The sequence below is a fragment of the Cyclonatronum sp. genome (genome assembly GCF_022565315.1).
Taxonomy (GTDB): Bacteria; Bacteroidota; Rhodothermia; order Balneolales; family Cyclonatronaceae; genus Cyclonatronum.
Window position 1 is genome coordinate 1 of record NZ_JAIUMX010000011.1, and the last position, 56773, is coordinate 56773.

Here is a 56773-nt window from a genome sequence, read left to right on the forward strand (position 1 = left end):
AAGACAGATACACCATCACACCAATAAACAATCTGTAAATCATGGCAACTGAAACCTTCTATTACGACAACAAGATTGTCCGCAATTTCGCAATTGCGACGGCAATTTGGGGTATAGTAGGGATGCTGGTAGGTATCATAATAGCTATCAAGCTGTTCGCGCCGAACTTCCTGGGCTTCATTCCGGAGCTCTCGTACGGCCGCCTGCGTCCGCTGCACACCAACGCCGTTGTATTTGCCTTTGCCGGCAACGCCATTTTCCTGGGGGTCTATTATTCACTGCAGCGCCTTTGCAAGAGCCGCATGTGGAGCGACACCCTGAGCAAACTTAACTTCTGGGGCTGGCAGGCAATTATTGTTTCTGCGGCACTTACACTTCCTTTGGGTTTCACTCAAAGCAAAGAGTATGCAGAGCTTGAGTGGCCTATCGCCATTGCCATCGCCGTAGTTTGGGTGATTTTTGGCGTAAATATGATGATGACTATTTACAAGCGCCGCGTGAAGCACATGTATGTGGCCATCTGGTTCTACATTGCAACTTTCATTACAGTTGCCGTGCTGCACATTGTAAACAACCTGGTGCTCCCGGTTGATATGCTCAAGAGCTATTCCATGTTTGCAGGCGTGCAGGATGCACTGGTGCAGTGGTGGTACGGGCATAATGCGGTTGCGTTCTTCCTTACGACTCCGTTTTTGGGTTTCATGTACTACTTCATTCCCAAAGCGGCCAACCGTCCGATTTTCTCCTACCGGCTGTCGATTGTCCACTTTTGGGCGCTGATTTTTATCTACATCTGGGCCGGCCCCCATCACCTGCTGTACACTGCCCTTCCTGGCTGGGCGCAGTCGCTGGGCGTTGTGTTCTCGGTGATGCTCATCGCCCCTTCCTGGGGTGGTATGATTAACGGTCTGTTTACGCTTCGCGGCGCCTGGGACCGCGTACGTCAGGATCCGGTTCTGAAATTCCTTGTGGTAGGTGTTACTGCCTACGGTATGGCTACTTTTGAGGGCCCGATGATGTCCTTCAAGAGTGTAAACGCCATCACCCACTATACTGACTATGTAATCAGCCACGTACATACCGCGGCCCTTGCCTGGAACGGCGGCCTCACCTTTGCGATGCTGTACTTCATTATTCCGCGCATTTTCGGAACCAAGCTGCACAGCCTCAAGCTGGCGAACTTCCACTTCTGGGCGGCCACCATGGGTATGGTGATTTACGTAATCCCCATTTACTGGGGCGGCATCACACAGTCGCTGATGTGGAAAGAATTCACTGCCGACGGCACCCTGATGTACCCGAACTTTATGGAAACGGTGACCCACCTGATCCCGATGTACATCGCCCGTACCCTGGGCGGAACCCTGTACTTCACCGGTGTGCTGGTTGGTTCCTACAACCTGTTCATGACCATGAAGCAGGGCAGCCTGATTGCCGACGAAAAAGCTGAGGCACAGGTTGCTGTTGCCGAATCTGCGGCCCGCAAGGAAAGCACTTTCCACCGCTGGCTGGAGTCCAAGCCAACGCTGTTCACCATACTCACAACCGTTGCTATTCTTATCGGTGGTATTGTTGAGTATGTGCCTACCGCCCTTATCAGCTCGAATGTACCGACCATTGCGAGCGTACAGCCTTACACCCCGCTTGAACTCGAAGGCCGCGATATTTACATCGCTGAAGGTTGTGTGGGTTGCCATTCCCAGATGATCCGCCCGTTCCGCTCAGAAACCGAGCGCTATGGGGAGTACTCCAAAGCCGGTGAATTTGTGTACGACAGGCCCTTCCTTTGGGGATCGAAGCGTACCGGCCCCGACCTGCACCGTGTAGGCGGCAAGTATCCGGATTCATGGCATTACATGCACTTTATGAATCCTTACTCTACCTCACCGGGCTCCATCATGCCGGCTTACCCCTGGTTTGCTGAACGCACCACGAATGTGGACCGCATCCCGGCAAAAATCAGAACCCTGCAGCGCCTGGGCGTGCCCTATGCTGAAGGATTTGACCAGGATGCCATTGCGCATTACGAGCGTCAGGCCCGTGAAATTGCTGAAGGCCTTGCAGGCAGCGGTTTCAACGTGGAGTGGAACAGTCAGATGGTAGCCATGATCGCCTACATGCAGCGACTTGGAACCGATATTAACGCAAGCCCGGAAGGCCGCGCACACGCAATTCCTCTCAGAGATGACGCTCAGGCTGCATCTGCTACTGCGAGCCAGGACTAACCCCAACCAAAACTGAGACAACACTATGCGACGCGACGTTTTGGAGACTATTGCGGGGATTGAAATCTTCCCCCTGATTTCCCTGGTCATTTTTGTCGGGTTCTTTGCCCTGATGCTCTTTTATGTTACAACCATGAGCAAGGGAAAAGTTGAAGAGCTCGAAAATATGCCCCTTAGACCCGACTCTGACGAGGACGATATTTTCACCGCCGATCCTAAGGAAAAGAGGAACTGACAATGGCAGAACAACCGAATAAACCAAAAAACGAAACCGATAAGAACCTCATCCTTGATGATGAGCGCGACCTGCTCATGGATCATGAGTACGACGGCATTCAGGAGCTGGATAACAACATGCCGCCCTGGTGGCTGTATGGCTTCTATATAACCATTGTGTTTGCAGTGGGCTATCTGCTGTACTACGATGTGCTGGGCTGGGGCCCTTCACAGGAAGAAGAATACGAGATTGAAATGGCAATGGCAGCCGAGCGCTTCGGAAGCATTGCTCAGGAAAGTTTCGACTTCTCTCAGGCAGTGCTGCTCACTGATGCTGCCAGCCTTGAGCGCGGCCGTGAAGTGTTCAACGCTTCAACCAACCTGTGTACTACCTGCCACGGGCAGAACGCGCAGGGTCTGGTAGGTCCTGACCTGACCAACGACTACTGGAAGCACGGCTGCGACCTGGAGTCACTCATCGTAAGCATCAAGGTAGGGTTTCCTAACCGCGGGATGCCCGCTTATGGCAGCACCGTGCGCATTGCCGATGACGACCTCGTGAAGCTTGCGAGCTACATCGTCTCGCTGCGCGGCAGCAACCCGACCGGAGCCAAAGCACCGGACATGAGCCGCTCGGTACTTTGCGAAGAACCGGCACCGGTGGAAGAAGCAACCGCTGAGGAGTAGCATTCAGCTGAAGAATCAAGGCTCATCAGCACTTGCAGCTGATGAGCCTGTTTCTGCATTATTATTGAAACACCGGCACAAATGCTATTATCTCTGCACCGCTCAGCGACCGGAAAGCGCGGTTTCGTGCAACAGTATTATTTCAGACGCCCTGTTCCGATGCGGGAGATCCCAAACCCGCACCAACCCGGAAAGACAGCTCAACCTGCCCAACCGATATTATTATCAGAAATTGTTCAACGCACCGGGTTAATCCCGGATATTTAAGAAAAAAGGCAACATCATGAGCAAAGCAAATCAGAAAGAGATCAATCCCATCACACAAGAAGAAAGCTACCGGGATTTTGTTTCTACCATAACCGAAGACGGAAAACGAAACTGGATTTACCCCAAAAAGCCCGACGGGCGCCTGTACAAGCTGCGTACCTACCTGAGCTGGCTGCTTCTTGGGTTTTTATTTGCGGGCCCTTTCATCACCATCGGCGGCAACCCGCTGCTGCTGCTCAATATCTTTGAGCGTACCTTTGTGATTTTTGGCGTCGTATTCTGGCCGCAGGATTTCTACCTGTTCTTTCTGGCCATGATCAGCCTCATTGTTTTTGTAGTGCTTTTTACCGCCATTTGGGGCCGGCTTTTTTGCGGCTGGGCATGCCCGCAAACCATTTTTATGGAGATGCTTTTCCGAAAAATCGAATATGCCATTGAAGGCGACGCCACACAACAGCGCCGCCTGAATGAAGCCCCGATGAGCCGGGAAAAGTTTTTCAAAAAAGCAGCCAAGCATACCATCTTTGTGGCCATTGCCCTGCTGATTGCCCACACCTTTATGGCTTATGTGATCGGCAAAGATCAGGTACTCGAAATTGTGATGGCCGGCCCTGCCGAGAACTTTACCGGCTTTCTGGCAACCATGGTGTTCACCGCCCTGTTTTACGGCGTATTCTCCCGATTCAGAGAGCAGGTTTGTCTCGTAGCCTGTCCCTACGGCCGCTTTCAGTCGGTTTTGGTGGATAACGACAGCATTGCCGTAACCTACGATTTTGCCCGGGGTGAAGGCCTCAAAGGCCGCGCCAAAGTAGGTGCCCGCCAAAAAATTGACGGTGTTGTAACCAACTACGCCAAAAACAGCGACACCCAAACCGAGGTGTACGGCGATTGTATCGACTGTGCACAGTGTGTGAAGGTTTGCCCTACCGGTATCGACATCCGCAACGGTATTCAGCTGGAGTGCATCAACTGCACGGCCTGTATCGATGCCTGTAACGATGTAATGCGTAAAATCGGCAAGCCGGAAGAGCTGGTAACCTACACCTCTTACAATGCCGTCAAAAACGGAGACAAACCCAACTTCTTCACTACAAGGGTAAAAGCGTATATCGCCGTTTTCACCATCATCTTTTCCCTGTTCCTGTACCTGTTTGTTACGCGCCCGGAAGTGTACACCGTGATTTTACGGGAACCCGGTATGCTTTACAACGAGCTGCCCGGCGACCGCTTCTCAAACTTCTACAACGCCAAATTTTTCAACAAAACCTTTAACGATACCGAAGTTGAACTCCGTTTGATCAGCCCTGCCGGTGAAATTCAGTGGCTTGGTGAGCAACGTACGGTGCCTGGGCAACAGCAGGTCGAAAACCGCATCATGGTTTTCCTTGACCGCGGTCAGCTCACAGGCGCTCAAACAGAGGTCGAATTTGGTGTGTATTACGATGGCCGCCGGATACAAACCCTGCGTACCAATTTTATCGGGCCGCCTCCCGGCAGATAGCCCCCTTTTCAAGTTCAAACCTCAACACAACAAAACCCTTCTGAATTATGGATTCACCACAAGCTCAAAAAAAAGAATGGAAGTGGCCCCTGGGCATCTTTCTGTTTTATATGACCTTCGTAATCGGAACCCTGAGTTTCGTGATCTTTACGTTCACCCAAAAAACCGATCTGGTGATTGAGCAGTACTACGAAGCAACCATCACCTATCAGGATCACATCGACAAGGCAAAACGTGCTAACAGCCTTGCTGAGCCGGTACAGTTTAACATGCAGGGCCGGGATGTTGCTATCACGTTTCCCTCCTTTATGCAGGCCGAAGGGCTAAACGGTGAAGTGCACTTGTACCGGCCTTCAGGCTCAAGTTTGGATGAGCTGCTGCCCCTAAGTACCGATGAATATGGCGTACAGCACCTTTCTTTTGAAGACAGAACCCCCGGCCTGTGGCGCGTTAAAGTTGAATGGTCATTCGACGGTTTGGCCTATTACACTGAGAAAGACCTGTTCATACAGTAACATTTTCAGCTGCCAACCGGCAAGCACAGGGCAAACTGCAGCCTTTGCGTTTGGATTCGTAAAAAAGCCTGTCTTTTAGGAAAAGGCAGGCTTTTTTGTGCAAAAGACAACCTCATCAGCGGTTTAATTTCTTCATGAGAATGAGCGCTGAGTTCGTTAACTTCACCTGTTAACAAGCCGTAGCAGGCTATTTCCAATTTTGTTTAACGAATGCTAAAGCACTCACTCCCGTGCACAGTATAACTCATGCACGATTACTGTTACCTGTTACGAACGAAAAAAAATCCCACCCTGACAAGAATCTTTTTATGGTAGAATCAATGACCGGTTTTGGCCGGGCTCAGGTACAAGCCGAAGGATATTCCGTTGAAACGGAAATCCGGTCTGTAAACAACCGATACTGTGATGTAAGCATCAAACTGCCGGGCGAATTTCAGCACCTTGAGCAGCCCGTTCGCAGCAGCCTTCAGCAGCAGTTCGGACGAGGCAAAATTACGGTCAGCGTAAAATTGGAACAAATTCAGGCCCTGGCACCCCGCATAAGTATTAACAAAGAAATGGCGGCCTCTTACTATAAAGCCTTAACCGAACTTGGCGAAACGCTCAACATTCCTGATAAACCAGGCTATAGGGAGCTGCTCAGCTTCAACGATATTTTCAGCCGTGAAGGGATGAGCGAAGAGGAGCAGACCCTGATTTCCGGCATTATTCAGCAATCTGTGGATGAGGCTACCGTGCTGACCTTAAACATGCGCCGGAATGAAGGCGCCGAGCTTGCAAAGGATCTGTTTGACCGGCTCGATCAGATTGACCGCATCACCGGTGAAATTCTTCTGCTTTCTGAGGGCCGTGCAAGTGACGCAAGGACCAAGCTTCAGGAAAGGGTTACAACCCTGCTTTCAGACGATTCCTATGATAAAGAACGGCTCGAACTTGAAATTGCACTTCTCGCCGACAAACTCGATATCACCGAAGAGATTGTGCGCCTGCGCTCCCACCTTGTTTTCTTCCGTGAAGCCCTTCAGGGACAACAGTCAGCCGGGCGCAAGCTTAACTTCCTGATGCAGGAAATGCTGCGGGAAATCAACACCATAGGCTCAAAATCCTACAGTGCCGAAATCGCCCATAAAGTGGTTGATGTGAAGGAAATAATCGAAATAATCCGCGAACAGATTCAAAACCTGGTGTAAGCCATGCTCGAAAAAAAGCCGCAAAACATGGGCAAAGGAAGCGTAGTGGTGATAACGGCTCCCAGTGGGGCCGGAAAAACGACGCTGGCCAAAAAGCTGCTGGCGGAATTTGAGCAGCTCGTTTTTTCAGTTTCTGCCACAACCCGCAAACCGCGAGCCCGTGAAGTTCACGGTAAGGACTATTACTTTTTCGACCGTGCTGAGTTTGAAGCCCATATCGCAAAAGGTGATTTCCTGGAGTGGGAGGAATTCTACAACGGCTCTCTCTACGGCACCCTTCGAAGCGACGTTGAAAATCACATAAAAAATGGCTACTTTGTCCTGTTCGATGTTGAAGTAAACGGAGCGCTCAATCTGAAAAATGTTTACGGCAGTTCCTGCCTATCCGTTTTCATCAAGCCTCCCTCCATGCAGGTTCTTGAAAGCCGGCTTCGCAGCCGCGGCACTGAATCAGAAGAAACCCTAAGCCTGCGTCTGGAAAGGGCCCAAATGGAACTGCAACAGGCCGGTGTTTTTGACGCCATTGTAGTAAATGATGATTTTGACCTCGCCTATACTGCTGTCAGAGAACTGATCATCAGCTTCACCGGCTGCAGTTACTAAACTTCAGCAACAGCTTTTTTTATTCCCTTAACAATCCGCAAATACCGCTATGTCAGCACGTGCACTTGATGTTGAAAAAATCCAGGACTCAACCGGAAACCTGTACGAGTCAATCGTAATTATGGGCAAACGCTCCCGTCAGATTTCGGCCCGTGAGAAAATGGAGCTGGATGAAAAACTCCGTTATTTCGAAGGTTTTGAAGAAGAAGACGAGTTTTCTTTCAATGAAGAGCAGGAACGTATCTCCAAAGAGTATGAGCGCAGGCCGCATCCCGTTGTCCGTTCTGTTGAAGAATTCCTGGACAGTAAAGTGGCTTACCGCTACCCCGACAATCAATAGTTTTTCAGGATGATTTCCGAAACCCGTCCGCTGGCCCGTAAGCGCATCATTTTGGGTATCACGGGCGGTATAGCCGCCTATAAAGCGGCTTTTTTATTGCGCGAACTTCAGAAACTTGATGCGGAAGTGCGTTGTATCATGACGCCTTCCGCACTTCGTTTTTTAGGGAAGGATACCATGAGTGCGCTTTCCCGGCAGCCCGTGCCGGTTGATGTTTTCCCTCAGGACAGCGACGTGGCCGAAAGCTGGTCGCGCCACATTCAGTGGGCCGAGTGGGCCGATGCGATGCTGATTGCCCCCTGCACCGCCAACACCCTGGCCAAAATTGTGCACGGCCTGTCTGATAACATGCTCACCTCTACCGTGCTCGCAGCCCGTTGCCCGGTAATGATCTGCCCCACCATGGACGGCGGCATGTACGAAGCCCCATCAACACGCCGTAACCGTGCGCTTGCCGCTGAATACGGCTACCACCTTATCGAACCCGGGCACGGCTACCTCGCAAGCGGGCTCGAAGATACCGGCCGCCTGCCTGAGTTTCCTGCTATCATCGATGCTCTTGAAAAGCTGTTTCCAAAGCAGAACGGGAACGCGGCATCACAGGGTGCACTTTCCGGCAAGCGCGTACTCATCACGGCGGGCCCTACCCGCGAATATGCCGACGCCGTCCGCTTTCTTTCCAACCCAAGCACCGGCAAGATGGGCTTCGCCATGGCGGAAGCTGCGATGAAGCTTGGTGCTGAAGTTACGCTCGTTCACGGCAGGGTAGCGCTGAGCCCCCCGAAAGGAGCCGCCGCGGTTCCGGTCGTTTCGGCGCAGGATCTTTTTGAAGCCGTTAAAAGCCGGCATGAAGCGCATGATGTCTTCATTCTAGCAGCCGCTGTGTCGGATTTCCGGCCTGCAAACCGGGCTTCACATAAAGTCAAGAAAGAAGGCGCTGAACTCCTGCTCAAGCTTGAGAAAACCCCGGATACCCTGCAATGGCTGGGAGAAAACAAGCTGCCGCACCAAACCCTGATCGGTTTTGCCATGGAAACCGAAGAGCTCGTAAAGCAGGCATCAGAAAAAAGAAAACGCAAAAAAGCAGATTTCATGGTTGGCAATACCATCGGCAGACCCGGAACGGGCTTTGAAGCCGATACTAACGACGTTCTGCTCATCGGGGAAAGGCAGGGGCAGGAGTTCACCCTTCCGCTCAGCGGCAGTAAGCTGAGTCTGTCTGAAACCATTCTCAGCACCATTTTCGGATCTGACGGGTTTCGCAAATAAGCAACAGAAAACTGCTTTCACAGAGGCTATCTTAGGGGATGATTAATTCAGATTTGCTCAAAAAAAAACAGTCGCTTTTCAGCCTATTGCTGGCTGGTTGTGCTGCAGGCCTGCTGCTGTTGCTGCTCATCCCGCCGCCGAAAACTTATCTGCTCCACGACCTTGGTTCCCTGGACCGTGTAATCACCCAAAGCTTAGCCGCTTACGGCATCCCGGCCGGCCGGCTGCAGGTACAGACAAGCCGGGTTGACAGCCTTCTCACCCGCCGTGATTATACCGTGCAGGTGCCTCTGCGTTTCCCTGCAACGCGGGTGCACATTGCCATCGCACAGGGAGCTCACCCTTATGGCGTTAAAGTTCTTGGCAGCTATAACCGGGATGAAACCGCGCTCCGGCTCACACTCAGTTACGGCCCTACCCTGCTGCGCACGGTCGAAATGCAGTTTTCGGAACCCCACGAACCTCAGCCCCTGCCATAAACGCAATGAACCCGCTTGAGCGCCTGAAACTCGATGCTTTTCCGCAGCCCGAACCCATCATGCTGCAACATCCCGTACTGCTGTGCCACGGCTTTGGAGCCCTTGGCAACTTTGTGAGCAAAGGGCTGCTGCATAGCAGTTGTATGTTGCTTCGTTCTCACGGCGTGCTGGCCTTCGCCCCCAACATTCTGCCCTACGGCCGCATAAACACGCGGGCAGAAGCCTGGTGTGAAATCATTGACGTAATCAAAGCCAAAACAGGTGCCTCGAAACTGCACGTGATTGCCCACTCGATGGGCGGGCTTGATATTCGATACGCCATTAGCAGGCTTGCCCGGCATACAGATATCCTCAGCCTCACCACCATAAGCACCCCGCATCAGGGCACAAGCCTGGCGAAGCTCACCCTCAACACCCCGGATCCCATCCGGGAAAACGTGCTCAGCATCATGAATTGGTTCGGAAACAACGTGTATCCCAACATCCCAAGCGATGTACTGGGCGCACTACGGCAGCTCAGCCCGGAATATGTTCGGCAGGAATTCAACCCCGCAACACCTAACCACCCCGAGGTCGTTTATCAATCCGTTACTGCAGCCTGCGGCAAAGGCACAGATATTCCGATCAACAAGCTGCTGATTGCCTTCAACAACTATATTTACGAGCGGGAAGGTCTCAACGACGGATACGTACCCACCGAAGGCGCCCGCTGGGGCACCTTAATTGCCGAAACAACGCTTTCCCATGCCGAGCAGATCAGGCTCAACATTTCTTCAAAAAAAATCCCGCAATGGCGGGATTTGTGGGTCGAAATAGCACAGTCACTCAGAAAAACAGAGCCCGGCTAAGCTTTTTTATAGGGTGATGCGCTCCTGAGCCGCACGCAATTCCGGGTCAGATATCCATGCCGGACATGGCCTCGAACACTTTGTAGGCCGTAAGGTCATATTGAATCGGGGTGATGGAGGCAAAGCCGCTTTTGAGCACGTTGATGTCCACATCCTCGGCTTCATCGAGCACTTCGAGCCGGCCGAACATCCAGTAGTAGGGGCGGTTTACCGGATCCACACGGGCCACATACTCATCGGTGTAGCGGCTGTCGCCCTGCCGGGCCCACTTCATACCCTTAAAAGAGCCCGCGGGCGCGTTCACGTTAAGGGTGATGCCCCGGGGCAGGCCGTTATCAAACACAAACTGAACGGCCCGGGCAGCGGCCTCCTGAGCCCCGCTGAGGTCGGCATCCTCAGCAAAGTCCATGCAGCTCACAGCGATGGAGGGATACCCGAGAATAGTGCCCTCGGTAGCGGCACTCACCGTGCCGGAATAAATGATGTTAATACCCGCATTCGAGCCGTGATTGATGCCGCTGAGCACGAGATCCGGCTTTTCATCCAGCAGCTGATCGGTAGCAAGCTTCACACAGTCGGCCGGTGTACCGTTTACGGAAATGGCTGTTACACCGTCTTTCATCTCAAATTTTTGCGTGCGCAGCGGCTCCGAAATCGTGATGGAGTGCCCGACCGCGCTCTGCTGCCGGTCAGGCGCTACCACAACTACACGGCCGAAACGCTCTGCCACTTCAACCAGCGCGCGGATACCTTTTGAGAAAATGCCGTCGTCGTTGGCTACGAGAATCAGCCGGTCTTTCTTTGCGGTCATCAGTTTAAATCAACAGGGTAAAAAAAATTAGTTGTACTGTTCCTTCTCGTTGGGGAAATCGCGGGATTTCACATCGTGCACATAGTTACCAACGGCATCAACCACGATGCTGTGCAGGTCGGCATAGCGGCGCAGGAAGCGGGGATGAAAGTCTTTATTGAGGCCGAGCATATCGTGGCTCACGAGCACCTGCCCGTCGCAGTGCGGGCCCGCACCGATACCGATGGTTGGGATGCTGATGCTCTCGGTAACTTTCTTCGAAAGCTTTGATGGAATTTTTTCCAGTACCAGCGCAAAACAGCCGGCATCTTCGAGGCGGCGTGCGTCTTCCATTAGTTGTTCTGCTTCGGCATCTTCGGTAGCGCGTACTTTGTAGGTGCCGAATTTGTAAATACTTTGCGGGGTGAGGCCCAGGTGCCCCATCACCGGAATGCCGGCATCCACAATACGGCCCACGGTATCGATAATCGGGCGGCCTCCTTCCAGCTTCACCGCATGTGCACCGGCTTCTTTCATCATGCGGCCTGCACTGTTGAGCGCTTCTTTGGTCGTAACCTGATAACTCATGAAAGGAAGGTCGGCGACTACGAGAGCACGGTCGGTACCTCGAACCACACAGGAGGTGTGGTAAATCATGTGGTCGAGGGTAATCGGCAGGGTTGTTTCGAAACCCGCCATCACATTACTTGCGGAGTCCCCCACGAGGATAATATCGATACCTGCGGCATCGATAAGTTTGGCCATGGTAAAATCATAGGCGGTGAGCATGCTAATGGCTTCTCCGCGATGCTTCATATCAACGACCGTTTGTGTAGTTACTTTCACCGGGTTAACAGTGTTAGGCTTGTGGGCGGAATCTCCGAGTTGTGTACTCATAATAAAAAGGGATGCGGAATATCAGATGGAATCAGAAGGGACAAAAGCAGCAGTAGCTTCAAGCTCGCAGGCAATCTTACCGTCAACGGTTGCTATGCCTTTAATGGTTGCGAACTGCCTGCGCAGTGAAACAACCTCAACCTCCATGTGCAGGCGGTCGCCCGGCACCACAGGCTTTCTGAATTTTGCTTTATTTATACTCGAAAACACAATGGTCGTATTTTTGGGGTCTTTCGCTATTTTTTTCAGAAACAAAATGCAGCCTGCCTGTGCCATCGCTTCAACCTGCAGCACGCCCGGCATAATGGGCTTACCCGGAAAATGCCCGTTAAAAAACTCCTCGTTACCGGTCACATTTTTGAAGGCAGTAATTTTTTTGTCATCCATCTCCAAAACACGGTCAACCAGCAGAAACGGGTAGCGATGCGGTATCACGGCTTTAATTTCTTCAATATTCATCATCATAATTCAAATAAAAAAAGTTTGCTGATTAGCTGTAAACCCGGGGTCTGCTTCCGAATGGGTCAATTCTGAACATACACATCATGAGCCGGTACGGAGAACCCTATCTTTTAATAATATCTTTTATTCCTTTCAGTTACAAATGAAAGCAACTGAGCGGCTTATCCGGCTACTGTACCCACATAAATATAGGCAACGCCACTCTGAAGGGTGTGATAGCTTTGGGTGCTGTACCCGCCTGACTCCTGCATGAGCGCCAGGAATTTTTCGCCGGCAGGAAACTTTGCGCTCGTTTCAGGCAAGTACTCGTAGGCATGCTTGTTTCCGCTGAGCCAGCCGCCAACAGTTGGCATCACGTATTTGGAATACAGGGTGAAGGGCACTTTCATGATTCCGTAGGCCTGACCAAATTCGAGCACGATCACTTTGCCGCCGGGTTTTACCACGCGCGCCATTTCACGCAGGCAAACCACGGGATCGTCCACATTCCGGATGCCGAAGGCAATGCTCGCAATATCGAAGCGGTCTTCTTCAAAAGGCAGATCCATGGCATCGGCTACTTCAAACTGAATGTCGAGCCCTTTTTTGCGGGCCTTGCCCGGTGCCGGCGCAATCATGGCATCGGAAAAATCCGTACCGATTACATGCCCCTGAGGCCCCACTTTTTTCTTGAAGGTGATGGCGAAATCGCCTGTTCCGGTTGCGCAGTCAAGCACATGATGCCCCGGTTTTGCCCCGCTCAGCTTAACCGCCTTTTTGCGCCAGCGGTGGTGGATACCAAAAGACAGTACAGTGTTGATTAAATCATACTTCTCGGCGATGGAGCCGAACATTTGCCTTACTTGTTCACTCATGAAAAACCTTTGGGAATAGGCCGGGGCTTCGTTCAAAGCCAGCGGTCGTATTGGGTTGAAATAATAAAATAAAAAAGGGATCACCGAACCTGCTGTCCGGCCTGTGTTTAATGTATGCTGAACCTTAAAAGCCCGCCCTGCATTCCGTTAGCAGCGGCCGGCTTAGTAGCGGGTGCGGTTGTGGTCAGCCGCCTCCTGCCAAACCTGCCCGAAAACTGAGTGCAGCACCGGGTAGATGGTTAGCTGCTGTAAACCGGCATCGCCACGCTCTTCTGCCGAAGGCACATAAAACCGCGCACCTTCAGCTGCCGTTACCGCCAGGTTTGCATGCTGAGCTATCCGTTTTTCGAACACCTTTGTCCGTCCCTGCCAGCCGCTCACACCAACACGCACTCTGTAAACCGGCCCGGGATGCACCACATTCAGGGTCCGGACCGCGCGGATGCTCACCTCATCGATTCGGAAAACAATGTCGGCGTCAATCGGGTTATCGGCCATGCGCAGGGTTTGCTGTCCGCTGCGGCTGTAAGCGGCAAGTACCCGGTCCAGTGCTGAGGCCGCAAGCGAATCAGCCGCACCCGCTCTGAGTGCTTCCTGAAGCCCGGTTTCGAGCCGGCGCATGTCCAGATCATACGATTCCTGCGGAGCCTGTTCCAGATAAACCGACCAGCTTGTAACACGCGGATCATCGTTCAGCCAGCCGGTACGGGCACAGCCCGCAGCAATCCAAACCAGCAGCAGGAAAAAAACCGGCTTAACGGCCGGCGGGAAAAAGTTATTCATCATATAAAGTTGTTCCGGGAAGAAGTTATTTTTTGGAGCGGAAAGCCCACTTTTTGCGCTGCACGGCGCTCTTTTCCATCGCCTGCATCAGGTCGCGCTCCATGGTTTCTACCGAGGCGAGGGTTACACCCTGCTTTAGGGCAAAGCGCACAAGCAGCATATTAAGGATGCGGTCGTTGCTTCCGGCTTTGGGTAATTCTGCGGCCGGATTCGCGTTTCCATAGACATCACCTTCAAAAATCCGGTTCAGCAGCAGCCGGTTCCAGCCGAATTTAGAGGTTAGGAACAGCAGCAGCCCGTAGGCTACTTTTCCGGCTTCACCGCTGATGCCAAACCACGACAGGAAAGCAACACCTGCCAGAAACAGCACGATTTCATTCGAGAGCACGCCGAGCGGTGCGTCAGCTGCCGGCCCTGCGAGCGCGCTTCGGCTGCGGTGCCACAGTACAATCAGCCCCAGGGCCACCGGCACAGCCCAGGTCGGGGGCAGCAGCGCCAGCAGAATGAGGCTCACCCAAACACCAATGGCATCCGTACTTTCAATCCACCGGCTTGCCTTGCGCAGCCATTCACCGGCGGGCGCTTGCTCAAGCAGCTCAGGTGCGTAGGTTTTGAGCTCCGCTTCGCGCGTGCCGAACAGATAGCCTTTGGGGGTGAGCATTCCCGCGGGCGAATCGAGGTAAGTAAACTTCTGCTCTCCGGCGAATAATTTATTCAGCATCATTTTTCCGGGATCACCGCACCTGCCTGCAGCCTGTGCGGTTCGCCCTTTGTTTTCAGGTTTATATGTAAACAGCTAAAATACGCTTAATTGCCTGCTTTTGAAACATCGCCCGCCTCAGGCCATCCCGATGGTAAAAACCGAAACGGAGGCCGGCTGCGCCTTCTGCAGCTCCTGTGCTACGGTAAAGGTGGTGGAGCCGGTTGTGAACACATCATCCACAATAATGATATGCCGGCCCTCTACCGCGCTGTAATTATTGAGCACAAAAGCGCCCTTCAGGTTCACCATGCGCTGCGACAGCTTAAATTTGGTCTGCGTTTTGGTATTCTTTTCGCGAATCAGCAGCTGCGCATCCGCTACGGGTATGCCGCTTGCCGCGTGCATGCCGCCGGCAATAAGCCGCGCCTGATTGTACCCCCGCTGTTGTTCCCGTTTGGGGTGCAGGGGCACGGGCAGCAGCAGCAATGGCCTGCCATCGGCGAGGCGGCCGCTTCCATCAATGTGCCGCTCCAGAAGCCGCCGCCCGGCCAGAAAGCCAAGCTCCTCCCCCACATGCTGCATACCTTCGTATTTGAGCATGTGAATAATGCGGTTCAGCAAGCCGCCCTTGTCGTATTTCCAGAGGGCATCCTGAAACATGATTCCGTCGGGCAGAATCAGGTTTTCGCAGGTCGCTTCGTTGGCCGGGTTGGGGTCGCTGAACTGCTCATGCGGGCAGCGCTCACACAAAATGCGGGTTCGCACCGGCAGCGCCGTGCCGCAGCCGATGCAGTTCACCGGGAAAGCAACCTGCAGAAGGCCCTCAAAAAGCGCACGAATGCCCGCCGGCTCCGCAGTTTTGTTATTTGGGGTTTCGGGGGATGTGTTTCCGGGTAGCTCCTGAGAGCCGTGCCCGTTTTCAGGGTCCTGATGTTGTGCCGGCATCCTGCTTCGGGTTAAGTTGGATGAGGATAAATACCGCGGCAATCGTTGCAGCCACGATGAGTCCGTGCCAGGGCAGCCCGGTCTGATACTTCAGCAGGGCGCCGGGCAGCAGCACCGCCGGCAGACCCCACAGCAACGGAAGCAGCCCGCGGAACGGCACCAGCGACCGCACCCGTATGCCGTAATACACCCGGCAGTACCAGAACATCGCGGCCGTAAAAAACACATGGCTTGCCAGCGTAGCCAGCGCCGGCCCCGCAAAGCCAATCCATATCACAAGGGCCAGGCTCAGCGCCACGTTAAATGCCAGCTCCGCCACGCTAAAGCGCGCGTTCACATCGCTGCGGCCCAGCGCCAGCAGCATACTCTGCGGAAAAACAAGCTGCGTGAGCACCGTAAGCAGGTAAATCCGGAAAATCGGGGCTGAGTCGGCATAGCCGCCAAACAGCACGAACAGTACCTGCTCGGCAAATACAAAAAGGACGGCCAGCACCGGCAGCAGCAGCATGCTCAGGCGCCGGCTTGCGTTTCGGGCCTCCCGCAGGGCCGCATCGTAGGTGCCGGTTTTCAGCAGTTTGCTGTACTCGGAAACCAGCGCAGCGCTTACCGCAGAGGTGAGGGCAATCACAAAAGGAATTTTACGCGCCCCGATTTCATAGACTGCGTACAGGCGGTCGCTGTCGAAAAACAGGGCCACTATCCATTTATCGGCATAAAGGGCCGCGGTTGAGGTAACGGCCAGCAGAAACATGCCGGAAGCGTAGCGCAGAGATTCGGATGCCTCCGCGCGCAGGGCCTGCCATACGGGCCACTGCGCCATGCTCTTCAGGGATGCGACGACCACAAAAGCCGAGCGCAGGGCCGGACTGATGGCCATCAGCAGCATAATGTAGGGCAGATCGAGCCGGAACATGAAGGCCCCGATAATGAGGCTGCCCTCAATCAGGTTGTAGCCGATGCTGTAGCTCACCAGCCATTTTTTGCGGCCCAGGGTGATGAACAACGGCTCGGCAATACCGGCAAACACGGCCAGCGCCATATACAGCGCAAAAAGCCTGAAGCCGGCTTCGAGGCCGGGCAGGTTGAGCGCTTCGGCCCAGAACCCGGCGCCGGCAAGAGCAAGGGCGCCGGTGAGCAGTCCTGCGGCAGCGCCGAGCAGCAGGTTCACTGCAATGGCTTCATCACGCCTGCCCGCCCCGCCCCGGTAATACAGCGTGCTTGCCAGCGCATTGATGAAAGCCGGCCCCAAAATCAGATACAGCAGCCAAAGCTTGCGGTATGCCCCGTACACATCTTCCGATATGATGCGCGTAAGTACCATGGTAACCAGCAGCGCTGTGCCGATGGTCACAAAACGGGCGATGGTCATGGCGCCGAGTTTGCCGTAAAATGAAGAAAAGGGGGGCAGTTTCACGCAAAAAAGGTTAGAAAATGGCGGAGGCTCGAACCCATTGGAATTTAAGAAAGGCCCGGTACACATCCCCCGTTAACTTAAAAAAACAAGCCGTAAATGCGCTTATATATTTAACACGCTTATCCAGCAGGATGCAGCTTCCCAAATAAGTACAAAAGCGGAAAAAGCTTGAGCGGAAACAACTTTTATCAGCGGCAAAAGATGCTGCTGCTGATAACCGACAGTCAGTTGGCCCTGCTGCAAACGGGTTGCAAATTCACCCTAAGCGCGGCTGTTATCTTTGAATAAAGTCAAGTATATTTTAAGTCTTAGCTGCATATTTTTCAGGCAGTGCTAATTGCGCGGGTTTGCAAACAGCCAATTCTCTCAAATCCAATATTTCCAGGTAGATTCATTATGGCCCAGCTTCAGGACGATTTAATTTTAATCCGGCAGCAGCTCAAATTAAGTGCAGATGATATTCATGACAAGACCCGTCTTTCAACGCTGATTATCCGACAGATCGAAGACGGCAGTATTTTTGAATCGGATCAGAACAAGACCTACATCCGCAGTTTCGTGCGCACCTATGCCAGAGCGCTTGGTATTCGGGATGAAGATATGATAGAGGCCCTCGATCAGATGGAAACCGGCACTTACCAGGGGTATCTTGTTCAGAAATATGCTTTAGGCGCCGGGAAGACCGCTTCTGCTGAATCGCGGACACAAACCGGCAAGCCGGAACAAAAGCCACAGGCTTCTGCTCCTGAAGCTGCACCTAAGCGCGTTACCGAAACCAGAAAAACGACCGATCAAAGCTCTGCGGTTCCTGCGCAGGCAAACAGCAGCAGGGGCACAACCAACTCGGGCAGCCCCCGGAAAGCCGATACCGCCGCCCCTCCCAAGCAGGAAAGAACAACTGATAGCAGGCAAAGCAGTGATAGAGCGGCAGAAGCTTCAGCTGAGAAAACTACACCTCAGCCTACCCGCATTGCAGCTCCCAGTACACTGAGAGGCCCGCGCCCTTCTGAGGTTAACTGGAGCGATGTAAGCCGCGGGGCTTCCCGGAAAAATACGGTTCCGGTTTCGGCCATTTTAATTGTTGCACTTGTCGTAATTGCGCTCGGTGCCTTCGGGTACTGGTACTTCAACAGTGAAGACGGCTTCAGCGGGCTTTTCGGGTCAGGCACTGAAGAAACGCAGCGCAGCGCACCTTCCGCGCAGCATGAATCGGCTTTACTGCCATCCGATACCCTTGATGCCCCGGTAGCTCCTGATCCGGGTATTAGCGTACCGGCCCTGCAAACCCTGCCTGACACCCTCTCTGTGGTGATTTATGCTGCTACAGGCAATCTCGAGCCCTTCAGGGTTCGGGCCGATACCTTCGAAAACCGCCGCCCTTACTGGGTGGAAATCGGCCGCGGCATGCGCATTCAGTTTATCAATGAAATTGCCGTTTCAGGTAATCTGAACCGTATGCTTGTACTCTACAACGACCGCGTAATTACAACTTTTGCGGAAACTAACGCTCAGGGTGAACGCATCATCAGGCGCAGTCAGTTTGAACAGGACCCAACTCTGGAGTCATTCACTGAACCCGGGCTGCCGGATGGCGTTGCACCGCCCCGTGAAATAATCGACCGGCCGCTGTTTTAACCTCTGTTTCCTCACATGACCGCTGAACAGGCACAGCAAAAAATTGCCGCACTCCGGCAGCTTCTGAACGAAGCAAACGAAGCCTACTACGAGAAGGCATCCCCCGTAATTTCCGACCGCGAATTCGACCGCAAGCTGGAAGAACTGCTTGCCCTTGAGCTCGAATTTGACCTCCAAAGCCCTGATTCCCCGACCGTGCGCATCGGCGGAAAACCAAGCAAGATCTTCGTGAACGTTGAGCACCCCGTGCCGATGCTAAGCCTCTCCAACACGTATAATTCGGATGAGCTTTTTGATTTCGACAAAAGGGTCCGGAACCTGCTCGGGCACAGCGACTTCACCTACAATGCCGAGCTAAAATACGACGGCATGGCCCTGCGCCTGCGCTATGAAGGCGGCCTGCTCGTGCTTGCCGCAACCCGGGGCGACGGCACCAAAGGCGACGACATCACCGCCAACGTGCGCACCATCGATGATGTGCCCCTGCGCCTGAAAGGCAGCTTCCCGCAGGTAGTGGAAGTGCGCGGCGAAGCCTACATGGAGCTCAAAGCTTTTGACGAGATGAACCGGCTTCGGGAAGAAGACGGTCTCGCCGTTTTTGCCAACCCCCGCAATGCAACCGCGGGCACCCTCAAGCTGCAGGACCCCGCCATTGTGGCGGAGCGCCCGATTCGTTTTTTCGCTTATGATTTGCTTTTTGAAGGTGATGAAGCCCGTGAGCTCACCCAAAGTGAAAAACTGGACCTGCTCAAAGATTTTGGGCTGCCGGTGTGCGATGTCCGCCGGGAATGCGCCACCATTGAAGACGTAAACGAGCTGATACAGCAGTGGGATAAAACCCGGCACGCGCATCCCTTCGAAACCGACGGGGCGGTGATAAAAATCAATCAGGAGCGCTTCAGGGATATTCTGGGCGTAACGGCCAAGGCGCCGCGCTGGGCCATCGCCTACAAGTTTGAGGCGGAGCAGGCCATCACCACCATCAACGATATTACGCTGCAGGTAGGGCGGCTGGGCACCGTTACGCCGGTGGCTGAGCTCGAACCGGTTCAGCTTGCGGGCACAACCGTGAAGCGCGCCTCCCTGCACAACGAAGATGAAATCCGCCGGAAGGACATCCGCATCGGCGACCGCGTGCTTGTGGAAAAAGCAGGGGAAATCATCCCGCAGGTTGTGAGCGTGATTAACCCTGAAGCAGAAGGGCGCGGCCCTGAATTTTCGATGCCGGAAAACTGCCCGGCCTGCGAATCTGAGCTGGTGCGCATTGAGGGGGAAGTCGCACTTCGGTGCGTGAACCCGCTTTGTCCGCCGCAGGTGCGCATCCGGATTGAGCACTTCGCAAGCCGTACTGCCCTCGATATCGACGGGCTTGGCGAAGCGGTTGTGGCGCAGCTCGTGGAAGCCGGCCTGATTGAGACCTACGCCGACCTGTACGAGCTTACAACGGAGCAGCTCATCCCGCTGGAACGCATGGCCGAGAAAAGCGCCCAAAACCTGATTGACGCCATTGAGGCAAGCAAAAAGCAGCCTTTCGAGCGCGTGCTGTACGCGCTGGGCATCCGCTTTGTGGGCAGCAAGGTTGCCAAAGATCTGGCCAAGGCCTTCGGCAGCATCGACGCCATCATGAATGCCGGTGCTGAACAGCTTTCAGAGGTTGATTCCATCGGGCCGCGCATTGCGGATTCCGTCGTTCAGTTTTTCGGAAACGGGGTTAACCGCACAATTACAGAACGGCTGCGCAGCTACGGCCTGCAGTTCGAGACCGAACAAAATGAAACCGCCTCAGACAAACTGGAGGGGCTCACCTTCGTGATTACCGGAACCCTGCCTACCCTCAAACGAACCGAAGCCGCTGCCCTCATCGAGCAGCACGGCGGAAAAGTGACCGGCTCGGTAAGCAAGAAAACGAGCTGTCTGCTGGCCGGAGAGGAAGCCGGTTCGAAACTCGACAAAGCCCAAAAGCTGGGCGTCAGGATTATCAGCGAAGACGAACTCCACAGCATGATCAGCTGAATCTGCAAAAAAACCGGTGCCTTAAACACCGGTTTTTTTGTTTGAAAACGGCTCAAAAAAGAAACATATTCCGTACTTGGTTTTTACCCTATGCCATTGAGCAAAAGCCTCTGCCCGAAGGGGGGAATACACTTCAGTTTTCTTTCATCAAATCAGACAAAGAATCGCCATGAAACTCGACCTTCAGCAAAACGAAGATTACGCGCTGCTTACCCCGCACGCATCCAAACTTGATTCGACCGTTGCACCCGACCTGAAGAGCAACATCATTTTGCTTGGCAACACCCTCGATACAGGCGGGCTAATCATCAACCTTGAAAATGTTGAATTTGCTGATTCCAGCGGTCTGAGCGCACTGCTGCTTGCTTTTCGCCTGTACCGCGACAGCGGCCGCACGCTGGTACTTTGCAGCCTGCACGACCGTGTGAAAAAACTCCTGGATATTTCGCAGCTCACCAGCTCCTTCATTATCAGAGAGCGGCTGGACGAAGCCATCGAGCTCTTCAGTTATTATGATGATGAGGGTGATGACTTCGAAGATGAGGACTCCGACGGGTTTTGAGAGCATTAACATTTGACAAGCTTCCGGTGCCGGATCAGGAAATTCCGGCTGCTGAAAGGTCCGGCGGCCTGTGTGCAGGCCTGAACCTGACCCCAAACCCTGAACCGGAAAACAATCTGTCAAATGGCTGAGCTATTCGGCGCCATAAGCCCCCTCGACTGGGGGATTGTTGCTTTCTACCTGCTGCTTTGTGTAGGCATAGGGTTGTATGCCGGCGGCAAGCCCGGCAACCCGGCAGACTATTTCCGAACTTCCGGAAATGTGCCCTGGTGGGCGGCTTCATTTTCTATTGTAGCTACTGAAACCAGCCTTCTTACCGTCATTTCGATACCGGCTGTTGCCTATGGCGGCAGCCTTGTTTTTTTACAGCTTGCAGCGGGCTACATCATCGGGCGCATTCTGGTTGCCTGGCTTATCCTCCCCTCCTATTTCCGGGGCGACCTTGTAACGCCCTATGCCCTGTTTGAGCAACGCTTCGGCAACGGCTTCCGGCGGCTTTCATCCTTCATCTTTCTGCTTACCCGCCTGCTGGCCGACGGCGTGCGCCTGTTCGCGGCAGCCATCCCCCTGAAAATCATCACCGGGCTCGATTACCCGACGGCTATTGCCCTGATCGCCCTGCTCACCCTCGCCTACACCTGGTACGGCGGGCTCCGCTCTGTAATCTGGATTGATGTGCTTCAGCTCGCTGTGTACACCCTGTGCGCGGTGTTTATCGTGTGGTACACCCTTGGGCTGCTCTCCGGCCTGCCCGACGCCTCGGCGCTGCTTCGGGATGCCGGCAAGCTCACCGTAATACAGCTGCCAACCTCCTTCAGCGACATCTTCTTTACCCCCTACAATCTTGTTGGCGCGGTAATCGGCGGCCTGTTTCTGGCAATGGCTTCACACGGCACAGATCACCTCATCGTACAGCGGCTGCTGGCCTGCGGCAAAACTTCCGCGGCCCGCAAAGCCCTGATTGCGAGCGGATTCCTTGTTTTTGGTCAGTTCGCCCTTTTCCTTTTTGCCGGACTGATGCTGTGGCTCTTTTATGAGGGAGCAAGTATCGCAGCGCTGGGGCTCAATAATCCTGACGAGCTGATGCTCACCTTTGTAACCGCAGAGCTTCCGGCCGGAACGGTCGGGCTTTTTGTTGCTGCCCTCTTTGCCGCAGCCATGAGCACACTCAGCAGCTCGCTTTCGGCGCTGTCATCATCCACCTTTTTCGACCTTTTCCCCAAGCTCGCCTCCCGCGGCAACCAAATGCGCAGCTCCCGGCTGCTGATGGTGGTTTGGACCCTCATCTTTATCGGGTTCGCTTCCCTCTTCACCGATACCGCAAACCCAATTGTGGAGCTTGGGCTCGGCATAGCCGGCTACACCTACGGGGCACTGCTGGGCTCCTTCCTGATGGCCATTTACAGCCCAATCACCCAAAATCAGGCCATAACCGGGCTTATCAGCTGCGTGCTGGGCATGGCGCTCATCATCCTGCTGAGTCCGCTGGCGTGGCCGTGGTACACCTTCTGCGGCCTGCTCATTTTCTCCGGCGTTTCTCTGAGCCTGTACAAGCTGCGCCTCGCCCGTTAGGCCTTAATTATGAACAGGCTGAAATTAATCGTAGTTTTGCTTTTGCTATGAGCTTGTTTTGAGCATTATTATGCATTCAATTTCCGTACAATACAAACTACTTATGAGTACCGGTCTCTTTAGTTACGGGTAAATCCCTTACATTTGAGCATATCCAAAGCCCTGCCTTAAGGACGTTAAAGGGCGACTCCGGATTAACCGGATACTGCAATCTAAATTTACGGACTGAATGTTTTTACCGTAGGTTAAACCATGATTCTGCTTCTATTTACGCAAAGCCAACTGCCAACACCTTTTTCATGAGTTTATTAGAAAAATTAGGCCTCGACCGAAAAAAGAACGTTCCTCCGAAAGGACTGAACGACAAAGCGCGTCTTGAAGAAGAGCAGCTGAAGCGGAAAAACCTGTTTATTAAACTGGGCATTGCTGCTGCTTTTCTGATTCTGGTACTGTTGCTGTACCCGCGGGATGTTATTAAAGAGGTGAGCTATCAGATAAATGAGCCCTGGCGTCAGGATGATCTGACAGCACCTTTCGATTTCAGCATTTTAAAAACAGACCGGGAAATCGAATCCGAAATTCAGCAGATCCGGCAGATTACGGCTCCTGTTTTCCATATCGATACAACCGTACCAGAGCTTGTATTTGCTCAGATGGATTCGGTAATGAACCGGCTCAACCCTGTACTTGAGGCCTACACGAGCTGGAAAGCTCACAGCGACAGGCAGTCTGACACGGCCATTGCAGACAGCCTCAGCTTTCAGCGTATTAAAGCAAATTCCAATCTGCTTTTTACTGATTCAAACCTGAACTTTATGCTGCTGCAATATGCCCGCATACAGCAGGAAAACAGCCGGCAGACCTTTGTGGGTGATGACGTACGAACCCGCCTTCAGCATTTGCTCACTGAGATTTACCGGAATGGCGTTATTGACATCCCCAAAAGCGACCTGCCCAGCACCGAAATATCGGTAAGAAACACAACTGACCGCACAGAGCGATTCGCAAGTATAAGTACCGTGCGTGATATGGAAGAGCTGAATGAGTTTGTGAGCTTTCGCCTGAACCGCATGTTTCGGGATGAAGCTGCGGCCATTGCCGTTCAGCTTTATGCTGCTTTCATACAGCCAAATCTGCTTTACAACGAAACACAAACCCGGCAGCTCATCGATGAAGCCATCGGGAACATCAGCCCGACCAAAGGCGCAGTAGCAGCGGGTCAGGTAATTATACGGCGCGGCGATCTCATAGATCAGGAGCGCCTGAACATGCTTCAAAGCCTGGAAGCGGCGCGTGCATCCCGGGCGAGCAACCTTGAGCTTTCCCTGCGTGCCCTTGGCGATACCCTGCTGATGATTGCAATACTTGCAACATTTCTGTTTTATCTGTACCTGTACCGTCAGCCTATTTTTGACAGCAACAGTAAGTTTTTGCTCGTGTTTATTGCGCTCTTTCTGGTGGTTGGCAGCAGTGCTTTTCTGATACGCATTGAGCCTGTATCGGAGTATCTTGTTCCGCTTGCGCTTGCGCCGCTGCTGCTCACCATTTTCTTTGACTCGCGCGTGGGCATTATCGGAGCCATCAGTATTTCACTTATGACCGCGCTGATGAATGGCTACAGCTTTGAATTCCTGACTGCAACCCTTGTTGCCTCAAGCATAGGCGTGTACTCCGTGCGCGATATCCGGCAGCGCAGTCAGTACTTCCTGAATACGCCGGGTATCATTTTCCTGTCCTACGCTTTTGTACTGCTGGGTTTTACCCTGTCAAGATCTGGTGCATGGGATGTTTTAGGGATGAATCTCCTTATTGTATTTGTGAATGTACTGCTCATTTCGATTCTCACCTATCCGCTCATATTTTTGTTTGAGAAGCTTTTTCAGCTCACCACTGATGTAACCCTTTATGAACTCAACGACAACAACAACTCTTTACTTAAAGAGCTGATGTTTAAGGCCACGGGCAGCTTTCAGCACAGTGTTCAGGTAGCCAATCTTACCGAAGCGGCGGCGGCGGCTATCGGCGCGAACGCGCTTCTTGCACGGGTCGGGGCGCTTTACCACGATATCGGCAAGATGGAGAAGCCGCAGTATTTTGTTGAAAATCAGGGAGGAGGGGTTAATCCGCATGATCAGCTAACCCCGGCAATGAGTGCGAAAATTATCAGGGATCACGTTAAAGCAGGCGTTCGGCGGGCACAGCGGGATAATCTGCCTCCGGTAATTGTGAACTTCATCGAGACCCACCACGGTAACAGCATCATTCAGTATTTTTATAATAAGGCGCTGATGGAAGCCGATTCCGAAAACGAAGTACATGATAACTTCTTCCGGTATGAAGGCCCGCTGCCCTCAACCAAGGAAACGGGAATCCTGCTGATGGCTGACGCCATAGAAGCTGCCTCGAGGGCTATGAGCGACCCAAGCCATAAAAAGCTTGAAAACCTTGTGAACCGCATCGTTGACGAAAAAGTAGCCGAGGGTCAGCTCATTGACTGCCCGCTCACATTCCGGGATATCAGCCTGATCAAGCAGGCGTTTCTGAAAAACCTCTCTGCCATGCATCACAGCCGCATAAAGTATCCGGGGCAGGATAAAAAAGACAATGCTGTTGACGGGAGAACGGCGGCTGAGGGGGCTCTTTCGAAAGATTACCCTAAAGAAAACGGGAAAGGCAACGGATCAAAAAACAGCGGGCCAACCAAAGATTCAGGTTCAGGGCGAACTTCATCAGAAACGGATGCGAAACCGGGTAACGCCCGGCAAACCGGAGCCGAAAACCAAAAGCCTGAAGCTGACGGAAACACATCCCCCGAAAAATAACCTGAATGCTTCCGGCCCCATGCACTTCAGCACAGGGCCGGAAGTTTCGCAAGCAAGCCCGGCACGGCATGGCAAAAGAGACAAGCTTCGCTCCGCTTCTGAGAGATTTTCTGCATTATCTGAAGCTGGAAAAAGGACTTTCCGGCAATACGCTTGATGCGTACGGGCGGGACATCCACAATTATCTGGACTATCTGTTTGCCGTGCTTAAACTTCGGGATCCCGGCGGGGTTTCGTTACGGCATATCGAAGACTATCTGCTTGAGCTCACTGAAACCGGCCTTGCGGCTACAACCATAGCCAGGAATATTTCAAGCATCCGCAGCTTTCATCTTTTTCTGATGCTTGAGGGTCATGCAGCAGCCAATCCGGCGCAACTCGTTAAGCTGCCCAAAAAAGCCCTTAAACTGCCAGAGGTGCTGGATGCCACACAAATTGCCCGCATGATTGAGGCTGCCGGAAGCAGCGAAGCTGCAAGCCGCACGCCACTGCGTAACCGCGCTATACTCGAGTGTCTGTACGCAACCGGTATGCGAGTGAGCGAACTCACTGAACTCACTTTAGCGCAGCTGTATCCTGAAATCGGTTTTGTGCGCGTGTTTGGCAAAGGCAGCAAAGAGCGTTTGATACCTGCAGGGCGTAAGGCTTTTGAAGCTGTTGAGAGCTACCTCAAATCGGAACGCGGGTTGCTGCAGAAACCCGGGCAAACAACTGATAATGCGGTTTTCCTGAACGTGCGTGGCAGCGGTCTGAGCCGGGTTAGCGTATGGCAGCTGGTAAAAAAAGCAGCACGTTTTGCCGGCATAACGTCGCCGGTTTACCCGCATGCCTTCCGACATTCATTTGCAACGCACCTGCTTGAAGGCGGTGCCGATTTACGCTCAGTGCAGCAGATGCTGGGGCATGTTTCAATCAACACTACAGAGATTTACACGCACGTTGACCGCAGCTTTTTGCAGCAGGTGTACCGCGATTTCCATCCGCGGGGCTGATTGGCTCAAAACCCGCTTCGGGTTGAGCGGGAAATCCTTATTTTGCAGCACTTGTTCAGATTCCCTTATTTCACTTTAACAGACTGTCAGAACTTTTATGACTGAAACCCGGCAAGCCGTCAAATCTATAGAATGGCGCGAAGACCATGTACGCATTATCGATCAAACTTTTCTTCCCTCGCGTACCGTGTACTGCGATATTCGTGATATCGGGCAGATGTGGGATGCCATCAAAAAACTTAAAGTGCGGGGCGCTCCGGCCATCGGCATAGCTGCTGCATATGCCTTTTATCTTGGCATCCGGGATGTGCGTGATATTTCTTACCCCGGGTTCAGGATTGAGGCCGACCGAATTGCCGAATATCTGGCTTCAAGCCGACCTACTGCCGTAAATTTAAAATGGGCACTCGACCGGATTCTGGTAACCATACACGCGCTGAAAGATAAACCTATTGAGGAAATTAAGGCTAAGGTGCTGGAAGTCGCCAAAACTATCCATCAGGAAGATATTCGTACCTGTAAGCAAATCGGGCTTAACGGTCAGGAACTCGTCCCCAAGAAAGCAAATATTCTCACGCACTGCAACACCGGCGGTCTGGCAACGGGGCAGTACGGAACCGCATTATCCATGATTTTCCACGCGCATTTTGCCGGCAAGAAAATAAATGTGTGGGTTGATGAAACGCGCCCCCTGCTGCAGGGTGCCCGGCTCACTGCCTGGGAACTGAATGAAGCTGAAGTACCCTTCAAACTTGTGATTGACTCTGCTTCAGGGCACCTCATGAAATCAGGCCTTGTGGATTTGGTTGTGGTTGGAACCGACCGCGTTGCTGCCAACGGCGATACTGCAAACAAAATCGGAACCTACAATCTTTCCGTACTCGCCAAAGCGCACGGTATTCCGTTCTATGTAGCCCTGCCGCTCTCAACCATCGACCTGAACCTGGAACACGGCGACCTCATCCCCATTGAAGAGCGCGACGGAGATGAAATCACGCATTTTGGTTCAACCCGAATGGCACCGAAGAAAATACAGACCTTTAACCCGGCTTTTGATGTGACTCCGGCAGAGAACATCACGGCTTTTATTACCGAAAAAGGGATTATACGACCGCCATTCAAAGAGAATCTCAGAAAGCTTTTTGAATAGTTTTATTTGAATCCTCCTCATTTATAAGTCCGCTTTTTATGTTGGAAACGTCTGTTCTGAACCGATTTCATCCATAAATTGTGCAATATAGCGCTCCATAAACGCGATGCGGCTGCGGGCCATTTGCCGTGCCGTTTCGGTTTGCATGAGTTCCGGAAGGCGGAACAGTTTGGTAAAGAAGTGATCGAGTATATAGCGGCTATCGTCTGCTTCGCGCGAAACTGCGGCGGGAAGGGGTATCTCAGGATGATAAAATTCAGAGCCAAATCCCGCGCCTGTAACAAAGCATCGGGCAATACCAACGGCTCCCAGCGCATCGAGGCGATCGGCATCCTGCAGTACTTTTGCTTCGATGGTACGGGGCTCGATACCTGCACTAAAGCTGTGCGCAGCGATACAGTGTGAAATAGCTTCGGTTTGGTTTTCTGGCACGGCGCAGGCGCGAAGCCACTCACCCGATTTCTCCGCAGAAATTCGGGATGCCTGTTTTCGATCAGCACTGTTCTTAGATAGTACAACAAGATCGTGCAGCCAGGCTGCCGGAATCAGGATACGCAGCTCGGCCCCTTCGGCGATTCCGATTTTTCGGGCGTTTTCAACAACCCGCTTCACGTGCTGCAAATCATGAGCGGAATCGCGCCCTACTGCTGTTTCGCGCAATAAGGCTTCGCATGCGCTTTCGGATATTATTTTCATAGTTCTATGAGGCAGGTCATTCAGAAAACATCCTCTTCATAAACGAACCGAGGCCGCTTCAAGAGAAGCTGCCTCAGCTCAACTTTTGCCTTCTGCACCTTAATCAACAACTGCCGTATCGAGATTATTAAGGGCAAAAACTTCTTCAACTTTCTCAAAGCCTTCCCCGATTCGGAGAATTGCAGGAGTGTCGCCGGTCATATCGATAATGGTCGATTCAACCGTTTGAAGGGGCTGTTCATCATCGATTGCGATATCTACAAGGTGATCGAAAATACGGAAGAGTTCGTCAGTAAAACGCGGCTCTGCATCTTCAATGAGTTCATCAGGGGCTTTTGCACTTGTGGCAAGCAGCGGATGCCCCAGCTCTGCAATAATCTGCTCACAAATCGGATGCGAAGGTACCCTGAAACCAACCGTTTTTCTTTTAGGATGAAGCAGCAGCCGCGGCACTTCTTTGGTGCCGGGTAAGATAAATGTATAAGGCCCCGGAATCAGTCGTTTTATGATTTTGAAATTATCCGTACTGATATTTGCGAACTTCGAGATTCCGGTGAGGGAGTCACAAATGAGGGTAAACATGTGATCGCTGTCCAGCTTTCTGATGCTGCGGATACGATCTACGCCCTTTTTGTTGGTATAGTCGCAGCCAAGGGCAAACTGCGTATCTGAAGGGAAAATCATGATTTCACCCGCTCGAAGCCGGTCAACAATATCAAAAACACGCTTAACATGGGGGTTTACCGGGTGAAGTTTAATTATATCTGCCATAAGGGACTTTTGTGTCTTTTAGGTTTTTGGATTTATTTCCCTGCGCGGGGCATAATGAATCGTTACATCTCTTAAAGTAAGCTTATGCAGGGAATTACTGATTTTTGGGCCTATTCTTGTATCTTGAATGTAGCAAAACTTTCCATAAAAGAAACCCAAAAGCAGGAGTCATCTATGTCATCAAACGTTCGCATCACATTTTTAGGACATTCGGCATTTAAAATAATATCACCTAAAGGCCATATAATCTACATTGATCCTTTTCTTTCACAAAACCCGTCAACTCCGGCTGAGTACAAATCCCCTGACAAGGCCGATTTCATTTTACTCACACACGGTCACGAAGATCACGTCGGCGACACGCTTGAAATAGCCAAAACTACCGCTGCAACCGTTGTAAGTACCGTTGAGCTTTCAGGCCTGCTAAAAGCAGACGGGCTTGCTGAACAGCAGGCAGCTGAATTCAACAAAGGCGGCACATTACAATTTGACGACTTTTCCGTAACCCTCACCAATGCAAATCACTCATCGTCCTTTGGCGGGCGGTATGCAGGTGAAGCCGGGGGGCTTGTAATTCGTTTTTCGGACGGCCCTACGATTTATCATGCCGGTGATACCAGCATTATGCCTGATTTCTCTCTCTACGCCGAACTGTACGCACCTTACATCAGCATGCTTCCAATTGGCGACCACTACACCATGGGCCCTGTAGAGGCAGCTATGGCGGCCTCAATGCTGAGATCGAAAATCTTTATTCCGATACATTTTGGCACTTTCCCGGTGTTAACCGGTTCACCGGACGTCTTTAAAACGGAGACAGAAAAGAGAACCGGAGGTGCCTCTCAGGTCACTATCCTCAAGCCCGGAGAAAGCCTTTAGCGAAAACACAGCTCAAAAAAAAGGTTACGCATTGCGGGAATGCGTAACCTTTTCAGTTTGATGGCCTGCTTATGAACTATAAAATAATCACGTCAAGGAGGATAGCAATCCATACTACAGGCAAATAAAAGATGGAAGCGAACATCAGTTTTTTTGCTGAGGGCTTATCTTTTATTGCGAAAAACTTATATCCGTAAAAGAGAAAACCAATTCCGGAAAGCAGTGCTCCAACCAGATAAATGATGCCGTTATAGTCCATAAAATACAGACTCAGCGAAATGGGGATGAGAATAAGCAGGCATAAGAGGTTAACCCAGGCTGCTTTACTTCCGGTAATGTCATTTTTGGGCAGCATCCTGAAGCCTGCACGCGTATAATCTTCGTTGCAAAGCCAGGCGATCGAAACAACATGAGGTACCTGCCAGAAAAACACGATGGCAAACAAAACCCACACCCCGGGCTCTGAAATAGTTCCTGTAGCTGCGGCCCAACCACCAACGGGGGGCAGCGCACCAGGAACGGCGCCAATCCAAACATTGCTGAATGATACCCGCTTCATTGGGGTGTACATAGCAAGATAGGAGAACGCTGTAAGTGCTGATACCAGCCCTGCAATCCAGTTCACGGTTGAAATCAGGTAGATAAGGCCGCCAAAAATAAGGCTCATAGAAAAAATAAGCGCGTGTTTACTGTCGATGCGCTGAGTAGGAAGCGGACGCTTACTTGTGCGAAGCATCAGTTTATCGAGATCACGTTCAATATACTGATTATGGGCAGCCGTACCTGCTGCGATGAGTACCGTGCCGATAATAGCGTGGAATAGCAGGGTAAAATCAACAGAACCGGTTGAGCCCAACAGAAAGCCGATTGCCATGCTCGCGAGCACCAAAACGGTGATACCTGGCTTGGTAAGCTCGAAATAGTCTGCTAAGACTTGTGATAATAATGGTTTGGAAAGTGTGTTTTCCTGAGTTAGCTTCATTTAGTCAGAACAAATAATAGACTTTTAATAGTCGGAAAATTTAAGAAATAATCCTCAATTCAGCACGGATAGATTGAAGATATGTTGACAATAAATCTTAATTTAAAAGTTCAGTTTTCAGCCAAAGACATTCGTTAAACCATACTGTTTATATTTTATTTATGCTTAAGCAACTCTTCCCGACTGTAGCTACAACAACCGTTATTGTAACAGTACTGCTCATTTTCATCGGCGTACTCGTTCGCGCCTCAGGGGCTGGTCTTGGCTGCCCAGACTGGCCACAGTGTTTTGGTATGTGGATACCTCCAACCACTGCTGCTGATCTTCCTCCGGAATTTAATGCAGACGAGTTTAACGTAGTGCATACCTGGACAGAATACATCAACAGGCTTGTAGGAGTTCTGGTTGGATTTCTGATTATACTCACCACCTTTTTTTCCCTCGGTTACCTTAAGGAGCGAAAGTCAGTATTCGTGGCCTCATTATTAGCGCTCATTCTCGTGATTTTCCAGGGCTGGCTTGGCGGGCAGGTAGTACGAAGCGGATTACAGCCGGGCATGATAAGTGTTCACATGGTAATCGCAATGCTTATCCTAATGACGCTTGTTTACGCAACATGGTCAGCGATTAAAGACCGTTACCGCTTTACTTTGATGCACAATCATAAGAAAGCCCTCTTCATGGCCTCCTCTCTGCTTCTGTTTCTCATGTTTGTACAGATTATACTCGGTACACAGGTTCGGGAAGCCATTGATCTTGTTGATAAAGCGAGTTTTCCGCGAGGAGAATGGCTTGAACAGGTAGGGCTGATAGATCAGATACACCGCACTTTTTCATGGACTATTTTGCTTACAAGCACTTGGATCGTTTATTACGTTAAGAATAACAACCTCGTGACCAACATCACCAAAATTGCTGTTACCATTTTGGGACTTGTGCTTGTACAGATTTTTATTGGTGTAGTGCTTGCATACGGCGGTTTACCGGCTTCCTTTCAGGTGCTGCACCTTGGCGTTTCATCATTTCTCTTTATCGCAATACAGATTTTGATTCTCGCCTCGCGGCATAACCGATAACAAACCTTTATACGCACTCAAGTGAGTTTTTCCCGCAACATACAGCCTGCGCGGCCACTTGCTAAGCAGTTTCACTGTTGTTAAAAACGGGTCATAAATTCGCAGTCACAATCCCGCAAAATACATTACATCTAAAGTCAGGCCTGTTCCTGAACGCAGGTTAATACCGCATAGTCAATAAACCAATCAAACTCTCAGCCTGCGTTTTACAAAAATGTGGAGAAAAGGGCACAACAGATACTGCCAAATAGCCTGATCCTGATAGCATCACACCAAAAAAGCCTCCGCGAAAATATTCGCGGAGGCTTTTTTAATTATAGTGTTGCCCTAATAGATAAGGTCATGGAATCCAGACATTAATGCCTGCATCTCTGAAATTAGTATCCAGCAGAGTTATGCCAACAAATACCAAAAAGAACAGCAGGGAAAACACAAGGACTACCGTGTTGAATTTTTCATCATAATACAGCCCCATGAAGAACATAGCTACAAGAGTAGCTTTGAATGATGCGAGCAGTAACGCTACAACTACATCAAACGGAGCCGGGATGTTGAGATAAAACACAGCAACTGTAACAACTGTGAGAACCACGAGTGCAAATGTAGTTGACAACAGTGTCTTGAGAGGAATGATATGGTGAGCGCTCATCGTAAAAAGAATAATTAAGTTCTTATTGAAAATAGTTCATTTGGTTTCCGAATTCACGCTAATCAATAAGGTACATAAGCGGAAAGAGGAAAATCCAGATAATATCCACAAGGTGCCAATATAAGCCGGTTATTTCCACAGGAGTGTAGTAAGCCGAACTGTAAGCTCCGGCTCTTGCTTTTACAACAAGCCATATCATTAACCCGATACCAATGATAACGTGAATCCCGTGTAAACCCGTCATCATATAATAAATACTGAAGAATACACTTGCTTTCGGATGATCAATACCTTCAAAGGTGTACATGCCGCCGGGCAGAATACCTACTTCAAACTTAGCGGTGTATTCAAAATATTTGATTACAAGAAACACTGTTGCAAGTACGATAGTAACCAACAGGTAATTAACAATCATTTTCTGATTGTTTGTTTGCGCTGCACGAATTGCAAGCGCACAAGTAAGAGAGCTGCCGATCAGTACAACTGTATTAATACCGCCAAGTACAGTACTTAATTCAGTTGCAGCCATCGTAAACAACTCAGGGTTCCATGCACGATAAATAATGTAGGCCACAAAAAGGCCTCCAAAAAACATCACCTCTGTAAACAGGAACAACCACATGCCAAGTTTCGAAGAGCTGAACTGCTGATCTGAGCTCCTGAAATGATGCTGTACGTGCGCGTTTTCTAAACTTTGAGCCTGTGCCATTTATTGAAGGATTACCTTAAGGGTTCAATTTTAATTAAACAGTTTCAGCAGATTGCTTCCTAATGTCGCCTTCATGGTCGTTGCCATGATAAACATCATCAGAAATTCCCAGTGTAAAGTCAGAAATCGGCTTATGATAGTCGTAAGCGCCGTTTGTAACAACTGGCTGATAATTGAAATTATGCTGAAGCGGCGGAGAGGAAGTCATCCAGTCTAATGTACGGGCGCCCCACGGGTTGGAGGTTGCCTTTTCGCCTTTCCAAAGAGAGTGCGCCAGGTACACGGCAATAATTACGAAGCCGATTCCCAGTACATACGAACCGATAGTTGACAGCTGATGCATGGTTTGAAATTGCTCAATGTATGAATAATACCGACGTGGCATTCCCTGACTTCCCATAATGAACTGCGGGAGGAAAGTGAGATTAAACCCAATGAAAATTATGACCGCCGATATTCTTCCCCAAAATTCGCTGTACATCTTACCGGTCATTTTGGGCCACCAGAAGTGAAGACCGCCAAGGAAAGCCATTACCGTACCGCCCATCATCACATAGTGGAAGTGGGCTACTACATAGTAGGTATCATGAAGCTGAACATTCACTGAGATAGCACCCAGCATTATTCCCGTAACACCACCAATAGTAAACAGAAAGAGGAAAATACAGGCGTAAAGCATCGGTGTCTTCATATCGATAGATCCCTTGTGCATGGTCGCCAGCCAGTTAAAGATCTTTATACCCGTAGGTATCCCTACAAAAAAGGTCAGAAATGAAAATACAACCGTACTTAACTCACTTTGGCCGGAGACAAACATATGATGACCCCACACCAAAGAGCCAATGAAGGCAATTGCCAGGCTTGACATCGCGATGGCCCAGTATCCAAAAACGGTCTTTCTTGAAAAAGTGCCGATAAGTTCTGAAATCACTCCAAAGGCAGGCACAATCATAATGTAAACCGCCGGGTGAGAATAAAACCAGAAAAAATGCTGATACAATACCGGGTCGCCACCAAGAGCAGGATCGAAAATACCGATGCCTAATGTCCGCTCCATGATAAGCAGCGCAAGCGTAATTGCCAGAACAGGAGTTGCAAGTACCTGAATGACTGAGGTAGCATACATGGCCCAGATAAACAGAGGTAAGCGTCCCCATGTCATACCGGGTGCCCTCATTTTATGTACGGTTACGATAAAGTTCATTCCCGTCAGAATGGAAGAGAAACCCATAATGAACACTCCAAACGTCATAAGTATAACCGCAGAGCCGGTTTGCACAGAGTAAGGAGTATAAAAGGTCCAGCCTGTGTCGATAGGATTAACTGCGAGCGATGCAAGCGTGAACAAAGCTCCTATTGAGTAAATCCAGAATGAAGCGAGGTTTAACCGGGGGAAGGCTACATCTTTTGCACCGAGCATAATAGGCAGAAGGAAGTTACCCAGTGCAGCCGGAATAGACGGGATGATAAACAAAAACACCATGATCGCCCCGTGGAGGGTAAAAATCCGGTTGTAAGTTTCTGCGTTCATCAGGTTTTCAGCAGGCGTAAAAAGCTCTGTTCTCAGAACAAGAGCGAGTACACCGCCTACGAAGAAGAACAAAGCAATTGATGCCAGGTACATCAACCCGATGCGTTTGTGATCTACGGTAAACAACCATGATTTCAAACCGGATTCCGCATTCAGATAGTTTTTGGGCGGATTCTCGTCTATATCAAAGTAACGTACCTTGAGGGTATTTCCGTTAGTTGCAGCTGCCGACATATTATTGTAACTCCTTTATGAATTCTACTAAACCAAGAATTTCGCGTTCGCTTAATGTTTGTGCATAAATGTTAGGCATGTTATTCGGATAACCGACATTTACCAAAACCTGGGGCTCAACAATTGATTCGATGAGGTAAGCTTCATCTGCAATTCTGGTGCTTCCATCTGTGAATTGTCTTTCACGCATGTACAGACCTGCAAAAGTTGGCCCTACACGAGAGGCACCGTCAAGCGAATGGCAGCCCTGACATCCTGCACTCGTGTACACAAGTCTTCCAAGTTCGGCAAGAGGAAGCGCATCAAGATCACGGCCAAGTTCCTCTTCGGTCCATGAGTCAAAATCTTCCTGTGTTTTTACCCGAACTATACCATTCATCATGGAGTGCCCGCCTCCGCAATATTCAGTACAGAAATATACAAACTCCCCGGGTCTGATAGCTTCAAACCAGGCATAGGTGTACCTGTTGGGCATCAGATCCTGTTTGAGCCTAAACTGTGGCACAAAAAATGAGTGCAGCACATCTCCGTCACGCGATCTCATGATAAGGCGCACGGGCTGAGCCACCGGAACAGTAAGCTGATTTGCTTCCCGAATTCCGTTAGGATGTTCGAAATTCCATCCGAAAGAGAAACTTTCTACATAAACTTCATATGAGTTTGCAGGAGGTGTTCTCATTTCCACGTAGTCATTAAAACCCCATCCGAATACAATCAGAATCAGAATAAGGGGAATTACAGTCCATGTTACTTCAAGAGTTGTATTATGGGTAATCAGGGGAGTAGTATCCTCCTGAGATTTTCTTCTGTATTTAATCGAGAAGTAAACTATCGCAATTGTAATACCTACAAGCAAAATAAGGCTTACAATATTGATAAAGTGAAACAGCGCATCAACGTTAGCTGCGTAAGTTGATTCCGCTGAGGGTAGAAAGAAATTGGTTAAGTATTCCATAGTAATATTAGCAGTTAATCAAATCTAAGGCCTGAAACGTCTTTTTTTCTCTCTCTGAGCCAGAAGAACCCGAGAAAAATACCTAAACTAAGCAGTATTACAACACCGCCAACTTTCATAATATTCATTGCATAGGGCACGTATGAGCCTGAGTCCGGATCAAAAGTAAAGCAGTATAGCGCAATCCTTTCAATGGTAGAGCCAACCCTGCCGCCTGCTGCATCAAAAAGGGCATTCCGAACGTCCATTTCACGGTAAGACACCCCGTAAAGATATCTGGTGATCGTCATATCCGGCGAAATGAACATAATTGCTGACCCATGAAGGAACTCCTGAGCTTCTTCACTCCAAATAAAAGGCATGCCGACTGCTTCGGAAACCCTGTCAATATTTTCCTGAGTACCGGTTAAAAAGTGCCAGCCCTCCCGGATACCTGACTTATTCATTCGTGATTCATAACCTGCCTTAACCTCTGAGGCGAGTACGTAATCTTCTTTCGGATCTATACTGATGGTTATGATGTCATACTCCGTGCCCGGATTCCATCTCACCTGTTCTACAGCATCAGCCACACCATTGAGAATAAGGCTGCAAATACTCGGACAGCTAAAATAAATCAGATTTAGAAGAACCGGACGACCGGTTTCGAATAATGAACCAAGCGTTACCTCTTCCCCTTTTTCATTGGTGAAGGTTAAATCTGAGGGTATTTGACGCCCAAGCTGTTCTTGTATCTGCAATTGCTCGAGCAAGCGGGCATTTGCTTCAGATGCGGGCTGCGTTCGCTGTGCCTGTATATCTGCAGGATACAGCATCAACACCGTCAGAATTGTAGTTAGTAGTATTTTACCAGTAAGTTTCAAGCGTATGGTACTGCCTTATGACAGGTTATTGTTTTCTTTCGTTAATGAGAATGGTCTTTGCACTGTCAATCGGAATTTGAAAAATTCCGGTTTGTTCATCTACAACTTCAAAGGAATTTAGCTGTTCCAGCGACTGTGACCTGTGGTTATTCAGCTCCTGATATTCAGTATTCACAGCCTGCTGAAACTGTGTTTCGAACTTCCAGTACTTGTAAAGATTAAAAGCGATGGCGATAAGAATAACAACGACTACTGAAGTAGCAACAGACCAAAACACAATTTTGGACATGCTGAGTTCGTCAGCCATTACGCCGTCATTAATCGAATTTTGGGCGTCGATATCGCTTAATTCAAAATATTCCTGCTCAGATTTATTTTTATCTACCTGCATGGCAAATGATTACATCAATGTTTGTTGAGGGATTCCATTAGCTTCGGATCGTTCTTCGGGATCATGCTTTGTTGTTTGAAGTAAAAAAAGAATAACCCGAGGAAAATACCTGCCAATGCAAGGAACGTTGCGAGGTCTAACCAGTGAAAGCTGAACGTGTCATGAAGAGATGGCATGATCAGCCAGTACAGCTCTACGATATGGCTTACAATTATCAACACTGAAATCGTTTTCAGAACGGTGAAGTTACCTTTTGCCGGTTTGGAAAGTAATACTATGAATGGTATTACAAAACGTCCGAAAATTACAGCGTAAAAAATGTATTCCCAGTTGCCTTCCAGCCTGTAATAGTAGAACAGCGTTGCTTCAGGAATATTCGCATAATAAATAAGGAAAAACTGACTGAATGCTATGTAGGCGTAGAAAACCGTAAAAGCAAACATCCAGGCACCCAGATCTCTGATGTGTGCTTTATTGATGGTGTTAAGCAGAAGCCCGTTGCTTCTGAGATAGAAAATCATCATCAGAAGGATTGCAAATATTGCCTGAAACGACATTGCAAAGTAATAAACCCCAAACATGGTTGAAAACCAGTCGAACCGCAGGGACATGATCCAGTCGAATGAAGCAAAGGCGACTGTAAACCCAAAAAAGAAAATGCCGGGTGCGCTGAATTTACGAAGGGTAGTATCGATTCCCCAATCTCCGGTCTCATCCATTTTCACTGAATTCTGATACAGCTTATATCCCAGGAAAGCCCAGATAGCGAAATAGATTACATTACGTGCAATGAAGAAAGGGATGTTGAGATAGGGTGATTTATACTCGCGAAGCCCTTCATAAAAAGTACTGTACTGTTCTTGAGTCCAGGGGAAGAGGGTAGTCATTCCGATAAGTATCGGAATGAAAAGAAGCGCGAAAACCCAAAGGTAAGAGGAGAACGTTTCCGGAATTCGGCGCAGGGTAGTACCCCAGCTCGAACGGGTGATATGATGAATCATCACCAGGAAAAGAGATGCAAGCGAAATGCTTATAAAGAAAGTGAAGCTTGTAAGGTATGAGTGCAGAAACTGTTCGAAGTTTACTACTACCCCAACAAGGCTTGCAATAATCCCGACTACAGCAATGGCGATGATTACTCGAGAAGGATTCGCACTTTCGGGGAACTCGATACTGTCAGTAAGCTTAGTGTGTGCCATTAGAATTTCTACTGAATCGTTATAATTTATTGATTTGCGAGGTTTGCACTTGCTTCACCTAAACCGAAATGCTCTGCGGATAGCCCAACCGCTCTGATTTGGTCTTCTGTTGCCCCCTGACTGATCTGCATGGCCCGAATATACGCAACAATTGCCCAACGGTCTTCAGCGAGTCTTACCATTCTGCGATACGATGGCATACTGCCGGCTCCATTGTAGATGGCGCTGTATATCTCACCATCCACCATATTGAGTACTCTTTCTTCGTGGAAGGATGGGGGTGGCACATAGCCCCGTGAAATAACAAGACCATCACCGTAGCCTGATACACCATGGCATGGGGTACAACTGATGTTGTACTGTGCACGTCCGCGGTCGAGAAGTTCCCGGGTAACAGCTACGGGTATGAAATCTATATAGCTTCCGTTGGGATTAATTCCTTCGTATTTGGCAAGATCCTGACGAAGGTGACCTCTTGGGATGGTTCCCTCCACCGGCATACGCATTGCTCTGCGGTCTTCAAAAAAGTCATTAGGTTCAAAAGCTTTAAACTTTTGCTGCCAGTACATGTTTTGTTGTGGCTGAATCTGCGTTTTTTCACTTGGCATTCCCTGACAAGCCGCCAGAATAAATGCCGCTGAGAGGATTACAAGCAGTATTTTACCGTTCATTTGAATACTCATAATTTAGGTGCTCCTCCTATTCGTATATTTTTTCAATGTGAGATGCACCGGTAGATTCCAAAAATTTTTGCGTTTCCTCTTCGGAATACATGCCGTCCTCAGTTTCTATGATAATAAAAAACTTATCGTCGGTTACCCGGTTGAAGGTCTCTGAATTAAACAGACTGTTATGATGCTTAGGCAGGTTATTCAGAAATAGCATTCCAAATACAGCTGCAAAAGCAGACAGCAGAATGGTTAATTCAAAAGTTACCGGTACAAATGCCGGGATGTTTGCAAACGGCCGGCCACCAATGTTGATGGGATAGGCAATAGAAGCAGCCCATACCTGCAAGGCTATACCTCCGGAAAAGCCAACCAATGCGTGACTCAGCACAATCCAGCCGAGCTTTGATTCCTTAAGGCCCATGGCATCATCCATTCCGTGAATCGGAAAGGGGCTGTGAGCATCGAACCTGGTATACCCGGCTCTGTTTACCAGCTTTGCAGCCTTCATCAGCTTAGCCGGATTGTCATATTCGGCAAGCACTGCGAAAACTTTATTCTCAGTTGTTTCGGATACGATAGCGCTCATCTTATGCTGATTTATGCGTTAGATTCATTGACTTTTTCTTTCACCGGCTCGTTGCCGTCCTCATCATAATAGTGCGGATCTGCCTGTGGCATTACCATTTTAACCTCTGCGATGGCAATCATCGGCAGGAAACGCAGGAAAAGCAGGAAATTGCTGAAGAACAGTCCAAAGGTGCCAACATAGGTTAGCACATCAACCCAGGTCGGGGAGTAGTATGCCCATGACCCCGGCAGAAAGTCTTGCGCCAGTGAAGTAACGGTAATTACAAAGCGCTCAAACCACATACCAATGTTTACCACGATTGACAGTATAAAAGATACTGTAATGCTTCGGCGCATCTTGCGGAACCAGAAAAAGTTTGGTGCAATTACGTTACACGACATCATTATCCAGTATGCCCACGCATAAGGACCTGTAGCCCGGTTTACAAAAGCGAATTTCTCGTATTCCACACCTGAATACCAGGCGATAAAGAACTCCATGATATAGGCAAAACCGACCATCCAGCCTGTTACCAGAATAATGATGTTCATCTTTTCGATGTGGTCGAGTGTCATTATATCCTGCAACCCGTAGATTTTCCGGGCAATGATCATGAGCGTCATTACCATCGCAAAACCTGAGAAAATCGCTCCGGCTACAAAGTAAGGCGGGAAAATCGTGGTGTGCCAGCCTGGTATGATGGACACTGCAAAGTCAAACGATACAATGGTGTGTACTGAAAGTACAAGCGGAGTAGCTAAACCTGCGAGCAGCATGTAGGCTTTCTCGTAGTGCTGCCACTGACGATTACCACCGGTCCATCCTAAGGCAAAGGTGCCGTATAGTTTGGCTGCTAATTTGCTTTTCACGCGGTCGCGAAGGGTAGCAAGGTCAGGAATCAGGCCTACATACCAAAAAAGAAGAGATACTGTGAAATAGGTCGATACCGCAAACACATCCCAAAGCAGGGGGCTGTTGAAGTTCGGCCACATCTGCATCTGGTTGGGCAGCGGGAAAATCCAGTAAACAACCCAGATACGACCAACGTGCACGGCCGGGAAAATTCCGGCACACATTACAGCGAAGATCGTCATGGCTTCCGCGAATCTGTTAATTGCTGTACGCCATCCCTGCCTGAAAAGGAAAAGTACGGCGCTAATCAGCGTGCCGGCGTGTCCGATACCAACCCACCACACAAAGTTGATAATTGCCCAACCCCATGCTACAGTATTGTTCAGACCCCATACACCGGTACCCTCCCAGATGAGATAGCCAAGCATCAGGAATAACAAGCCCAAAAGCAGGTTTGACACTCCGAAAGCGATATACCACCAAAAAGGGGTGGGTTTTTCAACAATATCGGCAACCAGTGCCGTGATGCTGCTGAAGGTATGGTTCCCCTTTACGAGCGGGGCTTCTTTTACATAACCACTATTGCTGCTCATGTATGACTGCTTTGAATTGTAGTTCTTATTTGCAGGGCTTTACGCCAGCTCATTATTTGGATTTCTGAGTTTGGCCAGGTAAGAGGTTCTTGGCCTGATGTTGATTTCTTCCAGCATCACGTAGTTTCTGTCGTTGCGCTTGGTACGTGAAATTACGCTGTTGTCGTCAGTCAGGTCGCCAAAGGTGATTGCCTGTGTCGGACATGCCTGCTGACAAGCTGTTTTCACGGTACCGTCTGCCGGTTTGATTGAATTGCCGGTTGCATTTTTGGTTGCAATCTTAGCACGGTTGATGCGCTGCACACAATAGGTACATTTTTCCATCACCCCTCTGAAGCGGACAGATACATCCGGATTCATAGCCATCTGAATGATATCCGGATCTTCATCAATTTCCAGCCAGTTTTTGGCATAATTAAAGAAATTGAAACGGCGAACCTTAAACGGACAGTTATTTGAGCAATAACGGGTTCCGATACACTGGTTATAAGTCATCTGGTTGAGACCATCATCACTGTGAGTGGTTGCCGCAACCGGACAAACCATTTCGCAGGGGGCCTGCTCACAGTGCATACACGGGATAGGCTGATGGATTACCTGAGGATCTGCCTGATCACCGGAGAAATAGCGGTCAATCCGAATCCAGTGCATCTCACGGTTACGTACTACTTCACGCTTGCCGATAACCGGAATATTGTTTTCAGACTGACAGGCAATTGTACACACCCCGCAGCCGGTACAGGCGTTAAGGTCAATGGCCATTCCCCACTGTGGCTGATGGCTTGGGAAAAGCTGATCATTAAACAGGTTTTTCGGCATTCCGTCTTCCCTGCGTCCCGGCACATAAACCTTATCAGCGGCAATTCGCGGATCAGCTTTATACTCGGATATCGTAGCCTCACGTGCGAGCGGCCTGCCTTCCATCGAATGGTGGTTTTGAGTACAGGCAACCGGGTAGTTACGCCGTGCTACTTCAACTGAAACAGCTGTCGCTGCCACAGGGCCGGCGGTTGTAAATCCGATATAGGCATTATGGCCAATATCGTCAGCTACTTTACCTAAAGACTTACGCCCGTATCCAACAGAAATAGTAATGCTGTTATCTGCATGCCCGGGGAGAATCCATGCAGGCATCTGGAAAGTGGTACCATTTGCGGTAATGTTGAGCAGATCGTATTCGGTTTCTCCGAATTTGCGCTCACGCACGCCGAGCTGTTCAGCAGTTGCAGGGCTCATTGCTGCAACGTTATCCCACGTAATTTTTGTGATAGGGTCCGGAAGTTCCTGAAGCCAGCCATTGTTGGCGTAGCGACCGTCAAACAATTTACGGTCTGCTTTCAGAACCAGTTCGATATTGCCGTCATTGCTTACACTATGCTGCTCAAGCATGTTTTGAAGCATTGCGGTGAAACCTGACACCAGGCTTACACTTGCAGCGTTGAACCGGCTTCCGGTATAAACGCCGTCATGAACTGTTTTTTCCCAGTTGGTTTCGAATTCACTTCGGAAAACGCTGTTCCATGTTTCACGAACGATATCATAACATTCTCTGCTTTCGCCGTGCAGAACAGCACTCAGAAACTCAGTCTCACATTTACTTCCGAAAAGCGGCTGAATAGTAGGCTGAATAACTGAAAGTTGACCGCGGTAATCAGCAATATCGCCCCAGTATTCCAGATAGTGTGAACGATTGATATGCCATGTAGCTTTCGTAGAGGTTTCATCAACATGGCTGGAAAGGTGGATGCTCGTGCCTGCGCGATCCATCAGGGCCTCAAAATCAATATCAGACGGTGAGTTAAACACCGGATTGCCACCCAAAATTACAAGTGTATCAACGTTACCGTTTGCTATGGCATCTGCCACACGGCTGAGCGCGTCAGGGTCGTAAGAGTTGTCATGGTAGGGTACCTGAGTATACTCAACTGTTTGACCTGTGTTGCCTAAAGCTGCATTTATAGCTGCAACCATGGCGTGCACCGCTACCTGATGATGTTCTCCGGCTGCGAGCACGGCTCTTCCTCTGTTTGAAGCAAGTTCTTGTGCCAGAACACTTACCCAAAGGTGCTGAGAGAAAGAGTTACTTACGCCTGAAAAAGCTGAGAGCCCGCTCTGTGTTTCAGAAAGCTTGCTACCAAGGGCAGCAACAAACGCCGGAATATCGCCCGCCTTAAGTCTTAAGCGATGATCTGCATTTGAACCGGTCACGCTCAGGTCATTTTCGATTACATAAAGCCTGTTCATCGCGTCATCGGTGGATTCCACCCGGCGGCGGTCGGCATAATCGCGGTTTAAGCGAACCATATCAGGCGCTAAAGCCATAAAATCGAAATCAACCGATACTACTACATCGGCTTTATCAAGGTGATATACAGGGCGAAGCTTACGGCCGAACGCGGCCTGAGTACCTGCAAGCACGTTAGCCGGACCAAAGGGCTCGTAGGTAGCCCATACCGCATTTGGGAAGCGCGCCTGAATTTCTGACTTCAGCCGGTTTACAGACGGAGACCCGCTCGCCTCACTCACAAAAGCGATACCGCGGCTCGTGTCAGCAAAATGTGATGCACAGAATTCAGTAAAAGCCGACCAGTCCGAGCGCTCCACGTTATGACGCACGAACCTTGAGCGGTCAACGTCATAAAGGTCAAGAATGGAAGCCTGCTGAAAAATATTGGTCGAGCCTTTGCTCGACTCATGATCTTTATTACCCTCAATTTTAATAGGCCTGCCTTCAGAGGTAGTTACAAGAACACCTGTTCCATGATCCTGAAAGGGAATTGAGGAAGCGTACTCAAGCGGGATACCGGCTACAATCTCTTCAGGTTGTTTATGGTAAGGCAGCAGTTTTTGGACAGGCTTGCGGCAGGCAGCCAGTCCCGCAAGGGCAACCGAAGCACCCATGATCTGCAGGAAGTTTCTTCTCGAGTAACCATCACGAAGTTCACCGGCGCCCTCAGGGAACTCACGGCTCATATATTCTTTATAGGCTTCGTTTTGAGAAAGATCTTGGAGGCTGCGCCAATACGTTTTTTGTTCAGTATTTGACATTCCGGATAATTAAGCTTTTTGAGAAGGTTGTACCTTAGCGGTGGCAGGCATTACAGTAAATCGGGGGAGCAATATTTTTCTTTGAAATAACCATTTGTGCAAACTCAAAATGATTTTCATCAGGCTCCCAGGCCATATTTGTTACTTCTTCTACGGGCCTCAGATACGGTGCAGGGTTATTGTGGCAGTCAAGACACCAGCCCATACTCAGCGGTTCGGCCTGCATTACAACTTCCATACGGTCAACCCTTCCGTGACAGGTAGCACATCCTACACCTACATTCACGTGCGCACTGTGGTTGAAATATGCAAAACCAGCGAGTTTGTGAATATGAACCCATTCCACAGGCAAACCTGTTTCCCAGCTGTCACGCAAAGGCTGCAATTTTTCACTGTCAGTCTTTATCTGAACGTGACACGTCATACAGGTTTCGGTTGAAGGGATGCTTGCACGCGCTGATTCCCATACTGAGGTATGGCAATACTGACAATCAATACCCAGCTCACCGGCATGTAGCCTGTGGCTGTAATCGATAGGTTGTGTAGGTGCATATCCAACCTGCGTGTATTTTGGTGAACCCCAGTACCAGAATCCAAAAATAACTGCAAGCAGTAGTAAATTTATCGATAACAAGAGTCGTTTTGGGACCTTGTTGGACCACTTCGGAAAAAGTTGAGCCATTAGGTTTAATTATTTTTTTGCACGGATTATGAAGGACCGTATGTAATAATAGCTTTATAGCAATTCCATAATATACGATTCAGCTTTTCTCAAACCCCGCCCGAGAGATAAACTGCTGGTATTTGAACTCAGTCTAAATAAACCAGGGCCTTTTACATCAGCTGGCGGGGAACTGCTGAATTTTAAAAATAACAGCTTTGAAACTAAAAACCCATACTATTTGTGCAAACAAGCCCTTTCAAAATCCCTTTAGCCTTCATTTCCTTTCATAAATCGTTCTGTTTTAACGTGATACAGTAAACGTAAAATCTTCATTGTTTCCTTCCAAACATTATTCTCACTAAAATAATCTAATATGTAAATTAGATTATTTTAATTTAATTTCCCTCACAAAAAAACAGCTGTACCCACTAACGTTGTGAGGTACAGCTGTTTAGTTTTATACCGGCATCACAGAACCCTTCGTGTAAGTCAGGCTTCAGATTTTTACCTCATTCGTAGAGCCTTCATTGATTGATAGCTGTTCAGGTTGTTTGAGACTGAGGCACTGTTACTTCTTCGTTTGCCGTCTTTGCATTTATTGCTATGGCTTTGATGCGCTCAAGGGCATTATTAGACGCCACATAAACAATTGGTATAAGAAACAGGGTGATGAATGTAGAAGCCGAAAGCCCTCCGATTACAACACGTGCCAGTGACGCCTGCAGCTCACCGCCGGCTCCGATTCCAAACGAAAGGGGCAGTAAAGCCAGGATGGTTGTGAATGTTGTAAGCAGAATCGGACGAAGCCGGAGGCGGCCTGCTTCAACAACAGCTTCGCGCACACTCATATTTTGTTCCCTTCGCATGAGGTTAATGTAATCTACCAGCACAATCGCATTGTTAACTACAATACCGATCAGCATCACAATACCCATCAGGCTCTGCAGGTTCATGGTTGTATTGGTGATCATCATCGCAGGTACTACACCAACTATGGCCACAGGCACTGAAAACATCACAATAAGAGGATCAAGGAAACGCTCAAACTGAGCGGCCATCACCATGTAAATCAACAGCAGCGCCATTATAATGGCCAGGGTGAAGTCGCGTTGGGCACGCTGCTGTTCTTCATATTCACCACCAAAATAAATCGAAAACCCATCCGGCAGGGGGATCTGACTCAGATCAGAACGGATACGGTCAACGGCTGTACCCAGAGGTACACCGCTTTCCAGGTTGGCGGTTATGAAAGTTACCCGCTGCCCGTTCACCCGGTTGATGTTTGTAGGGCCCCGCTCCGGAACCTGCTCGGCTACTGTTGATATGGGGATGATATCACCCTGAGCCGTGCGCACACTGATGTTATCAATATCGTGAATACTCACCCGATCCTCCGGACGAAGCCTCACTGTGATCGGAACTTCTTCTCCTTCCATCCGGAATACGCCCGCCCGGCGCCCGCCTACGTTTGACTGTATGGCCGCGCCCAAATCCTGTGCAGAAATACCCAGCCGCGACATTCGCTCCCGGTCGAAACGGATATTCTGTTCCGGCCGGCCTTCCCGTACACGTGCCCACACGTCAGCAACGCCTTCGATATCTTCCACACGGTCGCGAATCATGAGTGCCAGTTCTTCAGCTGTTTCCAGATTGAAGCCTCTGAGCTGTATCGAAACCGACTCGACATCATCACCGCCCCCTGTATTGAAAACGCGGCGGAGAATCCACAGGCCGGTCCGTGCCTGTACCCGAATATCCGCACCGGGAATAGTTCCCGTAAGGTTTTCCCGGATTTCGTCGGCCAGGGCGTTGGCTGAGCGTGTTCGTTCACTGAAGTCAACCAAAGTAAGGTCAATGCGTGCGTTTCCGTTACGGGCTTCACGGCTTATGTAGCGCACATCACTCATGGGTACCAATTCTGCAACGATGGCATCGAGCTCCTGCATGTACTCGTAAATGACGGCGATATTGGTTCCGCCGTCCATATTCATGCTGATGCGTATCTCATCCGCCTCACTTTGCGGCGCAAGCTCAAAAGGTATAGAAGGCAGCCTGTAAAACGATAATATCACCAGCAACAGCGTTGCTACAACCACATAAATACGATACTGTAGTGCTTTTTCGACAGCACGGGCATAGCCGTTTTCAAAGCGCGCCATGAAACGCTGCCAGCGCGGGCGCTTGCTGATTTCCGGATGATCCTGCTCAACTTTCAAGAATTTGCTGGATAGCATGGGTACGAGCGTGAGCGCAACAAGCAGCGAACACAACAGAGAGAACACCACCACAAGTGCGAGCTCCTGAAACATCATCCCGGTAATGGTGCGCATGAATACTACCGGCAGGAAAATGACCGAAGTTGTGAGCGTACTTGCAATAATGGCACCGGCTACCTGCCTGGTACCAATAAGGGCGCTTTTCTTCTTTCCTTTTCCGTTTTGGCGTTGCCTCACAATATTTTCAAGTACCACGATTGCGTTGTCAACAATGAGGCCTACACCAAGCGCAAGCCCTCCAAAACTCATCTGATTAAGCGTGAGGCCACCAAAGTAAAGCAGGCCAAAAGTTGCAATAATGGATATCGGTATCGTAATGCCGATAATCATGGTCGCTGAGCCGTTTCGGAGGAAGGAGAAAAGCACGATAATAGCGAGAATTCCGCCCCAAATGGCCGAATTACGCACATTATCGATCGACTGATTGATGTAATCGCTCTGATCGGTTATCACCCTCAGCTGCAGGTCGGTCCGTTCGAGATTGATGCGCCTCACCTCATCATGCACCATACGCGCTACGGCTACCGTATTCGCGCCGCTTTGCTTCCTGAGCCCCATCCTGATAGTTGGGCGCCCGTCGATTTCCACATAGCGGTTGATATCCTGATAGCCAAATGTTACAAGGGCCACATCCCCTACCCGAATCGGCACACCGTCAACGGTTGTGATGATGGTATTCTGCACTTCATCCACATCACGAAATTCACCGAGGGTACGCACGTACAGATCATTGAGGCCTTCTTTGATGTTACCTCCGGGCAGGTTCACATTTTCACGACCGATGGCGTTTACCACATCTGTAGCGGTAATATTGGCTGAGGTGAGCCTTTCACGAATTAAATCAACATGGATTTCACGGTACACGCCTCCCCATACATCGATAGATCCGATTCCGGGAATCTGCTCGAACCGTTTACCGATTTCGCGTTCAAGGATGCGGGTAAGCTCCGACATCTCCCGATCAGAGAGCGCGCCCAGAATTACGATGGGGGAGTCATTCGGGTCGAATTTCCAGATGCGGGGCGGCTCTACCTCCGGGGGCAGGCTGCGGCGCACGCGGTCGAGTGCCGCGCGCACATCATTGGTTGCCTCATCAAGGTTGGTGCCCTGCGCGAAATGCAGGGTTACACGGCTGTTGCCTTCGCTTGAGTTGGAGTTTACCCGCTCCACATTAGGCACGCCGGCAATGGCATTTTCAATCTGATCGGTGATGATGCGCTCCATCTCCTCCGGCCCGACATTGTCGTAGTTAACTGCTACAGTAAGCTGCGGATACTCTATTGGAGGGAGCAAATCAACCGGAAGCATCCGGAACCCGATAATACCAAGGGTGATTACAATGAGATACACCATGGCTGTTGCAATCGGGCGGGAAACAGCTTTAGCCGATAAAGACATAAGAAAGGAATTTCAGTTCAGTTTAGGTTTTGCAGGATGAAGAGACGAACCTCTTGGGTCAGGCATCGTTGGGGTTGCCGTTGGTGTTAGCCAGTTTTTGCCGGATGAGGTCGAGCAAATCCCGGTTCTGAAGTTGCTGCAGCTCCAGGATGCGATCCCAGCTTGTTACCCGAACCCTGGCTTCTTCCCTGCCGGAAGCAAGCAGGTTTTGGCCAATCGTAACCACGAGATCACCCGGCTGAATGCCGCTCACACCCGAAACCTGACGCCCCTGCGCAACCACCGTTACGGGCATAAAAACCATGCCTGTTGGTCCGATTATGGGGCTGTTAGCTTCACCGGCTTCAATCTGCCCGAGCTCTGTGAGTGCACCGCGATCAGCAACATAAACCCCGCGGCGGCCATCGTTCGGATTGGTGAACAACGCGTTATTGGGCACCAAAACGGCCTGCTCGCTTTCGCCGTAAAGAATATCAACCGTCACAAACATGCCGGCGCGCAGCAGCCCGTCGGGATTCTGGAGCTCAATTTCAGCCTCTGCTGAATTGGTTACGGGATTGATGAAAGGGGAAATCCGGCTAAGCGGCGTCTGAATGACTTCGCCACCAAATGCCGGGGAAGTGATGTTAACCGTTTGACCGGTTTCAATATAGCCCAGCATTCTTTCCGTAAGCGACACCCGAATGGTCATCACACGGGTATCACCAATTTCAAACAATCGTGTTGAAGGGCCGGCAATTTGCCCGACTTCTATATGCCTTGTGCCTACAAAACCGTCTGTTGGTGCCTTTACCACCGTGTTGCTGAGGTCGTTACGACGTTCCTCAAGAACGGATCCGGCCTGTGTTTTCTGAGCCTGTGCCAGCTGCAGAGCAGCACGGGAAGCTTCCACTTCGGCTTCGAGCTGTTCAAGCTCGAGCTCGCTCTCGAGGTTTCTCACACTCAGGGTCTGCACTCGCGTTAAACGGGATTCAAGGCGCTGCACATTGGCCTGCGCCTGCCTCACCTGTGCTTCAGCAATCTGAAGGCCGGCTTCTGCCTGCCGCACACGTTCCCTTGCTTCTGAATCGCGAAGACGCACCAGCGGCTGCCCCTTACGAACCTGATCACCGCTGTTGACCAGAATCTCGACAACAGGAGCCGTAATTTCGGGGAAAACTTCTGCCTGATTCCGCGCCCTCACAACGCCTGTAAGACGCTCTTCGAGCGGAAGAGAACCCATTACCGTCTGAATAACTTCAACTGTTGGTATATGGCCGCCCCTGCGCTGCATTTCCCCCTCACCGGTATCACTACAGGCCTGAAGCAAAAATGTGAGGCCCAATAAGATGCTGATAATAATAGCTGTACTGTTTCTGTTCACGAAGTAATCCCGATATCTTGAAAATGATAGTTGTTACAACAAACAAATGGCATATTTAACAATACCAAAACTGTAGATTTAGTTTGACTGGTGCTGTAAAAGCTTATTAACCATGCTTTAAAGTAACAGCCCATCCTTCCGCGATGCCGTTCATTTTTTATTTGCATATTTTCAGCAATTGGGCTTTCTCTGCTTATATTAGGCCTGCTTTATTGCAAGCCTCAGCTATCAGTGCCCTTGTTTCAATCTATACCTTGCCGTTTTTGAACATGCCCATTTATTTACCTCACCTCCGTTCTTTTAGTTTATTCGGGTAATATGGGTTCTGTAATGCCGCTTTAGGACTGTCACTTAACCGTTTTCATTTCACAAAAAAACTGCCTCCATGCACGCAACTCTCACTATCCGTGCTGCAATTCTGATTTTTACAATTGCATCTGCATCAATCCTCGCCTGCAGCACCGACAAGCACGACAATATACCCCGTGAACCTGAGCCTTTGGTAGAACTTGCTTCCATGCCTGCCGAGATCTTCGAGCTTGATCAGTTCGGGCTTCCATTCGAGCTTTATGAAGTTACGGAGCGACGTGTGCGCAACGGCGAAACACTCTCAACCATGCTTGCCCCTTTCGGGCTTGGAAGCCAGCAGGTTCACGAAATTGTTCAGGCTTCGCAGGATGTTTTCAACGTGCGGCGGATTAATTCAGGCAGGCCCGTTCATTTTTATGTTGACCCGCAGGATCAGACCCTTTCCTACTTTGTATATGAAAACAGTAATCGGGAATATGTGGTTTTCGATCTTAGCGAGACCGTTTCGGTACACGCCAATACCAGAGAAATAACCCGAAGTACAAAGCATATTTCCGGGGTAATCAACGGATCACTTTATGGTTCACTGCTTGAACAGGGCGGAAGTCCGGCGCTTGTATCTGCACTTGCACAGGTGTATGCCTGGCAGATCGATTTCTACCGCATACAACGAGGCGACTCATACACAGTAGTTTATGAGCAGCTTTATATTGATGATACCCCGGTTGGCATTGGCCGCATCAAAGCTGCCCACATGAACCACCACGGCACCGACTATCACGCCATTTACTTCGACCAGGGGGATACAGGCTACGGCACCTACTTCGATCTTGAAGGAAATTCACTGCAGAAAGCATTTCTGCGGGCTCCGCTTGATTACAGCCGGATCAGCTCAAGATTTACGAACCGGCGTTTTCACCCGATCCTGCAGCGTAATATGCCGCACCACGGCACGGATTATGCAGCGCCGGTTGGCACGCCGATACGCGCAGTAGGCGATGGCGTTATCACCCATTCCGCTTTTGACCGCAACAACGGCAACTACATCCGAATCAGGCACAACAGCGTCTATGAAACCGGCTACCTGCATATGAGCCGCATTGCAAGCGGCATGCGCCGGGGCGCTACCGTACGGCAGGGTCAGGTGATCGGGTATGTTGGTGCTACCGGCCTTGCAACAGGGCCACATCTGTGCTTCCGTTTCTGGCAAAACGGGCAGCCTGTAGATCCTTACCGTGTTGAGATGCCTCCCTCAGAGCCCATTGAAGAAGAATACCGTTTCCCGTTTACTGTAGCTAAAAACTTGGCTATGATTAAACTTTTTCCCGAAAAACATCTTCACGGCCCTCAGCTTCACCTTGCTGCGGCCGATATGAGCACCCACCCGGCCTCATGGCAGCCTCTTATTCTGATTCAGTAAGTCTTGCCGCTAACAAAGGTATTGGATTTAGTTTTTGCAGGATGATGGTTTTCCAGCCCTTTCACATCAAGCCAACCGGTTCCGGCATCGCTTGAACCCGGCCGGCCCTTTGCTCCTACCAAGAGCCCCAAAAAAGAAAGCCCGCCTGAAGGAATCTTACCTTCAGGCGGGCTTTTTAGGATATGCAATTTATGATGATGCCTGCTTCAGCCTGAGAAACAGCCTCAGAATCAGAATCAGACCTTACTTCAGCAGTGTCATCAGTCTGGTGAGGGTCTGCCCCGCCGTATCCAGCCGGTAGATATAGGTACCGCTCGAGAGTGCAGCCGCATCGAAGCTTATGGTGTGGGTTCCGGCACTAAACTGCCCGTCGGCGAGCACAGCTATACGACGGCCTTCCAGACTGTAAACAGTAAGGCTGATTTCTGTTGCTTCCGGCAGCTCAAATGAAATATTGGTAGCCGGGTTAAACGGGTTCGGATAGTTCTGATTCAGCGACACCACACGTGGCAGATCTGTTTCCGGCCCGGTTGAGGTAGGAGTCGGTGTAGAGAAAGTAAACGCCTCAGACCAGCTGCCCGGCCCGCCAATATTCACACCCCGAACACGCCAGTAATAGGTTGTTGCAGGTTCCATACCAGTAATGGTTGTGGTAAGCTGCGTGATGTTGCTGCGGGAGATTATCGGATCGCTGAAATTAATATTATCTGAAACTTCAACATCGTAACTGCCCGCTGCTTCAACAGCGGCCCACTGAAGGGTAATGAATTGCGAAGTAACTTCTGAACCATTGGAAGGCTGAAGCAGCACCGGTTCAGCAGAGGGTGCTGCCATAATTGTGGTGAAGGATGACGCAGAAGACCATTCTCCTACAAGCCCCTCATTGTTGTTTGTGCCCCTAACGCGCCAGTAGTAGGTCGTTTCAGGATCAAGTTCAGCTACCGTAAGGCTTGTGCCGTTGTGCCCCTGAAACTCAACCGCGTTGTTCTGGAAGTTCTGGCTTTCAGAAACCTGCACGTCGTACTGTGTGGCCAGCAAAGCACCGCCCCACTGAAAGCTAATGTCAGTAAACGGCACCAGATCGGCTCCGTTTTCCGGTGTCTGCGGAGTTGGCACTCCAACTACAAGTTCCTCGAGTACCGGCACCATAGCCGACTGCAAAACCGCACGGCTCGGGCTGTTTGTAGTGGGCTGCACAAATGCTACAACCTTAAGGTTTTCCTGATCCCAACTTGAACCGATTTCCTGCGTGTACTCCAGGGTAAGGGTTTCGCCTGCAGTAAGATTCACAGGCACACCCGCTGCACCATTAATCATGTTACGGTGCACGAAATCCTGATTGGTTGAACCATTCGGGCCATTGAACTGAATGTTTCGTTCAACAACGGCAAGCCTCAGGGAAAGACCGGAAGCCGGCCAGTCAGCGCCTGCAATTCTGGTAAGATTCACCGTAAGCTGAATCGTATCATTTTCACGTAAGGCAACCATATCCAGGTTCATGGGTGCTGCAACATTCATACGGTTTTCTATGGCGTTACGCCAACCGGTCCAGGTTGAGCCTGCAGGCGTGCCGTCAATAACACCGGTTGGGGCACCATTTACGCCATAAAACGAGACTCTGGGATTAACCGGGGTAGGGTTTTGATGGTAGAAAAAACAACCACTGCCGGGCCACCATACCGGATATTTGATTACACTCACACGGTCGGCGTTTTCATAGTTGCTGAGCCAGTTCCCAAAACCAACAGCAGCGGGAAAACAAGGCGGACAGGTTGTTGAGGTAAAGATTTCAACCAGCACATGCCGGTTGTCGTTAGCCTGTGACTGATGCGGTAAAACTGCAAAAAAAAGCAGCGTGATTACCGCAGCAACGATGGTTGTAAAGCTGTACTTCATAGTATTGCTGTTTTGTTGTTATCAGAATAGGCGCGTTCAGGAGCTGCCGCACCTCGTTAGTTGTTGGATTAATGTTTACTGACGGTACTTCGGAAGGAGGTGCTTCTAAAAAGAACTGATCAAACTCAGCCTCATGCCCGAAAAGGCATTTACAAAGCGGCAGACTCCGTTTGTACACACAAAGCCGCCGCGCTCGCGGCCGTAGCTGGCCATTACCGTGTGCGTGTTACCGATTCGCCATGAGCCTTCGGCCATATACCAGAATTTGTCGCCGCTTGGGTCGAAATCGCTCGTTGTGGATTCAATCCGGCCGCCAAAAGAAAAATCGGGGGAGCGGGAAACCTGAAGCGACAGCATTTGGCTGTAATAATCGCTGTCGTCGCCGTATTGGGTGTCGCGCACAAACTGATGCTCCGAAATCACCTTCACACTCCAGCGGGGTGAAACAGCATACTGCACGTCGAGGGCAAATGTGTTGGCATAAACCCGCTGGCTAAAATCGGGCGCAAGTGCCTGATAAAACAATCTGTTACGATGATTATAAGCCAGCTTCACATACGACATAAAATCAGGAAAGAGATATTCGATATCGCCATAATATTCCCAGTAGGGATCCCGTGCATCCGCGCGGCCGGGCAGCCAGGTTGCCCCCTCCTCTTTCTTGAAGAATTCAAAATTTACATCATCCCAAAGCCAGCTGTGGTGCAGCGAGGCCATTGCTATGCTGCTGTTGAGGGTTATGTTAAAAGTGGGTGAATAAAATGCTTCAAGGAAAAAACCGACCTCATCTTCAAAATTAACCAGGTGCGGGTCGCGGGTCATCAGGCTGTACGAATGCTCCTTGTGGGCGATGGGCGGACTCTGAAAGGGGCTCATACGCGAATTGCGCAGAGGATCGCCCAGTCGGGCAAACGGATCTACCACATCGTAGCTGTAGTTTTTGTATTCCAGCATAAGGCCGTAACCGGGGCCGGTGTGGTTAACAGAAGCATAAAATCCGCCGCCGGTAACACTTGTGGTATCAGCAAAATCGATGAGCCGGAGCGTGCGGTGGTTGTAACCCGCTGTTACCCTTGCAAAAGGAAGGCGGTAACTCACAAAGCCTTCGGGGATAAAAATTTCGGCAAGGTCAGGTTCTTCTGTGAATAAAGACGGCAGCTCTCCTTCGGCATACGTGTATGAGCCGCCGATACGGAGGCGCCGGTCGGGTTTCAGCTCAAGGGCAGCCGAACGCAGCCGGTAATTTTCTTCCCTAATACCGGAAGGGCTGTCGAAGGTGAGGTGCTCCAGATAGTTGATACTTCCGGCCAGAGCCTTCACCCGAAAAAAATCATGATCATATTCCGCACGTACACCATCAAGGCTGGTATCGTAGCGGATCACGCGGTCTTCGAACAAGTTCAGCGACATGCCCCGGTTGTGAAGCGCGAAGAGATTCCCGATGCGCACATCAAGCCCGTCCCGCTGATACCCGATAAACCGGCGCCTGATGCCGGTGAAGTCAGGGCCGTACTCTGCAGGATCGCTCAGTTCGAGCCGGAAACCGATAATTACATTATCGGCCAGAATTCGTACATCAGTGAAATTTTCGAGGTATTCCTTCTCTGCGGTTTCAGTACCGAGATTCAGGGCTTCCTCACCAAATCCGTAATTAACAATATTGTTGACCGATACCTGAACCTGCTGCGCTTTACCAAACTGCGGCAGGCATAACAAAATAATGAGCAGGCATACAGAATATGCCCCCATAAACCTTTTCATGAACAAATACTTAAACTGTTAACGTTAGGAAACGCAATATAACAAGCCGCTTGTTTTACCCTAGCAATGGCCTGTTAACAAAACTAAACACAGAACCCTACTCAGCGGCGAGCAACTGTTGAACGAGGGTCTCAATTTTACGCTCATCGCCGGGAAGAAAACCGGAATCGACCTGAACAATGGTGCCATCCTGAGCAACCATGAGCGCATAAGGCAGGCTCCGGCCGTTCATCTGCTCAAACACCCGGGCGCTTGGGTCGAGTAACAGAGGCATGTCGTAACGCTGACTCCGCCAGTACGACTCCACTCGTGACAGGCTGTTCGGCGTATCGGTGTTTATCACCAGCAGCGTGAAGCCTGCCTCACGATAGGCATCCCAAACTGGTTTTAAGGTGCGAAGTTTATGAAGACAGGGCTGACACCACATCGCAAAAAAACTAATGTAAACAGGCCCTTTATCCAGATACTGCTGTAAACTATGCCGGTTACCTTCAAGATCTTCGAGGGTGAAGTTTACAATCGTATCAGACTGTGCGAACACCTTTTCATTGGTGATGAAGCCTGCAAACATGGTTACCAGCAGGAACAGAAAAAGGGTACGACCTAACTTGTTAAGGAAATATAACTTACAGATCATAATGGCAAAATCTGTGCTTAAGATAGATAGATTTGAGTTTTTTGACGCAATTGTAACAAATAACAATTTGTTTGAAGCAAAACCAAATATTTCTTCCCGGAAATAACGGCCCTAATTTCAGCCTCTTTCTATGGGCTAAATATAAGTTTATTAATTACCTGATTATACAAGAAGCAGTGAATGCCTTTGGGGATGCCGGAAAATAATTCGAAACTCCTGATTGCTTTTTGCAGCAGCCCGGAGTTTTAGCTCCTGTCAAAATTTACTTACTTATCTGAACGCTCAGACCTGAACTCATTTTTTACTGTACATAGCAAATCCCAAATCGCATATCCCAAATTTTATTTTTTCTATTTGCCATGGAGCCACATACCCCGCTTACCCGCCCCCTTTTTTTTCTTGAACCTGCACTGCTGTTTCACCTAATGGATTCCGGCGCTGTATTACGCCTGCTGCCGGGAGCTCAGGAGGATAAGCCCCAGGCCGACATCATCCCGGAAAACACAAAAAAAGACCCGGCTTTTGCCGAATATAGTCAGGACGGTGTAACCATATTTGTTTCAGCGGAGCTGCGGCTGCCCCCTGCTGCACAGGTTTCCCTCATGCTAAAAAAAGGCTGGTTCCGAAAAACTGCGGAAGCCCGGATTG

50 protein-coding genes are annotated in these 56773 nt (G+C 50.1%); 22 read left to right on the forward strand and 28 right to left on the reverse strand.

Annotation, left to right across the window (positions count from 1 at the left end; all coding sequences use genetic code 11):
* Nucleotides 1-41: 41 nt before the first annotated feature.
* The 11 genes from ccoN to LAT75_RS03595 all read left to right on the forward strand — a co-directional run bounded on the left by ccoN (nucleotide 42) and on the right by LAT75_RS03595 (nucleotide 10140).
* Entirely contained in the window at nucleotides 42-2225 is a 2184-nt protein-coding gene (gene ccoN, locus LAT75_RS03545; protein WP_291481244.1) for a cytochrome-c oxidase, cbb3-type subunit I, read from the forward strand.
* A gap of 25 nt (nucleotides 2226-2250) precedes the next feature.
* Complete coding sequence (locus LAT75_RS03550) at nucleotides 2251-2460, forward strand: hypothetical protein (protein ID WP_291481245.1); 210 nt, start codon at nucleotides 2251-2253, stop codon at nucleotides 2458-2460.
* A gap of 2 nt (nucleotides 2461-2462) precedes the next feature.
* A complete protein-coding gene (locus LAT75_RS03555; protein ID WP_291481246.1) occupies nucleotides 2463-3128 on the forward strand; it encodes a cbb3-type cytochrome c oxidase N-terminal domain-containing protein in 666 nt (221 codons plus the stop codon).
* A gap of 283 nt (nucleotides 3129-3411) precedes the next feature.
* Nucleotides 3412-4896, forward strand: a complete 1485-nt coding sequence (gene ccoG / locus LAT75_RS03560) for a cytochrome c oxidase accessory protein CcoG (RefSeq protein WP_291481247.1) — start codon at nucleotides 3412-3414, stop codon at nucleotides 4894-4896.
* Between the two features lie 47 nt (nucleotides 4897-4943).
* A complete protein-coding gene (locus LAT75_RS03565; RefSeq protein WP_291481248.1) occupies nucleotides 4944-5411 on the forward strand; it encodes a FixH family protein in 468 nt (155 codons plus the stop codon).
* A 308-nt stretch (nucleotides 5412-5719) separates the two neighbouring features.
* Nucleotides 5720-6601: a YicC/YloC family endoribonuclease gene (locus LAT75_RS03570; RefSeq protein WP_291481249.1), complete on the forward strand. Its 882-nt coding sequence runs from the start codon at nucleotides 5720-5722 to the stop codon at nucleotides 6599-6601.
* 3 nt (nucleotides 6602-6604) lie between these two features.
* Nucleotides 6605-7204, forward strand: a complete 600-nt coding sequence (gmk, locus tag LAT75_RS03575; protein ID WP_291481250.1) for a guanylate kinase — start codon at nucleotides 6605-6607, stop codon at nucleotides 7202-7204.
* Nucleotides 7205-7253: 49 nt separating this feature from the next.
* Nucleotides 7254-7544 (forward strand): DNA-directed RNA polymerase subunit omega, encoded by a 291-nt coding sequence (locus LAT75_RS03580; RefSeq protein ID WP_291481251.1) that lies wholly within the window; start codon nucleotides 7254-7256, stop codon nucleotides 7542-7544.
* Nucleotides 7545-7553: 9 nt separating this feature from the next.
* Nucleotides 7554-8813 carry a bifunctional phosphopantothenoylcysteine decarboxylase/phosphopantothenate--cysteine ligase CoaBC gene (gene coaBC, locus LAT75_RS03585; protein ID WP_291481252.1) on the forward strand — a complete coding sequence of 420 codons (1260 nt, stop codon included), beginning with the start codon at nucleotides 7554-7556 and terminating at the stop codon, nucleotides 8811-8813.
* Between the two features lie 53 nt (nucleotides 8814-8866).
* A complete protein-coding gene (locus LAT75_RS03590) occupies nucleotides 8867-9292 on the forward strand; it encodes a hypothetical protein (RefSeq protein WP_291481253.1) in 426 nt (141 codons plus the stop codon).
* A 5-nt stretch (nucleotides 9293-9297) separates the two neighbouring features.
* Nucleotides 9298-10140, forward strand: a complete 843-nt coding sequence (locus LAT75_RS03595; RefSeq protein ID WP_291481254.1) for an alpha/beta fold hydrolase — start codon at nucleotides 9298-9300, stop codon at nucleotides 10138-10140.
* A gap of 46 nt (nucleotides 10141-10186) precedes the next feature.
* Here the strand turns inward: LAT75_RS03595 and surE are convergent, their stop codons facing one another.
* From surE to LAT75_RS03635, 8 genes are all read right to left on the reverse strand, one after another.
* Nucleotides 10187-10951: a 5'/3'-nucleotidase SurE gene (gene surE / locus LAT75_RS03600; protein ID WP_291481255.1), complete on the reverse strand. Its 765-nt coding sequence runs from the start codon at nucleotides 10949-10951 to the stop codon at nucleotides 10187-10189.
* A gap of 27 nt (nucleotides 10952-10978) precedes the next feature.
* The gene (gene panB / locus LAT75_RS03605) at nucleotides 10979-11827 is read right to left on the reverse strand and encodes a 3-methyl-2-oxobutanoate hydroxymethyltransferase (protein WP_291481256.1); all 849 of its coding nucleotides are present in this window, start codon (nucleotides 11825-11827) and stop codon (nucleotides 10979-10981) included.
* 21 nt (nucleotides 11828-11848) lie between these two features.
* Entirely contained in the window at nucleotides 11849-12289 is a 441-nt protein-coding gene (gene fabZ / locus LAT75_RS03610; RefSeq protein WP_363320509.1) for a 3-hydroxyacyl-ACP dehydratase FabZ, read from the reverse strand.
* Nucleotides 12290-12450: 161 nt separating this feature from the next.
* On the reverse strand, nucleotides 12451-13143 hold the full coding sequence (gene ubiE / locus LAT75_RS03615; RefSeq protein ID WP_291481258.1) for a bifunctional demethylmenaquinone methyltransferase/2-methoxy-6-polyprenyl-1,4-benzoquinol methylase UbiE: 693 nt from the start codon (nucleotides 13141-13143) through the stop codon (nucleotides 12451-12453).
* Nucleotides 13144-13305: 162 nt separating this feature from the next.
* Nucleotides 13306-13929 carry a hypothetical protein gene (locus tag LAT75_RS03620; RefSeq protein WP_291481259.1) on the reverse strand — a complete coding sequence of 208 codons (624 nt, stop codon included), beginning with the start codon at nucleotides 13927-13929 and terminating at the stop codon, nucleotides 13306-13308.
* A 22-nt stretch (nucleotides 13930-13951) separates the two neighbouring features.
* Nucleotides 13952-14650, reverse strand: coding sequence for a hypothetical protein (locus LAT75_RS03625; protein WP_291481260.1), 699 nt, complete (start codon nucleotides 14648-14650; stop codon nucleotides 13952-13954).
* 114 nt (nucleotides 14651-14764) lie between these two features.
* Complete coding sequence (locus tag LAT75_RS03630; RefSeq protein ID WP_291481261.1) at nucleotides 14765-15574, reverse strand: phosphoribosyltransferase family protein; 810 nt, start codon at nucleotides 15572-15574, stop codon at nucleotides 14765-14767.
* Complete coding sequence (locus LAT75_RS03635; protein WP_291481262.1) at nucleotides 15549-16988, reverse strand: oligosaccharide flippase family protein; 1440 nt, start codon at nucleotides 16986-16988, stop codon at nucleotides 15549-15551. The genes LAT75_RS03630 and LAT75_RS03635 overlap by 26 nt, the downstream gene beginning before the upstream one ends.
* Nucleotides 16989-17384: 396 nt before the next feature.
* On the opposite strand from LAT75_RS03635, the gene LAT75_RS03640 reads away from it, so the two are divergent.
* The 7 genes from LAT75_RS03640 to mtnA all read left to right on the forward strand — a co-directional run bounded on the left by LAT75_RS03640 (nucleotide 17385) and on the right by mtnA (nucleotide 27734).
* Complete coding sequence (locus LAT75_RS03640; protein WP_291481263.1) at nucleotides 17385-18623, forward strand: helix-turn-helix domain-containing protein; 1239 nt, start codon at nucleotides 17385-17387, stop codon at nucleotides 18621-18623.
* 15 nt (nucleotides 18624-18638) lie between these two features.
* Nucleotides 18639-20636, forward strand: coding sequence for an NAD-dependent DNA ligase LigA (ligA, locus tag LAT75_RS03645; protein WP_291481264.1), 1998 nt, complete (start codon nucleotides 18639-18641; stop codon nucleotides 20634-20636).
* Between the two features lie 169 nt (nucleotides 20637-20805).
* Nucleotides 20806-21198, forward strand: coding sequence for an STAS domain-containing protein (locus tag LAT75_RS03650; RefSeq protein WP_291481265.1), 393 nt, complete (start codon nucleotides 20806-20808; stop codon nucleotides 21196-21198).
* 123 nt (nucleotides 21199-21321) lie between these two features.
* A complete protein-coding gene (locus LAT75_RS03655; protein WP_291481266.1) occupies nucleotides 21322-22770 on the forward strand; it encodes a sodium:solute symporter in 1449 nt (482 codons plus the stop codon).
* Between the two features lie 299 nt (nucleotides 22771-23069).
* Nucleotides 23070-25592, forward strand: a complete 2523-nt coding sequence (locus tag LAT75_RS03660) for an HDIG domain-containing metalloprotein (protein ID WP_291481267.1) — start codon at nucleotides 23070-23072, stop codon at nucleotides 25590-25592.
* 68 nt (nucleotides 25593-25660) lie between these two features.
* Nucleotides 25661-26584 (forward strand): site-specific tyrosine recombinase XerD, encoded by a 924-nt coding sequence (gene xerD, locus LAT75_RS03665; RefSeq protein WP_291481268.1) that lies wholly within the window; start codon nucleotides 25661-25663, stop codon nucleotides 26582-26584.
* A gap of 97 nt (nucleotides 26585-26681) precedes the next feature.
* Complete coding sequence (mtnA, locus tag LAT75_RS03670) at nucleotides 26682-27734, forward strand: S-methyl-5-thioribose-1-phosphate isomerase (RefSeq protein ID WP_291481269.1); 1053 nt, start codon at nucleotides 26682-26684, stop codon at nucleotides 27732-27734.
* 36 nt (nucleotides 27735-27770) lie between these two features.
* On the opposite strand, the gene LAT75_RS03675 is transcribed toward mtnA, so the two are convergent.
* Together LAT75_RS03675 and LAT75_RS03680 are read right to left on the reverse strand one after the other, a co-directional pair.
* Nucleotides 27771-28430 carry an HD domain-containing protein gene (locus LAT75_RS03675; RefSeq protein WP_291481270.1) on the reverse strand — a complete coding sequence of 220 codons (660 nt, stop codon included), beginning with the start codon at nucleotides 28428-28430 and terminating at the stop codon, nucleotides 27771-27773.
* Between the two features lie 99 nt (nucleotides 28431-28529).
* Nucleotides 28530-29201 carry an L-threonylcarbamoyladenylate synthase gene (locus LAT75_RS03680; RefSeq protein WP_291481271.1) on the reverse strand — a complete coding sequence of 224 codons (672 nt, stop codon included), beginning with the start codon at nucleotides 29199-29201 and terminating at the stop codon, nucleotides 28530-28532.
* Nucleotides 29202-29375: 174 nt separating this feature from the next.
* Here LAT75_RS03680 and LAT75_RS03685 point away from each other — a divergent pair, with 174 nt between their 5' ends.
* Complete coding sequence (locus LAT75_RS03685) at nucleotides 29376-30080, forward strand: metal-dependent hydrolase (protein ID WP_291481272.1); 705 nt, start codon at nucleotides 29376-29378, stop codon at nucleotides 30078-30080.
* Nucleotides 30081-30156: 76 nt separating this feature from the next.
* On the opposite strand, the gene cyoE is transcribed toward LAT75_RS03685, so the two are convergent.
* Nucleotides 30157-31062 carry a heme o synthase gene (gene cyoE, locus LAT75_RS03690; protein ID WP_291481273.1) on the reverse strand — a complete coding sequence of 302 codons (906 nt, stop codon included), beginning with the start codon at nucleotides 31060-31062 and terminating at the stop codon, nucleotides 30157-30159.
* 161 nt (nucleotides 31063-31223) lie between these two features.
* Here cyoE and LAT75_RS03695 point away from each other — a divergent pair, with 161 nt between their 5' ends.
* Nucleotides 31224-32138, forward strand: a complete 915-nt coding sequence (locus tag LAT75_RS03695) for a COX15/CtaA family protein (RefSeq protein WP_291481274.1) — start codon at nucleotides 31224-31226, stop codon at nucleotides 32136-32138.
* 340 nt (nucleotides 32139-32478) lie between these two features.
* Here LAT75_RS03695 and LAT75_RS03700 read toward each other — a convergent pair whose 3' ends face one another.
* The 14 genes from LAT75_RS03700 to LAT75_RS03765 form a co-directional block, all read right to left on the reverse strand.
* Entirely contained in the window at nucleotides 32479-32787 is a 309-nt protein-coding gene (locus LAT75_RS03700; RefSeq protein ID WP_291481275.1) for a cytochrome C oxidase subunit IV family protein, read from the reverse strand.
* 58 nt (nucleotides 32788-32845) lie between these two features.
* Nucleotides 32846-33496, reverse strand: coding sequence for a cytochrome c oxidase subunit 3 family protein (locus tag LAT75_RS03705; protein WP_291481276.1), 651 nt, complete (start codon nucleotides 33494-33496; stop codon nucleotides 32846-32848).
* Between the two features lie 34 nt (nucleotides 33497-33530).
* Entirely contained in the window at nucleotides 33531-35261 is a 1731-nt protein-coding gene (gene ctaD / locus LAT75_RS03710) for a cytochrome c oxidase subunit I (RefSeq protein WP_291481277.1), read from the reverse strand.
* A 1-nt stretch (nucleotide 35262) separates the two neighbouring features.
* Nucleotides 35263-36216: a cytochrome c oxidase subunit II gene (gene coxB, locus LAT75_RS03715; protein WP_291481278.1), complete on the reverse strand. Its 954-nt coding sequence runs from the start codon at nucleotides 36214-36216 to the stop codon at nucleotides 35263-35265.
* 14 nt (nucleotides 36217-36230) lie between these two features.
* Nucleotides 36231-37079: an SCO family protein gene (locus LAT75_RS03720; RefSeq protein ID WP_291481279.1), complete on the reverse strand. Its 849-nt coding sequence runs from the start codon at nucleotides 37077-37079 to the stop codon at nucleotides 36231-36233.
* Between the two features lie 25 nt (nucleotides 37080-37104).
* Entirely contained in the window at nucleotides 37105-37470 is a 366-nt protein-coding gene (locus tag LAT75_RS03725; RefSeq protein WP_291481280.1) for a hypothetical protein, read from the reverse strand.
* A gap of 14 nt (nucleotides 37471-37484) precedes the next feature.
* Nucleotides 37485-38669, reverse strand: coding sequence for a hypothetical protein (locus LAT75_RS03730; RefSeq protein WP_291481281.1), 1185 nt, complete (start codon nucleotides 38667-38669; stop codon nucleotides 37485-37487).
* Between the two features lie 26 nt (nucleotides 38670-38695).
* Nucleotides 38696-39352: a cytochrome c gene (locus LAT75_RS03735; protein WP_291481282.1), complete on the reverse strand. Its 657-nt coding sequence runs from the start codon at nucleotides 39350-39352 to the stop codon at nucleotides 38696-38698.
* A gap of 16 nt (nucleotides 39353-39368) precedes the next feature.
* On the reverse strand, nucleotides 39369-39926 hold the full coding sequence (locus LAT75_RS03740; protein ID WP_291481283.1) for a DUF3341 domain-containing protein: 558 nt from the start codon (nucleotides 39924-39926) through the stop codon (nucleotides 39369-39371).
* An 11-nt stretch (nucleotides 39927-39937) separates the two neighbouring features.
* A complete protein-coding gene (gene nrfD / locus LAT75_RS03745) occupies nucleotides 39938-41353 on the reverse strand; it encodes an NrfD/PsrC family molybdoenzyme membrane anchor subunit (protein WP_291481284.1) in 1416 nt (471 codons plus the stop codon).
* A gap of 39 nt (nucleotides 41354-41392) precedes the next feature.
* The gene (locus tag LAT75_RS03750; protein ID WP_291481285.1) at nucleotides 41393-44401 is read right to left on the reverse strand and encodes a TAT-variant-translocated molybdopterin oxidoreductase; all 3009 of its coding nucleotides are present in this window, start codon (nucleotides 44399-44401) and stop codon (nucleotides 41393-41395) included.
* Between the two features lie 34 nt (nucleotides 44402-44435).
* A complete protein-coding gene (locus tag LAT75_RS03755; RefSeq protein ID WP_291481286.1) occupies nucleotides 44436-45083 on the reverse strand; it encodes a cytochrome c3 family protein in 648 nt (215 codons plus the stop codon).
* Between the two features lie 524 nt (nucleotides 45084-45607).
* Nucleotides 45608-48739 carry an efflux RND transporter permease subunit gene (locus LAT75_RS03760; RefSeq protein WP_291481287.1) on the reverse strand — a complete coding sequence of 1044 codons (3132 nt, stop codon included), beginning with the start codon at nucleotides 48737-48739 and terminating at the stop codon, nucleotides 45608-45610.
* A 58-nt stretch (nucleotides 48740-48797) separates the two neighbouring features.
* On the reverse strand, nucleotides 48798-50102 hold the full coding sequence (locus LAT75_RS03765) for an efflux RND transporter periplasmic adaptor subunit (protein WP_291481288.1): 1305 nt from the start codon (nucleotides 50100-50102) through the stop codon (nucleotides 48798-48800).
* Between the two features lie 385 nt (nucleotides 50103-50487).
* Between LAT75_RS03765 and LAT75_RS03770 the strand changes: the two genes are divergently transcribed.
* Nucleotides 50488-51831, forward strand: a complete 1344-nt coding sequence (locus LAT75_RS03770; RefSeq protein ID WP_291481289.1) for a peptidoglycan DD-metalloendopeptidase family protein — start codon at nucleotides 50488-50490, stop codon at nucleotides 51829-51831.
* Nucleotides 51832-52074: 243 nt separating this feature from the next.
* Here LAT75_RS03770 and LAT75_RS03775 read toward each other — a convergent pair whose 3' ends face one another.
* From LAT75_RS03775 to LAT75_RS03785, 3 genes are all read right to left on the reverse strand, one after another.
* Nucleotides 52075-53727 carry an Omp28-related outer membrane protein gene (locus LAT75_RS03775; RefSeq protein ID WP_291481290.1) on the reverse strand — a complete coding sequence of 551 codons (1653 nt, stop codon included), beginning with the start codon at nucleotides 53725-53727 and terminating at the stop codon, nucleotides 52075-52077.
* 105 nt (nucleotides 53728-53832) lie between these two features.
* Complete coding sequence (locus LAT75_RS03780; protein WP_291481291.1) at nucleotides 53833-55476, reverse strand: DUF6029 family protein; 1644 nt, start codon at nucleotides 55474-55476, stop codon at nucleotides 53833-53835.
* 109 nt (nucleotides 55477-55585) lie between these two features.
* A complete protein-coding gene (locus LAT75_RS03785; RefSeq protein ID WP_291481292.1) occupies nucleotides 55586-56125 on the reverse strand; it encodes a TlpA disulfide reductase family protein in 540 nt (179 codons plus the stop codon).
* Nucleotides 56126-56484: 359 nt separating this feature from the next.
* On the opposite strand from LAT75_RS03785, the gene LAT75_RS03790 reads away from it, so the two are divergent.
* Nucleotides 56485-56773: hypothetical protein (locus LAT75_RS03790; RefSeq protein ID WP_291481293.1), on the forward strand; the 289-nt coding region annotated here is incomplete at its 3' end.

Excerpts from the sequence above, each read along its gene's own strand:
- ccoN (WP_291481244.1), top strand. The coding sequence starts at position 42 with ATGGCAACTGAAACCTTCTATTACGACAACAAGATTGTCCGCAATTTC.
- LAT75_RS03550 (WP_291481245.1), top strand. The coding sequence starts at position 2,251 with ATGCGACGCGACGTTTTGGAGACTATTGCGGGGATTGAAATCTTCCCC.
- LAT75_RS03555 (WP_291481246.1), top strand. The coding sequence starts at position 2,463 with ATGGCAGAACAACCGAATAAACCAAAAAACGAAACCGATAAGAACCTC.
- ccoG (WP_291481247.1), top strand. The coding sequence starts at position 3,412 with ATGAGCAAAGCAAATCAGAAAGAGATCAATCCCATCACACAAGAAGAA.
- LAT75_RS03565 (WP_291481248.1), top strand. The coding sequence starts at position 4,944 with ATGGATTCACCACAAGCTCAAAAAAAAGAATGGAAGTGGCCCCTGGGC.
- LAT75_RS03570 (WP_291481249.1), top strand. The coding sequence starts at position 5,720 with ATGGTAGAATCAATGACCGGTTTTGGCCGGGCTCAGGTACAAGCCGAA.
- gmk (WP_291481250.1), top strand. The coding sequence starts at position 6,605 with ATGCTCGAAAAAAAGCCGCAAAACATGGGCAAAGGAAGCGTAGTGGTG.
- LAT75_RS03580 (WP_291481251.1), top strand. The coding sequence starts at position 7,254 with ATGTCAGCACGTGCACTTGATGTTGAAAAAATCCAGGACTCAACCGGA.
- coaBC (WP_291481252.1), top strand. The coding sequence starts at position 7,554 with ATGATTTCCGAAACCCGTCCGCTGGCCCGTAAGCGCATCATTTTGGGT.
- LAT75_RS03595 (WP_291481254.1), top strand. The coding sequence starts at position 9,298 with ATGAACCCGCTTGAGCGCCTGAAACTCGATGCTTTTCCGCAGCCCGAA.
- surE (WP_291481255.1), bottom strand. The coding sequence starts at position 10,951 with ATGACCGCAAAGAAAGACCGGCTGATTCTCGTAGCCAACGACGACGGC.
- panB (WP_291481256.1), bottom strand. The coding sequence starts at position 11,827 with ATGAGTACACAACTCGGAGATTCCGCCCACAAGCCTAACACTGTTAAC.
- fabZ (WP_363320509.1), bottom strand. The coding sequence starts at position 12,289 with ATGATGAATATTGAAGAAATTAAAGCCGTGATACCGCATCGCTACCCG.
- ubiE (WP_291481258.1), bottom strand. The coding sequence starts at position 13,143 with ATGAGTGAACAAGTAAGGCAAATGTTCGGCTCCATCGCCGAGAAGTAT.
- LAT75_RS03620 (WP_291481259.1), bottom strand. The coding sequence starts at position 13,929 with ATGATGAATAACTTTTTCCCGCCGGCCGTTAAGCCGGTTTTTTTCCTG.
- LAT75_RS03625 (WP_291481260.1), bottom strand. The coding sequence starts at position 14,650 with ATGATGCTGAATAAATTATTCGCCGGAGAGCAGAAGTTTACTTACCTC.
- LAT75_RS03630 (WP_291481261.1), bottom strand. The coding sequence starts at position 15,574 with ATGCCGGCACAACATCAGGACCCTGAAAACGGGCACGGCTCTCAGGAG.
- LAT75_RS03640 (WP_291481263.1), top strand. The coding sequence starts at position 17,385 with ATGGCCCAGCTTCAGGACGATTTAATTTTAATCCGGCAGCAGCTCAAA.
- ligA (WP_291481264.1), top strand. The coding sequence starts at position 18,639 with ATGACCGCTGAACAGGCACAGCAAAAAATTGCCGCACTCCGGCAGCTT.
- LAT75_RS03650 (WP_291481265.1), top strand. The coding sequence starts at position 20,806 with ATGAAACTCGACCTTCAGCAAAACGAAGATTACGCGCTGCTTACCCCG.
- LAT75_RS03655 (WP_291481266.1), top strand. The coding sequence starts at position 21,322 with ATGGCTGAGCTATTCGGCGCCATAAGCCCCCTCGACTGGGGGATTGTT.
- LAT75_RS03660 (WP_291481267.1), top strand. The coding sequence starts at position 23,070 with ATGAGTTTATTAGAAAAATTAGGCCTCGACCGAAAAAAGAACGTTCCT.
- xerD (WP_291481268.1), top strand. The coding sequence starts at position 25,661 with ATGGCAAAAGAGACAAGCTTCGCTCCGCTTCTGAGAGATTTTCTGCAT.
- mtnA (WP_291481269.1), top strand. The coding sequence starts at position 26,682 with ATGACTGAAACCCGGCAAGCCGTCAAATCTATAGAATGGCGCGAAGAC.
- LAT75_RS03675 (WP_291481270.1), bottom strand. The coding sequence starts at position 28,430 with ATGAAAATAATATCCGAAAGCGCATGCGAAGCCTTATTGCGCGAAACA.
- LAT75_RS03680 (WP_291481271.1), bottom strand. The coding sequence starts at position 29,201 with ATGGCAGATATAATTAAACTTCACCCGGTAAACCCCCATGTTAAGCGT.
- LAT75_RS03685 (WP_291481272.1), top strand. The coding sequence starts at position 29,376 with ATGTCATCAAACGTTCGCATCACATTTTTAGGACATTCGGCATTTAAA.
- cyoE (WP_291481273.1), bottom strand. The coding sequence starts at position 31,062 with ATGAAGCTAACTCAGGAAAACACACTTTCCAAACCATTATTATCACAA.
- LAT75_RS03695 (WP_291481274.1), top strand. The coding sequence starts at position 31,224 with ATGCTTAAGCAACTCTTCCCGACTGTAGCTACAACAACCGTTATTGTA.
- LAT75_RS03700 (WP_291481275.1), bottom strand. The coding sequence starts at position 32,787 with ATGAGCGCTCACCATATCATTCCTCTCAAGACACTGTTGTCAACTACA.
- LAT75_RS03705 (WP_291481276.1), bottom strand. The coding sequence starts at position 33,496 with ATGGCACAGGCTCAAAGTTTAGAAAACGCGCACGTACAGCATCATTTC.
- ctaD (WP_291481277.1), bottom strand. The coding sequence starts at position 35,261 with ATGTCGGCAGCTGCAACTAACGGAAATACCCTCAAGGTACGTTACTTT.
- coxB (WP_291481278.1), bottom strand. The coding sequence starts at position 36,216 with ATGGAATACTTAACCAATTTCTTTCTACCCTCAGCGGAATCAACTTAC.
- LAT75_RS03725 (WP_291481280.1), bottom strand. The coding sequence starts at position 37,470 with ATGCAGGTAGATAAAAATAAATCTGAGCAGGAATATTTTGAATTAAGC.
- LAT75_RS03730 (WP_291481281.1), bottom strand. The coding sequence starts at position 38,669 with ATGGCACACACTAAGCTTACTGACAGTATCGAGTTCCCCGAAAGTGCG.
- LAT75_RS03735 (WP_291481282.1), bottom strand. The coding sequence starts at position 39,352 with ATGAGTATTCAAATGAACGGTAAAATACTGCTTGTAATCCTCTCAGCG.
- LAT75_RS03740 (WP_291481283.1), bottom strand. The coding sequence starts at position 39,926 with ATGAGCGCTATCGTATCCGAAACAACTGAGAATAAAGTTTTCGCAGTG.
- nrfD (WP_291481284.1), bottom strand. The coding sequence starts at position 41,353 with ATGAGCAGCAATAGTGGTTATGTAAAAGAAGCCCCGCTCGTAAAGGGG.
- LAT75_RS03750 (WP_291481285.1), bottom strand. The coding sequence starts at position 44,401 with ATGTCAAATACTGAACAAAAAACGTATTGGCGCAGCCTCCAAGATCTT.
- LAT75_RS03755 (WP_291481286.1), bottom strand. The coding sequence starts at position 45,083 with ATGGCTCAACTTTTTCCGAAGTGGTCCAACAAGGTCCCAAAACGACTC.
- LAT75_RS03760 (WP_291481287.1), bottom strand. The coding sequence starts at position 48,739 with ATGTCTTTATCGGCTAAAGCTGTTTCCCGCCCGATTGCAACAGCCATG.
- LAT75_RS03770 (WP_291481289.1), top strand. The coding sequence starts at position 50,488 with ATGCACGCAACTCTCACTATCCGTGCTGCAATTCTGATTTTTACAATT.
- LAT75_RS03775 (WP_291481290.1), bottom strand. The coding sequence starts at position 53,727 with ATGAAGTACAGCTTTACAACCATCGTTGCTGCGGTAATCACGCTGCTT.
- LAT75_RS03780 (WP_291481291.1), bottom strand. The coding sequence starts at position 55,476 with ATGGGGGCATATTCTGTATGCCTGCTCATTATTTTGTTATGCCTGCCG.
- LAT75_RS03785 (WP_291481292.1), bottom strand. The coding sequence starts at position 56,125 with ATGATCTGTAAGTTATATTTCCTTAACAAGTTAGGTCGTACCCTTTTT.